This is a genomic window from Pararhodobacter sp. (assembly GCF_034676075.1).
Lineage (GTDB): Bacteria > Pseudomonadota > Alphaproteobacteria > Rhodobacterales > Rhodobacteraceae > Pararhodobacter.
This window is the reverse complement of the sequence record NZ_JAUCCQ010000027.1, coordinates 1-42,618: the sequence shown is the minus strand read 5'-3', so window position 1 is coordinate 42,618 and position 42,618 is coordinate 1. Positions and strand designations below refer to the sequence as shown.

General features: G+C 67.2%; 44 protein-coding genes and 1 pseudogene. 23 read left to right on the top strand and 22 right to left on the bottom strand.

Going from position 1 to position 42,618, the window contains the following annotated elements; genetic code table 11:
• The 5 genes and pseudogenes from VDQ18_RS10390 to def (VDQ18_RS10370) all read right to left on the bottom strand — a co-directional run.
• Positions 1-128 (bottom strand): annotated as a pseudogene (locus VDQ18_RS10390) (methionyl-tRNA formyltransferase); the annotation flags it as partial.
• 24 nt (positions 129-152) lie between these two features.
• Positions 153-644 (bottom strand): peptide deformylase, encoded by a 492-nt coding sequence (gene def, locus VDQ18_RS10385; RefSeq protein WP_323020870.1) that lies wholly within the window; start codon positions 642-644, stop codon positions 153-155.
• Positions 641-1,150: a peptide deformylase gene (gene def / locus VDQ18_RS10380; protein ID WP_323020869.1), complete on the bottom strand. Its 510-nt coding sequence runs from the start codon at positions 1,148-1,150 to the stop codon at positions 641-643. The genes def (VDQ18_RS10385) and def (VDQ18_RS10380) overlap by 4 nt, the downstream gene beginning before the upstream one ends.
• A gap of 9 nt (positions 1,151-1,159) precedes the next feature.
• The gene (locus VDQ18_RS10375; protein ID WP_323020868.1) at positions 1,160-2,404 is read right to left on the bottom strand and encodes an NAD(P)/FAD-dependent oxidoreductase; all 1,245 of its coding nucleotides are present in this window, start codon (positions 2,402-2,404) and stop codon (positions 1,160-1,162) included.
• 4 nt (positions 2,405-2,408) lie between these two features.
• On the bottom strand, positions 2,409-2,930 hold the full coding sequence (def, locus tag VDQ18_RS10370; RefSeq protein WP_323020867.1) for a peptide deformylase: 522 nt from the start codon (positions 2,928-2,930) through the stop codon (positions 2,409-2,411).
• A 116-nt stretch (positions 2,931-3,046) separates the two neighbouring features.
• Here def (VDQ18_RS10370) and VDQ18_RS10365 point away from each other — a divergent pair, with 116 nt between their 5' ends.
• The gene (locus VDQ18_RS10365; RefSeq protein WP_323020866.1) at positions 3,047-4,219 is read left to right on the top strand and encodes a MalY/PatB family protein; all 1,173 of its coding nucleotides are present in this window, start codon (positions 3,047-3,049) and stop codon (positions 4,217-4,219) included.
• 65 nt (positions 4,220-4,284) lie between these two features.
• On the opposite strand, the gene VDQ18_RS10360 is transcribed toward VDQ18_RS10365, so the two are convergent.
• Positions 4,285-4,638 (bottom strand): hypothetical protein, encoded by a 354-nt coding sequence (locus VDQ18_RS10360; protein WP_323020865.1) that lies wholly within the window; start codon positions 4,636-4,638, stop codon positions 4,285-4,287.
• A 186-nt stretch (positions 4,639-4,824) separates the two neighbouring features.
• Here VDQ18_RS10360 and VDQ18_RS10355 point away from each other — a divergent pair, with 186 nt between their 5' ends.
• Both VDQ18_RS10355 and VDQ18_RS10350 read left to right on the top strand, forming a co-directional pair.
• The gene (locus tag VDQ18_RS10355; RefSeq protein WP_323020864.1) at positions 4,825-5,811 is read left to right on the top strand and encodes a glutathione S-transferase family protein; all 987 of its coding nucleotides are present in this window, start codon (positions 4,825-4,827) and stop codon (positions 5,809-5,811) included.
• A gap of 273 nt (positions 5,812-6,084) precedes the next feature.
• Positions 6,085-6,360: a DUF6455 family protein gene (locus VDQ18_RS10350; protein ID WP_323020871.1), complete on the top strand. Its 276-nt coding sequence runs from the start codon at positions 6,085-6,087 to the stop codon at positions 6,358-6,360.
• Here the strand turns inward: VDQ18_RS10350 and gyrB are convergent.
• The 7 genes from gyrB to cysQ all read right to left on the bottom strand — a co-directional run bounded on the left by gyrB (position 6,357) and on the right by cysQ (position 12,738).
• Positions 6,357-8,795: a DNA topoisomerase (ATP-hydrolyzing) subunit B gene (gene gyrB / locus VDQ18_RS10345; RefSeq protein ID WP_323020863.1), complete on the bottom strand. Its 2,439-nt coding sequence runs from the start codon at positions 8,793-8,795 to the stop codon at positions 6,357-6,359. The genes VDQ18_RS10350 and gyrB overlap by 4 nt on opposite strands.
• A gap of 99 nt (positions 8,796-8,894) precedes the next feature.
• Positions 8,895-9,266, bottom strand: coding sequence for a hypothetical protein (locus VDQ18_RS10340; protein WP_323020862.1), 372 nt, complete (start codon positions 9,264-9,266; stop codon positions 8,895-8,897).
• Positions 9,267-9,324: 58 nt separating this feature from the next.
• Positions 9,325-9,615: a DUF6958 family protein gene (locus VDQ18_RS10335; protein WP_323020861.1), complete on the bottom strand. Its 291-nt coding sequence runs from the start codon at positions 9,613-9,615 to the stop codon at positions 9,325-9,327.
• Positions 9,612-10,136: a hypothetical protein gene (locus VDQ18_RS10330; RefSeq protein WP_323020860.1), complete on the bottom strand. Its 525-nt coding sequence runs from the start codon at positions 10,134-10,136 to the stop codon at positions 9,612-9,614. The genes VDQ18_RS10335 and VDQ18_RS10330 overlap by 4 nt, the downstream gene beginning before the upstream one ends.
• Positions 10,133-10,771, bottom strand: coding sequence for a TetR/AcrR family transcriptional regulator (locus VDQ18_RS10325; protein ID WP_323020859.1), 639 nt, complete (start codon positions 10,769-10,771; stop codon positions 10,133-10,135). Before VDQ18_RS10325 ends, VDQ18_RS10330 begins: the two co-directional genes overlap by 4 nt.
• A gap of 87 nt (positions 10,772-10,858) precedes the next feature.
• Entirely contained in the window at positions 10,859-11,752 is an 894-nt protein-coding gene (gene galU, locus VDQ18_RS10320; protein WP_323020858.1) for a UTP--glucose-1-phosphate uridylyltransferase GalU, read from the bottom strand.
• A 188-nt stretch (positions 11,753-11,940) separates the two neighbouring features.
• A complete protein-coding gene (gene cysQ, locus VDQ18_RS10315; protein WP_323020857.1) occupies positions 11,941-12,738 on the bottom strand; it encodes a 3'(2'),5'-bisphosphate nucleotidase CysQ in 798 nt (265 codons plus the stop codon).
• 117 nt (positions 12,739-12,855) lie between these two features.
• On the opposite strand from cysQ, the gene VDQ18_RS10310 reads away from it, so the two are divergent.
• From VDQ18_RS10310 to VDQ18_RS10290, 5 genes are all read left to right on the top strand, one after another.
• A complete protein-coding gene (locus tag VDQ18_RS10310; RefSeq protein ID WP_323020856.1) occupies positions 12,856-13,677 on the top strand; it encodes an ABC transporter permease in 822 nt (273 codons plus the stop codon).
• A 110-nt stretch (positions 13,678-13,787) separates the two neighbouring features.
• On the top strand, positions 13,788-14,393 hold the full coding sequence (locus VDQ18_RS10305) for a hypothetical protein (protein ID WP_323020855.1): 606 nt from the start codon (positions 13,788-13,790) through the stop codon (positions 14,391-14,393).
• Between the two features lie 56 nt (positions 14,394-14,449).
• A complete protein-coding gene (locus VDQ18_RS10300) occupies positions 14,450-14,896 on the top strand; it encodes a YaiI/YqxD family protein (protein WP_323020854.1) in 447 nt (148 codons plus the stop codon).
• Positions 14,893-15,828: a DMT family transporter gene (locus VDQ18_RS10295; protein ID WP_323020853.1), complete on the top strand. Its 936-nt coding sequence runs from the start codon at positions 14,893-14,895 to the stop codon at positions 15,826-15,828. The genes VDQ18_RS10300 and VDQ18_RS10295 overlap by 4 nt, the downstream gene beginning before the upstream one ends.
• Positions 15,829-15,912: 84 nt before the next feature.
• Positions 15,913-16,224: an H-NS family nucleoid-associated regulatory protein gene (locus VDQ18_RS10290; protein WP_107754388.1), complete on the top strand. Its 312-nt coding sequence runs from the start codon at positions 15,913-15,915 to the stop codon at positions 16,222-16,224.
• Positions 16,225-16,370: 146 nt separating this feature from the next.
• Here VDQ18_RS10290 and map read toward each other — a convergent pair whose 3' ends face one another.
• The gene (map, locus tag VDQ18_RS10285; protein ID WP_323020852.1) at positions 16,371-17,180 is read right to left on the bottom strand and encodes a type I methionyl aminopeptidase; all 810 of its coding nucleotides are present in this window, start codon (positions 17,178-17,180) and stop codon (positions 16,371-16,373) included.
• Positions 17,181-17,396: 216 nt separating this feature from the next.
• On the opposite strand from map, the gene VDQ18_RS10280 reads away from it, so the two are divergent.
• The 6 genes from VDQ18_RS10280 to gph all read left to right on the top strand — a co-directional run bounded on the left by VDQ18_RS10280 (position 17,397) and on the right by gph (position 22,845).
• Positions 17,397-18,827 carry a hypothetical protein gene (locus VDQ18_RS10280; protein ID WP_323020851.1) on the top strand — a complete coding sequence of 477 codons (1,431 nt, stop codon included), beginning with the start codon at positions 17,397-17,399 and terminating at the stop codon, positions 18,825-18,827.
• 69 nt (positions 18,828-18,896) lie between these two features.
• Positions 18,897-19,622: a competence/damage-inducible protein A gene (locus VDQ18_RS10275; RefSeq protein WP_323020850.1), complete on the top strand. Its 726-nt coding sequence runs from the start codon at positions 18,897-18,899 to the stop codon at positions 19,620-19,622.
• Positions 19,619-20,311, top strand: coding sequence for a GNAT family N-acetyltransferase (locus VDQ18_RS10270; RefSeq protein ID WP_323020849.1), 693 nt, complete (start codon positions 19,619-19,621; stop codon positions 20,309-20,311). The genes VDQ18_RS10275 and VDQ18_RS10270 overlap by 4 nt, the downstream gene beginning before the upstream one ends.
• On the top strand, positions 20,308-20,871 hold the full coding sequence (locus VDQ18_RS10265; protein ID WP_323020848.1) for a peroxidase-related enzyme: 564 nt from the start codon (positions 20,308-20,310) through the stop codon (positions 20,869-20,871). Before VDQ18_RS10270 ends, VDQ18_RS10265 begins: the two co-directional genes overlap by 4 nt.
• 70 nt (positions 20,872-20,941) lie before the next feature.
• A complete protein-coding gene (locus VDQ18_RS10260) occupies positions 20,942-22,186 on the top strand; it encodes an MFS transporter (protein ID WP_323020847.1) in 1,245 nt (414 codons plus the stop codon).
• 8 nt (positions 22,187-22,194) lie between these two features.
• Positions 22,195-22,845 carry a phosphoglycolate phosphatase gene (gph, locus tag VDQ18_RS10255; RefSeq protein WP_323020846.1) on the top strand — a complete coding sequence of 217 codons (651 nt, stop codon included), beginning with the start codon at positions 22,195-22,197 and terminating at the stop codon, positions 22,843-22,845.
• A gap of 36 nt (positions 22,846-22,881) precedes the next feature.
• Here the strand turns inward: gph and VDQ18_RS10250 are convergent, their stop codons facing one another.
• Complete coding sequence (locus tag VDQ18_RS10250) at positions 22,882-24,054, bottom strand: glycosyltransferase (RefSeq protein ID WP_323020845.1); 1,173 nt, start codon at positions 24,052-24,054, stop codon at positions 22,882-22,884.
• A 103-nt stretch (positions 24,055-24,157) separates the two neighbouring features.
• Between VDQ18_RS10250 and VDQ18_RS10245 the strand changes: the two genes are divergently transcribed.
• Entirely contained in the window at positions 24,158-25,864 is a 1,707-nt protein-coding gene (locus VDQ18_RS10245; protein ID WP_323020844.1) for a hypothetical protein, read from the top strand.
• Positions 25,861-26,685, top strand: coding sequence for a glycosyltransferase family A protein (locus tag VDQ18_RS10240; protein ID WP_323020843.1), 825 nt, complete (start codon positions 25,861-25,863; stop codon positions 26,683-26,685). Before VDQ18_RS10245 ends, VDQ18_RS10240 begins: the two co-directional genes overlap by 4 nt.
• Here VDQ18_RS10240 and VDQ18_RS10235 read toward each other — a convergent pair.
• Entirely contained in the window at positions 26,658-27,878 is a 1,221-nt protein-coding gene (locus tag VDQ18_RS10235; protein ID WP_323020842.1) for a glycosyltransferase, read from the bottom strand. The two genes, VDQ18_RS10240 and VDQ18_RS10235, sit on opposite strands and share 28 nt — an antisense overlap.
• Before the next feature lie 232 nt (positions 27,879-28,110).
• Between VDQ18_RS10235 and VDQ18_RS10230 the strand changes: the two genes are divergently transcribed.
• The 4 genes from VDQ18_RS10230 (at position 28,111) to idi (ending at position 32,388) form a co-directional block, all read left to right on the top strand.
• Positions 28,111-29,478, top strand: a complete 1,368-nt coding sequence (locus tag VDQ18_RS10230) for an oligosaccharide flippase family protein (RefSeq protein ID WP_323020841.1) — start codon at positions 28,111-28,113, stop codon at positions 29,476-29,478.
• Between the two features lie 120 nt (positions 29,479-29,598).
• Entirely contained in the window at positions 29,599-30,495 is an 897-nt protein-coding gene (locus VDQ18_RS10225) for a P-loop NTPase (RefSeq protein WP_323020840.1), read from the top strand.
• 11 nt (positions 30,496-30,506) lie between these two features.
• Positions 30,507-31,811 (top strand): GumC family protein, encoded by a 1,305-nt coding sequence (locus tag VDQ18_RS10220; protein WP_323020839.1) that lies wholly within the window; start codon positions 30,507-30,509, stop codon positions 31,809-31,811.
• A 55-nt stretch (positions 31,812-31,866) separates the two neighbouring features.
• Positions 31,867-32,388, top strand: a complete 522-nt coding sequence (gene idi / locus VDQ18_RS10215; protein WP_323020838.1) for an isopentenyl-diphosphate Delta-isomerase — start codon at positions 31,867-31,869, stop codon at positions 32,386-32,388.
• A gap of 164 nt (positions 32,389-32,552) precedes the next feature.
• On the opposite strand, the gene VDQ18_RS10210 is transcribed toward idi, so the two are convergent.
• The 3 genes from VDQ18_RS10210 to VDQ18_RS10200 are packed head-to-tail and all read right to left on the bottom strand — an operon-like array spanning position 32,553 to position 36,150.
• Entirely contained in the window at positions 32,553-33,389 is an 837-nt protein-coding gene (locus VDQ18_RS10210; RefSeq protein WP_323020837.1) for a hypothetical protein, read from the bottom strand.
• The gene (locus VDQ18_RS10205; RefSeq protein WP_323020836.1) at positions 33,386-34,984 is read right to left on the bottom strand and encodes an acyl-CoA synthetase; all 1,599 of its coding nucleotides are present in this window, start codon (positions 34,982-34,984) and stop codon (positions 33,386-33,388) included. Before VDQ18_RS10205 ends, VDQ18_RS10210 begins: the two co-directional genes overlap by 4 nt.
• The gene (locus VDQ18_RS10200) at positions 34,981-36,150 is read right to left on the bottom strand and encodes an acetyl-CoA acetyltransferase (RefSeq protein ID WP_323020835.1); all 1,170 of its coding nucleotides are present in this window, start codon (positions 36,148-36,150) and stop codon (positions 34,981-34,983) included. The genes VDQ18_RS10205 and VDQ18_RS10200 overlap by 4 nt, the downstream gene beginning before the upstream one ends.
• Positions 36,151-36,267: 117 nt before the next feature.
• Between VDQ18_RS10200 and VDQ18_RS10195 the strand changes: the two genes are divergently transcribed.
• A complete protein-coding gene (locus VDQ18_RS10195) occupies positions 36,268-37,236 on the top strand; it encodes a glycosyltransferase (RefSeq protein ID WP_323020834.1) in 969 nt (322 codons plus the stop codon).
• Between the two features lie 134 nt (positions 37,237-37,370).
• Here VDQ18_RS10195 and fghA read toward each other — a convergent pair whose 3' ends face one another.
• The 3 genes from fghA to VDQ18_RS10180 form a co-directional block, all read right to left on the bottom strand.
• The gene (gene fghA / locus VDQ18_RS10190; RefSeq protein WP_323020833.1) at positions 37,371-38,201 is read right to left on the bottom strand and encodes an S-formylglutathione hydrolase; all 831 of its coding nucleotides are present in this window, start codon (positions 38,199-38,201) and stop codon (positions 37,371-37,373) included.
• Positions 38,201-39,310: an S-(hydroxymethyl)glutathione dehydrogenase/class III alcohol dehydrogenase gene (locus tag VDQ18_RS10185; protein ID WP_323020832.1), complete on the bottom strand. Its 1,110-nt coding sequence runs from the start codon at positions 39,308-39,310 to the stop codon at positions 38,201-38,203. Before VDQ18_RS10185 ends, fghA begins: the two co-directional genes overlap by 1 nt.
• 82 nt (positions 39,311-39,392) lie before the next feature.
• Positions 39,393-40,145 carry a WecB/TagA/CpsF family glycosyltransferase gene (locus VDQ18_RS10180; protein WP_323020831.1) on the bottom strand — a complete coding sequence of 251 codons (753 nt, stop codon included), beginning with the start codon at positions 40,143-40,145 and terminating at the stop codon, positions 39,393-39,395.
• Positions 40,146-40,333: 188 nt separating this feature from the next.
• On the opposite strand from VDQ18_RS10180, the gene VDQ18_RS10175 reads away from it, so the two are divergent.
• The gene (locus VDQ18_RS10175; protein ID WP_323020830.1) at positions 40,334-41,845 is read left to right on the top strand and encodes a hypothetical protein; all 1,512 of its coding nucleotides are present in this window, start codon (positions 40,334-40,336) and stop codon (positions 41,843-41,845) included.
• Between the two features lie 90 nt (positions 41,846-41,935).
• Positions 41,936-42,618 (top strand): polyketide synthase (locus VDQ18_RS10170; protein WP_323020829.1); only part of this gene is annotated, 683 nt, incomplete at its 3' end.

Sequence of the window (42,618 nt, the reverse complement as noted above, 5' to 3'; positions counted from 1 at the left end):
CGTTCCTGCTTGCCGCGACCGGCGGGACGGGGCGGCTGGCAATAGACGCAGACCACCTCATGCGCCTGATGCAGCGCCTCCAGCACCGGCACGGAAAACTCCGGCGTGCCCATGAAAATGACCTTCATCGTCGCCTCCCGTAGGATGGGCTGTCAGCCCATCTTCCTTGCCTTGCGCAGCAGCATGTCGCGCTTCACCTTGCCCAGCCGGTCGAAATACATCCGGCCGTTCAGGTGGTCGATCTGATGCTGCGCGCTCGTCGCCCAGAGGCCGACGAAGTCCTTCTCCTCGACCTCCCCCGCCTCGTTCAGGAACCGCACCGTCACCGCCCGCGGCCGCTCGATCAGGGCCGAGACCCCGGGCAGGTTGGGCGAGGCTTCCTCGTGCGGGCGCAGCTGCACCGAGGCGTGCAGCACCTCGGGATTGGCCATCCGCACCGCCTGACCGCGCCCCTCGGACGCATCGACCACCGCCAGCCGCAGCATCACCCCGATCTGCGGCGCGGCGAGGCCCACGCCCGGCATCGCCTCCATCGTGTCGATCATGTCGGTCCAGATCGCGCGGATCTCGTCGGTGATCGCTTCCACCGGCGGGGCCGGGGTGCGCAGGCGGGCGTCGGGCCAGGGCAGGCAACGGCGGATCATGCGGGGGCTCCCATCGCGGCAAGGGCGGGCGAGGCTTGGGTGCGGCTTTCTTCATCCATCAGGTCGATGCAGAGGCGGCCGTTCAGGTGGTCGAGTTCGTGCTGGGCAGCGACGGCCTCAAACCCGGTCAGGCGCTCGGTCCGCTCCTGCCCGTCGAGGTCGCTGTAGCGCAGCACGATCCAGTCGGGGCGCGAGACCAGCGCCGGGATGCCGGGGATCGAGAGACAGCCTTCGGTATTCTCGGCCAGCGTTTCCGAGGCCTCCAGAATGACCGGATTGATGCAGACCCGGGGGCTGGGCTCGCCCTCTTTCCAGGTCACGTCCATGACGAACAGCCTGAGCGGCACCGCCACCTGCGGCCCGGCAAGGCCCCGGCCGGGCGCGGCATACATGGTTTCCAGCATGTCGGCGGCCAGTTGACGGAGGGTCGCGTCAATCGCCGTCACCGGCGTGCAGGGCCGGCGCAGCATCGGGTCGGGGAACAGGACAATGGGCAGGATGGACATGGCGCCCGGTTACCACCCGTCGCTGCCCTCGTCCATCGCCCAGGCGGGCGGGACGGGCTGGCCATCGCGATAGGGCTCACCGCCCAGCGGCGGCACGATCAGGCCCGAGGCAATCGAGGCCATCACCCGCGGCATCGGCGGCACCCGGCCCAGGGGCGCGACGATCCGGTCGCGAAACCAGGCCACGGCGCGGCTGTCGGACTGGTATTGCGGCGTGAGGAACCGGCTGGCGGTCTGGAACACCGCGACATGGCCGCGGCGGATCTTGGCATAGAGGGCGGGGGCGTCCCCGGGCCCGGCCTGATCCAGCGCCCTTGCCAGCGCCAGCGCGTCCAGCAGCGCCATGTTCGCCCCCTGCCCCAGCTGCGGGCTGGCGCGGTGGAAGGCGTCGCCCAGATGCACGATGCCGTCGCCATAGGGGCGGTAGAGCGTGCCATGGGCGTAGCGGGCGAAGACCATCTGCGCCGGGTCCTCGATCTGGGCGAGGAAGGGCGAGAGCTGCGGCCAGATCGACAGGATCTCGGTCTTCCAGGGGATCAGTCCCTGGCGCTGCCAATCCTCGTATTCGGCGCCCTTCAAGGACCAGAAGAAGGCGGCGAGGGGTTGGGGGTCGTCCGGCATCCGGCCGATGGGCAACACGCCGACCATCCGGTGCGCGGCGACATAGCGCTGGGTGAGGCGGTCGTCGGGCAGATCGGTTTCCGGCCAGCGCAGCGTGGTCCAGAGGGCACCATAGGGCAGAACCCGGGATTTCAGCGGGGTCAGCGGCGAATGCGCGCCCAGTGCATCGACGATCAGGTCGAAGGGGCCAAGGCGGCGGCCATCGGCGAGGGTAAGGAACTGGCCCTCGCGCCCCGTCACCTCGGCCGAGGGCAGGACCGTGACGCCCAGCGAGACGAGCCGTTGGTGCAGGACGTGAAACAGGCTGGCGCGGTGCATGCCGAGGCCCATCAGCCCCGCCCCCGCCCGGTCATACCGCACGTTCAGTGTGCCCGCGCCGGTCCGGGCCTCGACCCCGTGCAGAACCCGCACCGGAGCGCCCAGCGCGCGGGCCGCGGCGCCGCAACCCAGCCAGGACAGCACCCGCTGGCCCACCGGCTGCAACACCAGCCCCGATCCCACCGGGCGCGGCGCCTCGAACCTGTCGCAGATGGAGACCCGATGGCCCGCCAGCGTCAGGGCGATTCCGGCGGCCAGCCCGCCCATGCCCGCGCCGGCGATGCCGATCCTGAGCCCGCCGGATTCCGGGCCCATCGCCTCAGCCCCGCGCGCGTTCGCGTTTGAACTTTTCCATCCGGCGGGTGATCAGCTGGCGCTTGATCGGGCCGAGGTAATCAATGAACAGCTTGCCGTTCAGATGGTCGAATTCGTGCTGGGCACAGGTCGCCCAGAGATCGTCGAATTCTTCCTCGTGCCGCCGGTTGTCGAGGCCGGTCCAGGCCATCCGCACCCGGGCCGGGCGCGTCACCTCGGCGAATTGCTCGGGGATCGACAGGCAGCCTTCCTCATAGGTGCTGCGATCCTCCGAGGTCCAGGTGACCTCGGGGTTGATCAGCACCATCGGCTTGGCGGCCTCGTCCTGACCCTTGACGCAATCCATGACAAAGAGGCGTTGCATCACGCCGACCTGCGGCGCGGCCAGGCCGATGCCCGGCGCGTCATACATGGTTTGCAGCATGTCCTCGGCCAGCTTGCCCAATTCGGGCGTCACCCCCTCGACAGGGGCGCAGACCTTCTTCAGGCGCGGATCGGGATGCAGAAGGATGTGTTTCAGCGTCATGCGCCTGATGTAGGCGATCCCGTTGCGCCGCGCAACGGGACGGCGGGGCCGGGCAGTTTCACTCTTGCGCCCGTCGCCCCAGCGGGCATTCTGCTGCACAGGTTCAGGAGATTGGCATGAATTTCGACGAGATCATCGACCGCCGCGGCACCCATTCGGCCAAATGGGACATGATGGAATCCCTCTATGGGGTTTCGCCCGACGAGGGGATTTCGATGTGGGTGGCGGATATGGACTTCCGCCCGCCCGCCTGCGTGACCGCCGAATTGCAGGCGATGGTCGATCACGGGGTGTTCGGATATTTCGGCGATGATGCGGCCTACAAGGCCTCGATCGACTGGTGGATGCGCACGCGCCACGGCTGGACGGTCGATCCCGACTGGATCTTCACCACCCACGGGCTGGTCAACGGCACGGCGCTGTGCGTGCATACCTGGACCAAGCCCGGTGAGGGCGTGGTGCTGTTCACCCCGGTCTACCACGCCTTCGCGCGGATCATCAAAGCCGCGGGGCGGACGGTCACCGAATGCCCGCTGGCGCTGGTCGATGGCCGCTACGAGATGGATTTCGAGGATGCGGCGTCGCGCCTGACCGGGAACGAGAAGCTGGTCGTCATCTCGTCGCCCCACAACCCCGGTGGCCGCTGCTGGACCGAGGCCGAGCTGCGCGCGCTGGGCGAATTCTGCAAGGCGCATGACCTGATCCTCGTCTCGGACGAGATCCATTGCGACCTGCTGTTCCCCGGCCAGACGCATGTCCCCGCCATCAAGGCCCTGCCCGACATGCTGGACCGGCTGGTGATGATGACCGCGCCGACCAAGACCTTCAACATCGCCGGCGCGCACAACGGCAATGTCATCATCCCCGATGCGACGCTGCGCGCTGCCTTCGGTGCGACGGTGCTGGGCCTCGGCATCTCGCCCAGCTCCTTCGGCCTGAACATGGAGACCGCCGCCTATTCGCCCGAGGGCGCCGAATGGGTCGATGCACTGATGGTCTATCTGGACGGCAACCGCCGGATCTTCGATGCGGGCGTGAACGCGATTCCGGGCGTGCGGTCGATGGATCTGGAATCGACCTATCTGGCATGGGTCGATTTCTCGGGCACCGGGATGGAAACCGACGAGGTTATCCGCCGCATCCAGCAGGACGCCAAGCTGGCGGTCAACCATGGGGCGACGTTCGGCCTGGGCGGCGACAGCTACATGCGCTTCAACCTCGCCACGCCGCGGGTGCGGATCGAGGAGGCGGTAAAACGCCTGCAGAAGGCCTTTGCCGATCTGCAATAGGCGGCAGGACATGACAAAGGGGGCCGCGAGGCCCCTTCTTCTTTCGGATATTCCCGAAAGAGCCCTCAGATCGGGCTGGCCAGGAAGCCGCCATGCTCGGGCCGGTCGTCGGCGTAATCGCGGACCGGCGCGGAATGGACCACGGTCTCGCGCTTGAATTCATAGCTGCGCTCACCGTCCTGATCCTCGACCCCGATGACCAGCGCCTGAAGGATATGGCGCGGCCCGTTGTAGATGTCGACGAAACCGCGCAGCACCGGCACGCGGCCGGATTCCACTACAAAGCCGGTCTCGGACAGGCGCAGGATCGGATAGGCGGCGTCGCCCATGTGCACGCTCAGCCGCGAGCTTTTGCGCTGGGCGCGCGTCTGGGCGGCCTGCAGGCCACGGCGGATGTCTTCCGGCAGAAATTCGAACATGGGCGCCTCCCGATTCCCGTGGCATCATGGTTCACGGCGATCATGACGAAAACAAGTTAGCCATTTGTCGCGACCGCGTTTTTTTCCCCAGCCTGCGCAAACGCACAACGCCTGCGCGGGGTTCCCGGGGCGGCTTTTCTTGACCCCAAGGCCCCAGGCCTCAGGTTAAGGGCAAAGGAGTTTCTCATGGGACGATTGATCGACGGCACCTGGCACGACCAATGGTATGATACCAAATCCACCGGCGGCGCCTTCAAGCGCAGCGAGGCGAGCTGGCGCAACTGGGTGACGGCGGACGGCTCGGCGGGGCCCTCGGGCGAGGGCGGCTTCAAGGCCGAGAGCGGGCGCTACCACCTCTATGTCTCCTATGCCTGCCCCTGGGCGCATCGCACGCTGATCTTCCGTGTTCTCAAGGGCTTGGAGGAGCATATCGACGTCTCGGCCGTGCATCCCGACATGCTGGAACAGGGGTGGGAATTCCGCACCGACTTTCCCGGCGCGACCGGCGACCGGCTGCATGGCGCCCGGGCGATGCACGAGGTCTATACCCGCGCCGATCCCAAGATGACCGGCCGCGTGACGGTGCCCGTCCTGTGGGACAAGGAGCGCGAGACGATCGTGTCGAACGAATCGTCCGAGATCATCCGCATGTTCAATTCGGCTTTTGACGAAATAACCGGGAACGATCTGGACCTGTGGCCGAAAGACCTGCGCGCGGCGCTGGAGCCGGTCAATGCGCGGATCTATGACACGGTGAACAATGGCGTCTACAAGGCCGGGTTCGCCACCACGCAAGCGGCCTATGACGAGGCGGTCGTCCCCCTCTTCGACTCGCTCGACTGGCTGGAGGACCGGCTCACCACCTCGCGCTATCTGATGGGCGCGCGGATGACCGAGGGCGACTGGCGGCTGTTCACCACGCTCCTGCGGTTCGACGCGGTCTATCACGGCCACTTCAAGTGCAACCGGCGCAAGCTGATCGAATACCCGAACCTCTGGGCCTATACCCGCGACCTTTATCAGGTGCCGGGCGTCGCCGGGACGGTCTTCATGGACCACATCACGCGGCACTACCACTACAGCCACGACACCATCAATCCGCACCGGATCGTTCCCATCGGGCCCCGGCCGGACTTTGGCCAGCCGCATGGCCGCGCGGCGCTGAGCGCCTGAGGACAACCCGGTACTCCCTTTTCAGGACCCGGATGCCGTCATCGGATCGGCATCCGGCCGCCGATGCATGAACTTTCCGTGGCTGACGCCGGGAATCCCGGGACTGGCGCCTTGACGACGCCACAATCAAACACAACTAATAGGCGAGTAACCATTTCGCACATGAATCACCCTATAGGCGAGTAACCTGGGAATGTGCGTGTAACGGGTGTGTTTTTGCCAGTGCCAGACTGTTGACCGAGGCAAGCAGAACCGTAGAGACCGCCGTTGTCCATGCATTTCATCAACCGCCCCGCCGCTGCTGTCTGGACGATTGCCCCCAAGATGGGCATCGACCTGAGCACCGCGATCAAGACCGAGGCGCTGACCCCTCAGGGCCTGTCGGATATGCTGAGCAATTGCGCGCTGTGCTGGCACAGCCGGAAATGCTCGCGCTGGGAGCGTGAGCTGTCCGGCAAGGATGCTGCCACCGAGGCGCCGTCCTTCTGCGCCAGCCGCGAGAGGCTGAATGCCCTCGCCGCCGGCGCCAAGGCTGACCTGACGCCTTAAGCGTCCAGGTTTTCCACGTTCAGCGCGTTGCGCTGGATGAACTCGCGGCGGGGTTCCACCACGTCGCCCATCAGCTTGGAGAAGATGTCATCCGCCTCGGCGACATCTTCGATGCGCACCTGCAGCAGCGTGCGCGCCTCGGGGTCCAGCGTGGTTTCCCACAGCTGTTCGGGGTTCATCTCGCCCAGACCCTTGTAGCGCTGCAGCGACAGCCCGCGCTCGCCCTCTTCCAGCATCGCCCGAAGCAGATCCATCGGCCCGTGGATGGTCTGGAACCGCTCACGCCGCACCAGTTTCGACGGATCGGTGTAGACATCGCGCCGCTGCTGCGAGACCTGCGCCAGGCGCCGCGCCTCACCGGACCGCAGGACGGCGCCGTCCAGCGTGCGGATCTCCTCGACCCCGCGCAGGATGCGCGACAGCTTGATCCCGTGGTCCTGGGTGATGCGGCCGGTCCAGCCGCGCTCGTATTCCTTGGCCACCATGTCCAGCCGCTGGGCGACGGTATTGGCCACCAGCTGCAGGTCGGCATCGGCCTTGCCCGGATCGAAGGCCCCGGCGATGGCGGCCTGTTCCAGGATGTTGCGCGGGTAATGCGTCGGGAAGGCATCGAGCACGCGCTTGAAGCTGCGCGACGCCTCCACCACGCGGTGAAGGTCGGCCCCGGCGATCTCTTCGCCATTGCTGAGCTTCAGCACGGCGCCCTCAATCCCCTGCTGGATCAGGTAATCCTCCAGCGCGGGCTGGTCCTTGAGATAGACCTCGGACTTGCCGCGCGCCACTTTGAACAGCGGCGGCTGGGCGATGTAGAGGTAGCCGCCCTCGATCAGCGCCGGCATCTGCCGGAAGAAGAAGGTCAGCAGCAGCGTACGGATATGGGCGCCGTCGACGTCGGCGTCGGTCATGATGACGATCTTGTGGTAGCGCAGCTTCGAGATGTCGAATTCGTCGCGGCCGATGCCGGTGCCCATGGCGGTGATCAGCGTGCCGATCTCCTGGCTGGACAGCATCCGGTCGAAGCGCGCGCGTTCCACGTTCAGGATTTTGCCGCGCAAGGGCAGCACGGCCTGATTGTGGCGCGAGCGTCCCTGCTTGGCCGAACCGCCGGCCGAGTCACCCTCGACCAGGAAGAGTTCGGATTTCGCCGGATCGCGTTCCTGGCAATCGGCCAGTTTCCCGGGCAGCGAGGCCACATCCAGCGCCGTCTTGCGCCGCGTCAGGTCACGCGCCTTGCGGGCGGCCTCACGGGCCAGCGCCGCCTCGACGATCTTGCCGACGATCTGGCGGGCCGGGCCGGGGTTCTCCTCGAACCATTCGCTGAGCTTTTCGTTGACCAGGTTCTCGACCGCCGGGCGCACCTCGGAGCTGACCAGCTTGTCCTTGGTCTGCGAGCTGAACTTGGGGTCGGGCACCTTGACCGAGAGCACGCAGGTCAGCCCCTCGCGCGCGTCATCGCCAGTGAAGGCGATTTTCTCTTTCTTGGCGATCCCGCTTTCCTGGGCGTATTTGGTGATCGTCCGGGTCAGCGCACCCCGGAAGCCCGCCATATGGGTGCCGCCGTCGCGCTGGGGGATGTTGTTGGTGAAGGGCAGCACGTTCTCGTGGTAGCTGTCGTTCCACCACATCGCCACTTCGACGCCGATCCCGTCCTTCTCGCCGGAAATGAAGATCGGCTCCGGCATGACCGGGTTCTTCGACCGGTCGAGGTAGCGCACGAATTCCCGCACGCCGCCCTCATAAAGGAATTCGGTCTTCAGGGGCTCGGCAGGGCGCTCGTCCTCGATGATGATATGGACGCCCGAGTTCAGAAACGCGAGTTCGCGCAGCCGGTTCTCCAGCGTCTTGAAGACGTACTCGAGGTTCGAGAAGGTGCCGTCCGGGCGGTTGGTCTTGGACGAGGCCATGAAGCGCACTTCGGTGCCCTTCTGGCCGGGTTCGGCCGGGCCTTCCTCGCGCAGGTGGATCTTGGTGTCGCCGTTTTCGAACCGGGCGTACCATTCCTTGCCGCCGCGCCAGATGCGCAGTTCCAGCCAGTCGGACAGCGCGTTCACCACCGAGACGCCGACCCCATGCAGACCGCCCGAGACCTTGTAGCTGTTCTGGTCGAACTTACCCCCGGCGTGCAGCTGGGTCATGATGACCTCGGCCGCCGAGACGCCCTCTTCCTGGTGGATGTCGGTCGGAATCCCGCGCCCGTTATCGCGCACCGAGACGCTGCTGTCGGCGTGAATCTTGACGGAAACCGAGGTGGCGTGACCGGCCAGCGCCTCGTCGATGCCGTTGTCCACCACCTCGTACACCATGTGGTGCAGGCCCGAGCCGTCGTCGGTGTCCCCGATATACATGCCCGGGCGCTTGCGCACCGCGTCCAAGCCCTTGAGGACCTTGATGGAATCCGCGCCGTATTCCTCGCGCGGGGCGGGTTGAGCCGTCATGCCGTCCGTCCGTGATTGTTCCCCTGTGCTGATAGCGGATTCCCCGGGGGATGTCACGCTCCGGCCACAATATTTGGGGTTTTAGCGGGGGGTGTCCGCCTAGCGCCTGTCCAGCGCCGCAGTGGCGATGACCGCGCCGGCCGGATCGGTCCAGGTGACGCGCAGCCCGCCCTTGGCGTCGGTGTTCAGCCGGATGCCCGATTGGTCGATGCACAGGTCAAAGCCCGCGGCCAGATGTTCGACCCCGGTGACCTGATCGGCGCGGTGCTCGGTGAACTCCCACCAGGCGGCGCAGCCGATGTCGGGGAAGTCGACCACGGCGCCGTCGGCGTGCAGATGCAGGCGGATGTCCCAGACCTCGCCCCCGACCTGCTGCCCCTCCCCCGACCAATCGCCAGACAGGCTGGCGGCAAGGCTCTGGCCCCAGGCGGGCGCGGCGGCAAGGGACAGGATCAGGGCAAGGATACGCATGGGAACCTCCGGCGGAACGGGGTCACCCTCGGCCCGGAAGGGGCGCTGCGTCAAGGGGTTAGACGCGCCACAGGCGAACGGGCGGCTTCGGTGCGCGGGTCAGGATGCCCTTGGCCTCAAGATCCAGCTGAACGCATTTCATCCACCAGCCGACCTTCTCGCCGCCGGGAAACAGATCCTCGGGCAGATGCGGGACCATGGCCTTCTGCGCCTCGGCCGGGGTCATGCCGGGGGCGGCATCGGGCAGAACCGCCATCAGCGCCGCCCGCGCGGCTTCGTATTTGGCGCGGTCCACACGGGTGGTGCGGTCGGGGCTGGTGACGTTCTGCACCTCGATCTTGTCGCTCATCGCGGTTCCTCCAGCGGGGGCATCGGGGCCATCTTGAAGAAGCGAAAGCCGGTGCCGGCCCAGGCGCCCAGCAATTTCATCATGAATCCGAGGGATTGCCGCCGCGCCCCCGGGATGCCGTCATCGGGAACGCTGCCCGGCGGCGCATCTATCAGCATGGTGCGCATCTGCACCGGCGGCGGCGGATCGAAGCGCGCGGCATAGAGGCTCAGCCAATGCCCGCCGGGAAATTCCAGATACATCGGCGCGTTGCAGCAGCTCGCGACGGCCCGGCGGCTGCCCTTGGCGCTGAGCTTGTGCTCGCGCAGCCCCTCCGCGCCGCGGGTCACCGCCGCCCGGTCTTTGCGCCACAGCACGTAGGGCGTGCCCCCGTTTGCGTCCGTTACCGGCAGGGCCCCGGGCAGCGCCGCCAGCTGCCCGGCCGCCGTCCGACACGAGGTGCAATGACAGGTGGCGGCAAGGATCGGCGGACCGGTCAGGTCCAGCGCGGTCTGGCCGCAGGGGCAGGTGATGCGGGTCATGTCTCGCCTTTCCTGAACAGCAATTCGACGTAGCGCTTCAGGTGATCCAGCGCCTCCTGCCCGGCCTCCACCCCGCCACCGGCCTTGGCCAGCACGAAGGCGCCCTGCAGCACCGCCTGGGTGTGACGGGCGAGGCTGGCGGCGCTGGGTTCGCTGATGCCGTGCTGGGCCATGGCCAGGGCGATATCGGCCTCCAGCGTCGCGGCATGGCCGAAGATCGCCTCACCGCAGGCGCGGGCGATGTCGGGATGGGTCTGGTGAACCTCTTCGGCCATGGTCCCGACAAGGCAGGTCCATTGCCAGGTCTCGCCGCCGATCAGCAGGCGGCGGAAATCGAGATAGGCCAGCACGCGGTCCAGCGGATCAGTAGGCGCGTGATAGGGGGCCCCGGCGAAAAGCGCGCCGGTGGAACTGCCCCAGAATTCGGCCGCGGCGATCCCCAGCGCTTCCTTGCTGGCGAAGTGATGGAAGAAGGCGCCCTTGGTCACCCCGGCGGCCGCGCAAAGCTCGTCCACACTGGTCGCGGCGAAGCCCTTGGCGCGGATCACGTCGCGCGCCGCCTCCAGCAGGCGCTGGCGGGCGCTGCCGCGTTCGGGGGTCTGCTTGGTCGGCCTTGGCATGAGGGACCGTACCATTCGGTCGGTATTATCACAAGCCCGCATGGCAAAGGGGCCCCGAAGGGCCCCATGCATCGAACGGATGCCGGTCTGACCGGCCCCGGGTCACTCGGCCGCGTGGCGCATCGCCATCATGTCGAAGAGGAATTCTTCCAGCTCTTCGCGCAGGTCGTCGCGGGCCAGGCCGAAGGCGACGGTCGCCTGCAGGAACCCGGCTTTCGAGCCGCAATCGTAGCGCTGGCCCTGGAAGCGGTAGCCGAAGACGTTGTTCTTGGTCTCGATCTGCTTGGCGATCGCGTCGGTCAGCTGGATCTCGCCACCGGCGCCGGTCTGTTTCTTGTCCAGCTCCAGCATCACTTCGGGCGACAGGATGTAACGGCCGATCACCGCCATGTTCGAGGGCTGGGTGCCGCGGGCGGGCTTCTCGACCATGCCGCGCACCGGCATCACCGAACCGACCGAGGCGGGCACGTCGAGCACGCCATAGGACGAGGCCTTGTCATCGGGCACTTCCATCGCCGCGACCATGTTGCCGCCGGTTTCGGCGTAGGCCTCGACCATCTGCTTGAGGCAGGGCTTCTCGGCGGCGATCACGTCATCGGGCAGCAGCACGGCGAAGGGCTCGTTGCCGATCAGGTGACGGGCGCACCACACGGCGTGGCCAAGGCCCAGCGCCTGGTTCTGACGGACATAGGCGATCGAGCCCGAGTCCATGCAGGTCTGATTGTAGATCTCCAGCAAGTCGGTCTTGTTCTTCGCCTTGAGCGACATCTCCAGTTCCGGAGCGCGGTCGAAGTAATCCTCCAGCGCCGATTTCCCGCGCGAGGTCACGAAGATGAATTCGGTGATCCCGGCTTCGCGCGCTTCGTCGATCGCGTATTGGATCAGCGGGCGGTCGACCAGCGTCAGCACCTCTTTCGGAACGGCCTTGGTGGCCGGGAGGAAACGCGTGCCCAGGCCGGCAACGGGGAAAACGGCTTTCGTGACTTTATTGCGCATCGGAGGGTCCACCTTGCTGTCGATGACTGACGGTCTATTTCGTCCACAAGGGGGTTAATGAATGTTAATCGAGGCGCGATTGTGTCGTGAAATCGAGGTTTTGTTGATGTTTTGGGGAAATCCCGGGGGCAAATGCCGCATTGCAGCGTCCTGACCCCGGGCAAGCACCGGATCGGGGCCCGGGCGACTCAGCGCAGGGTGACGCCGGGCGCCAGGACCAGGAAGAAGGGATTCTCGTAGCCCGGCTTGCCATAGGTCAGCGGGCTGTGGTCGTCAAAGCGCAGCACCTGTCCGCCCGCGCCCAGGACCACGGCATGACCGGCCGCCGTATCCCATTCCATCGTCCGGCCGAGGCGCGGATAGAAATCCGCCTCGCCCGTCGCCACCAGACAGAATTTCAGCGACGAGCCCGCGCTTTTCGCGTCCTTCACCGCATAGCGGTTGATGTAGGCATCCGTCGCCGCATCCCGATGCGATTTCGAGGCCACGACCAGCAGCGCGTCATTGTCCGGCTGCGACACGTGGATCGTGTCCAGCCTGCCCGCGGCATCGCCGAAGGGGCCCCGTTCCTCGACCGAGGAGCCGTCGGCGCGGGTGTAGAAAAGCCGCTCCTTGGCCGGGGCATAGACAACGCCCCGCACCGGCACGCCGTTTTCCACCAGCGCGATGTTGACGGTGAAATCGCCGCGGCGCTGGACGAATTCCTTGGTGCCGTCCAGGGGATCGACGATGATGAACCGATCGGCCCGGATCGAATGGCTGTCCGAGAGTTCCTCGGTCACCACCGGGATGTCGGGAAAGACCTTGGCCAGCTCGGCGCGGATCAGCGCATCCGCGGCCTCGTCCGCCTCGGTCACCGGCGAATTGTCGGATTTGGCGCGGGCTTCGAAATCCGGGCGGGCATAGACCTGCATGATCACCGCACCGGCCTGAAGCGCGATGCGCCGGAAGGCGGTTTCGACAAGGCCTTGGAAAGCGTCGGTCATCGTGAGGGTCCTTCGGGGCGGTGAGTTGAATGAATACGGGTTTCGCCTTATCCTTGCCCCGGCCCGGAAGGCAAGGTTCGGCGCCGGACGGCAGGCCAGCGGCAGGGAATCGCGCGGATGCTCAATAACCGCAGACAGGAAGCGTGGGTCGCCTCGGCCTTCACGATTCTCGAGCTGATCTATCATTCCGGCGTCCGCTCGGTCCGCAATTCGCATGGCAATGCGCTGATCGGGTTGCTGCTGAACATCGCCCAGACCCTGATGCTGGTCGGCGTCTTCTACGCCATGTACCTGTTCGGCGGCTGGCGCCCCACCGGGATCCGGGGCGATTTCATGCTCTATCTGATGACCGGCGTCTTCCTCTACATGTGCCACGTCAAGGCCATCGGCGCGGTTTTCGGGGCCGAGGGTCCGACCTCGGCGATGATGAAGCACGCGCCGATGAACACGATCGTCGCCATCGGCGCCGCCGCGCTGGGCGAGCTTTACATGCAGATCCTGTCGGTGGCGGTGGTGCTGTTCCTCTATCACGCCGCCTGGCAGCCGCTGGTCGTCCACGATCCGCTGGGCTGCATCCTGATGATGCTGCTGGCCTGGTTTTCGGGCGTGGCGGTCGGCACGATCTTTCTGGCCGCCAAACCCTGGGCGCCGAAACTGGTCGCCCTGATCCAGCAGATCTATACCCGGGTGAACATGTTCGCCTCGGGCAAGATGTTCGTGGCGAATGCGCTGCCCGGGATCATGCTGCCCTATTTCGCCTGGAACCCTCTGTTTCACATCATCGACCAGGCGCGCGGTTTCGCCTTTCTCAATTACAACCCGCATTACACCAGCCTGATCTACCCGGTCGCCATCACCGCCGCTTGCCTGCTGTTCGGGCTGATGGCGGAATTCTACACGCGCCGCCGGGCCTCGCTCAGCTGGGGCGCCAAGAGCTGACCCGCGGCACCTGACAAATCGGTGTTCGCATCCCCGGGCGGGAATTTCCGTGCTAGGATCGGGACCGGCACCTCCTTTTGCCGCCCGCTTTTTTGACACGAGGTCTTTTCATGCTCCGCCTTGCCGCCCTGCTTCTCGCTCTGGCTTTCGCCCAGACTGCCGCCGCCCAGGATTTCCCGGCCCTGTTCCGGGTGGTCAACGTCTCGGCCGGGGACGTTCTGAACATCCGCGCCGAACCCAATGCCCGGGCCGCCATCGTCGGCCGGTTCGAGCGTACGCAGGTCGGGATCGAGGTCGTGGGCCTGTCCGAGGACCGCCGCTGGGGTCTGGTGCGGATCGACGAGGGGATCGGCTGGACCTCGATGCGCTATCTGCAGGCCGAGCGCACCGACAGCTGGCGCGACGGTCAGCAGACCCTGACCTGCCTGGGGACCGAGCCCTTCTGGACCTTCCGCTTCTTCCTGCCCGACAATCGCGCCGAATACATCGCCCCCGATACCTCGTTCGAGGTTCGCTCCGATGCGCCCCACCTGCCCGGCACGCAGTTTCCGCCCACGTTGACCCTGCCGTTCCAGGGCGCGCGCGAAGGCTTCGCCGTGATCCGCAACAGCGTCTGTTCGGACGGGATGAGCGACCGGCTCTATGGGCTTGAGGGCCAGATCTATTGGCGCGGTCAGGCGCAGGGCCTGTCGGGCTGCTGCATGCTGGGGCACTGAGCTTGCAATAAAGGCAGCCGCTGGGCATAGATGCATCTGTTAACAAACAGGTGCCCATGCCCAGCCTTTATATCGACGCCGACGCCTGCCCCGTGCGCGAGGAATCCCTGCGTGTGGCGCTGAGGCACAAGGTGCCGGTGGTGATCGTCTCGAACGGCGGGATCCGACCGGTCGATCACCCGCTGGTGCGGATGGTCTATGTCGATCAGGGCGCCGACGAGGCCGACAAATGGATCGCCGCCGCCTGCGTGCCGGGTGATGTGGCGATCACCGCCGACATCCCCCTGGCCGCGCGCTGCATCGATGCCGGGGCCGAGGTGATCAAACCCGACGGGACGGTGCTGACCGCCGCCAGCATCGGTCAGGCGCTGGCGATGCGCGACCTTGCCGCCGATCTGCGCTCGGCCGATCCGTTCCGGCAGGGCTCGGGCAAGGCCTTCGGACCACGGGACCGGTCGCGCTTCACCCAGGCGCTGGAACGCCTGCTGGCCCGCGCGCGATGAGGGCCGTGCTGTCGATCCCGACACAGGGCGCGCTCTGCGCCATCGGGGCATCGGTGGCCTTCACCCTCAACGACATGTCGGTCAAGGCGCTGTCAGGCGGCTATCCGCTGCACGAGGTCATCCTGATCCGCTCGCTGGTGGCGCTGGCCGTGCTGCTGGCGGTGATCGTGCCGCTGTCGGGGGGCTATGCGCTGTTGCGCACCCGGCAGCCGGGGAAACACCTGATCCGCGGCGCCTTCGTGGTCTTTTCCAACATGTGCTTCTTCGTGGCGCTGGCGGCGATGCCGATTGCCGATGCCACGGCGATCTTCTTCGTCAGCCCGCTGGTCATCGCGCTGTTCTCGGTCATTTTCCTGGGCGAGACGGTCGGGCCCCGGCGCTGGACGGCGATTGCCGCGGGATTGCTGGGCGTGGTGGTGGTGATCCGGCCGGGGTCGGAGTCGTTCTCGCTGGTGGCGCTGCTGCCGCTTCTGGCGGCAACGGGCTATGCGGGATTGCAGATCATGACCCGCAGCCTGGGTATCGGTGAGCGGGCGCCGACCATGGCCTTCTATATCCAGATCACCTTTCTGCTGTTCAGTGTGATTTTCGGCCTGACGTTCGGATCGGGCCGCTGGGCGGGCGAAGGCGAGGGGGCAGCGCTGGAATTCCTGCTGCGCGCCTGGATCTGGCCGCGTCCCGAGGATCTGCCGTTCTTCCTGCTGGCGGGGCTGGGAACCGCTTTGGGCGGCCTGTTGATTTCACAAGCCTACCGGCTTTGCGAGGCGGCGCTGGTCGCGCCTTTGGAATACGCCGCCATGCCGATGGCAATCTTCTGGGGGTTGCTGGTCTTTGGCGAATGGCCCGATCCGGTGGCCTGGATCGGCATTAGCCTGATCCTGGGCGCGGGCATTTACATGATCTGGCGTGAAACCCGTAACTCAACCTTTTGATGTATTGCGTTTTGCAATTGACGCACCGCGGAAAAAGGTGCAAATCAGCCTCACTTGATTCAAACTCCGTGAGGACAGAAGCGAATGATCGAACTCGAAAGCCTTTCGCTTAAAGAGTTGAAGCAGTTGCAAAAGGACGTCGACGCCGCGATTACCGAATTCAAGGATCGTGAACGCCGCAAAGCCCTGGCCGAAGTCGAGGCCTTTGCCCGCGAACGTGGCCTGACCGCCGCCGATCTGACCGAGCTTTCCTCGAAACGCACGCGGAAATCCGCCGCCCCGAAATACGCCAATCCGGCGGATCCGTCGCAGACCTGGACCGGCCGTGGCCGTCGCCCGCGTTGGGTCGAGGCGGCATTCGCCGAGGGCAAGACCCTGGACGACATGGCGATCTGAGACCCCGTTGCGGCGCCGTTTCCGTTTTGGCGACGGCGATGCAATACGATCTTCGGAAAGTCGAATTTCAACTCTGAGGAATTCGACGGCAATCAGGAATTGAAACGGCGGCCTCGCGGCCGCCGTTTTTCAACTTCGGGGTTTAGTCAGCCCCAGGTCGGATGAAACTTTCCACCGGGCGAAAGCGTGAAGATTTCGCAACCGTCGGATGTGACACCCACCGAATGCTCGAATTGCGCCGACAGCGACTTGTCGCGGGTCACCGCCGTCCATTCGTCGGCCAGCACCTTGGTTTCGGGACGGCCGAGATTGACCATCGGCTCGATGGTGAAGAACATGCCTTCCTCCAGCACCGCCTCGCGGCCCGGGCGGCCGTAGTGCAGTACATTCGGCGGCGCATGGAACACCCGGCCCAGACCGTGGCCGCAGAAATCGCGCACCACGGACATGCGCTGCGCCTCGACATAGCTCTGGATCGCGTAACCGATGTCGCCGAAGGTGTTGCCGGGTTTCACCGCCTCGATCCCCAGCATCAGCGCGTCATGCGTCACCTGGATCAGGCGTTCCGCCTTGCGGCCCAGTTCGCCCGCCACATACATGCGCGAGGTATCGCCGAACCAGCCGTCGACGATCACCGTCACGTCGATGTTCAGGATATCGCCGTTCTTCAGCAGCTTGTCGCCGGGAATGCCGTGGCAGACCACATGGTTGACGCTGATACAGCTGGCATGCTGATAGCCGCGATAGCCGATGGTCGCGGATTTGGCGCCATGGGCGTTGACCATCTCCTCGATCAGGCGGTCGATCTCGCCGGTGGTCTGGCCGGGAAAGACATGCGGGGCGATGTCGTCCAGGATCTGCGCCGCGACCTGCCCGGCCTTCAGCATCCCGGCAAAATCCGCCGGTTCATGGATACGGATCCCCTCGCGGGTGACGGTACCTTTCTTGTCGTACACGGGCTGACCTCTTTGTTTCACGCCGTAAATAGGCGCGAATCGCCTGTTTGGCCAGCCCGCCGCGCCGCGAGGCCCCGGCAGAGCGCGGCCTTGCTGCAACATGGGGCCGCCGATTGGCAGCGAAAGCGCCTTGCCCGCCCTTTTCACCTTCCCCGAAGGCCGACCCTGCGTCACTCTCGGCGCCATAGCCAGCCAGAACAGATCGAGGTCGCCCCCGTGCCGTATGTCAGTCGCCGCCTGTTCCCCGCCACGCTCGCTCTGGCCGCGGGCCTTGGGCTCGGCAGCGCCGCCCAGGCTCAGGGTTTCGACATCGAAACCGGGCTTGAGGCCATCGACAATCCGGCAACCCTGATCGAGGGGCTGCACCGCCTCTATATCGGCCGGCGGATCAGCCCGACGTTCAGCGTCGGCGGCTCGGTCTATTCGGCGGCGCTGGGCGATGCGGGCGGGGCGTTCTTCTGGGGCTTCGAGGGCGTGGCCCGGGTGCCGCTGAGCGAGCGTTTCGGCCTCTCGTTCGCGGGTTTCATCGGCGGCGGCGGCGGGGCCTCGCAGGTGGTCGGCGACGGGCTGATGCTGCGCGCCGCGGCCTCGCTCGACTACCGGCTCACGGCAGCGTGGGAGCTTCAGGCCAGCGCCTCATGGATCCGCATCGACGGCGCCCCCATTGACGGACCGGCCTATGGCCTGGGCCTGCGCTACCGGATCGGCGGCGGCGGAACGCCGGGTGCGGGCGTGCCCGAATTCGACGCCATCGGCGCGGTCGTCACGCAGATGGTCTCGCCCAGCGGCACGCTGAACCGCTCGGCCGGGGCGCAGGACGATCTCAGCATCGCCGGGGCGCGGGTGTTCTTCGACCTCGGCCCCAGCACGCAGTTCACCTTCGGCAGCGCCGGTGCCGCGCGCGGCGCACAGGGTTACATGGAAATCACCGGCGGCCTGCGTCAGCGGGTCTCGGTCGGGCGGCTGTCGTTCTTCGCCGAGGGCTCGGCCGGCTTCGCGGGCGGCGGGCTGGTCGATACCGGCGCGGGCCTCATCCTGCGCGGGTCGCTGGGCGTGGCGGTGCCGGTCACGCGCACCCTCGATGTCGAACTGGCCGCGGTCGCCACCGGCGCCGTCAACGGCGAGTATCGCTCGGCCGGGCTGTCGCTGGGGCTGACGCATCACCTGAACCGGCAGGGACCGGGCGGGGCCGGGCAGCGCTGGGCCTATACCGGCGGGATCGAGATCCAGCGCACCGGCCCGGGCTATTTCGTCGCCCCGGGCAACACCGCCGCCTACACGGCGATGCAATATTCGAGCTTCGACTATTTCGTCGGCCAGCGGCTTTACGTCACCGGCACCGCCGCCACGGCGGTGGGCGGCGGCGTGGCCGGTTTCGCGGTCGGCATGTTCGGGCTGGGTTACGAGATTCCGATCGGCGAGCGCTGGCATCTGTCGATCGAGGGCCAGCTGGGCGCGGCGGGCGGCGGCGGGGTCAACACCGCGGGCGGTCTGGTCGCGGGCCTGCGCGCCGAGGTCGATTACCGCGTCGGCCAGAACTGGCGACTGGCGGCCGGTCTGGGGCAGCTTCGCGCCGTCAGCTCGGGCGGCTTCTCGCCGCTGACGCTGACGCTGGGTGTGAAGATCCCCTTCGTCACCCATCGCTGAGCCCCGCCAAAGGCACATTGGAAAGCCCGTGGAACGGCGCTAACGTCCGCTCAGAAGAGAGAGGACACCATGGGCAACCCCACCGCCGCCATGCTCGTCATCGGGGACGAGATCCTGTCGGGCCGCACCCGCGACTCCAACACCAACCATCTGGCCACGCAATTGACCGGCCGCGGCATCCGCCTGTGCGAGGCCCGCGTGGTGGCCGACGATCACGCCGCCATCGTCGCCGCGCTGAACGCGCTGCGCGGGGCCTATGACCACGTCTTCACCTCGGGCGGGATCGGGCCGACGCATGACGACATCACCGCCGATGCGGTGGCGGCGGCCTTTGGCGTCGGCATCGACGTGCGGGACGACGCGCATGAGATCCTCAAGGCGCATTACCAGCGCACCGGGCTGGAGCTGAACGCGATGCGGCTCAGGATGGCGCGGATTCCTGCGGGCGCCACGCTGATCGACAACCCGATCTCCGCCGCGCCCGGGTTCACGCTGGGCAATGTCCATGTGATGGCCGGGGTTCCGGCGATCTTCGAGGCGATGGTGGCCAGCGTCCTGCCCGGGCTGACCGGCGGCGACCCTCTGCTGAGCCAGATGATCGACGTGCCGCGCGGCGAGGGCGAGATCGCCCAGGCGCTGAAGGATCTGGCCGGGAAATATCCGGCGCTCAGTTTCGGCTCCTATCCCTATCAGCGCAACGGCGCCTATGGCACGCAGCTGGTGGTGCGGGGCACCGATGCCGGGCTGCTGGCCGCGGCGATGGTGGAACTGGCGTCGCTGGCGGGGGCGGCATGACCGGGACGGACGCGCTTTTCGACGCGCTCGAGGCCTCGTGGCCCCCGGCCGCCAGCCAGACCCGCGGCCCCTATCGGCTGCGCGACGGGGCGGGCGGTGGCAAGCGGGTCAGCGCGGCGCTGCTGGAAGGCCCGTTCGACGAGGCCGCACTGGATGCACTGGACGCGCCGCTCTTCCAGCTGCGCCCGGGGCAGGAGGATCTGGACCGCGCGCTCGAGGCTCGCGGCTACCGGATCATCGACCCGACCGTGCTGATGGAAGCCCCGGTCGAGGCGCTGGCTGCCAAGCCCAAGGCGGTGTCGCTGCCGACGATCTGGCCGCCTCTGGCGATCCAGCGGCGGATCTGGGCCGAGGGACATGTCGGCCCCGAGCGGCTTGCGGTGATGGCCCGCGCGGTCGATCCGAAGATGAGCTTCATCGCCCGGATCCGCGACAAGCCGGCAGGCGTCGGCTTCCTCGCCATCCATCGGGGCATCGCCATGGTCCATGCGGTGCATGTCGAACCCGCCTTCCGCCGTCAGGGCGTCGGCGCGGGGATGATGCGCGGCATGGCCTGGTGGGCGCAGCAGAACGGTGCGCATACACTGGCGCTGGCCGTGACCGAGGCGAATGCCGGAGCGCGCGCGCTTTACCTTGGCCTCGGCATGACCGAGACATCCGCCTATCACTACCGGGAGAGAGTATCATGAGTAAGCCCGTCACCGCCCTGAACCTGCCGCCCGTCGATCCGCTGCCCGAAGCGACCCAGCGCTATTTCGACATCTGTCAGGAAAAGCTGGGGATGATCCCCAATGTGCTGCAGGCCTATACCTTCGACATCAACAAGCTGAACGCCTTCACGGTCATGTACAACGACCTGATGCTGGGCGAGTCCGGCCTGTCGAAGCTGGAGCGCGAGATGATTGCGGTGGTGGTGAGTTCCATCAACCGCTGCTGGTATTGCCAGGTCGCCCATGGTGCCGCCGTCCGCGCGCTGGGCAGCCCGGCGCTGGGCGAGGCGATGGTGATGAACTGGCGGTTCGCGCATCTCGATGCGCGGCAGACCGCCATGCTGACTTTCGTCGAGAAGATCACCAAGACCAGCTCCGAGGTGGTCGAAGCCGACCGCCAGGCGCTGCGCGACGCGGGCTTCAGCGACCGCGATATCTTCGATATCGCCGCGGTGGCCGGGTTCTATGCCATGTCGAACCGTGTCGCATCAGCGATCGGCATGGAACCCAACGCGGAATATCATGCGCAGGCCCGTTGAATTGGCCTTGACGCTCACGGGTTCTTGAACAGGTTAAGCGGGCTCACACCCGCTTGACCCGAGGGACCCGATGTCGACCGCCCGTAGCGCCCCGCTGTTCACGCCCGTCCTGATCGGCGGCTCGATCGTCATCCTTATCGGCTTTGCGATCCGCGCCTCGTTCGGCGTGTTCCAGATCCCGATTGCCGAGGAATTCGGCTGGCCGCGGGCCGATTTCTCGCTGGCCATCGCCATCCAGAACCTCGCCTGGGGCATCGGCCAGCCGATGTTCAGCGCCGTGGCCGAACGCTTCGGCGACCGCAAGGCGATCATCCTCGGCGCGCTGTTCTACTCTGTGGGTCTGCTGCTGACCGCCTTCGCCATGACGCCGGGCACCATGCAGCTGCTTGAGATCCTGGTGGGCTTCGGCGTGGCGGGCACCGGCTTTGGCGTGATCCTGGCCGTCGTCGGCCGCGCCGCCTCGGACGAGAACCGCTCGCTGGCTCTGGGCGTCGCCACCGCGGCGGGCTCGGCGGGGCAGGTGATCGGCGCGCCGATTGCCGAGGTGCTGCTGAGCTATTACCCGTGGCAGACCGTGTTCATCATCTTCGCCGTCGCCATCCTGGCCGTGCTGCTGGTGCTGCCGATGATGCGCTCGCCCGCCATGGCGACCAAGGCCGAGCTGCAGCAATCGCTGGGTCAGGCGCTGACGCAGGCCTTCAAGGACCCGTCCTTCTCGCTGATCTTCCTGGGCTTTTTCTCCTGCGGCTATCAGCTCGCCTTCATCACCGCCCACTTCCCGGCGATGGTGACCGAGATGTGCGGCGCCATCGCACCGGACAGTTTCCTGGCCGGGATCGGCATCACCACCACCTCGGCGCTGGGGGCGCTGGCCATCGCCGTGATCGGGCTTGCCAATATCGGCGGCACGCTGCTGGCGGCCTGGGCCGGCAAGCGCTGGACCAAGAAATACCTGCTGGCCGGGATCTATCTGGCGCGGACCGTGGTTGCGGGCCTCTTCATCGCGCTGCCGATCACGCCCGGTTCGGTGCTGATCTTTTCGCTGCTGATGGGCGCGCTGTGGCTGGCGACGGTGCCGCTGACCTCGGGTCTGGTCGCGCATATCTATGGTCTGCGCTATATGGGCACGCTCTATGGTTTCGTCTTCCTCAGCCACCAGATCGGCGGCTTCCTGGGCGTCTGGCTGGGCGGCGCGCTTTATGACGTGTATGGCGATTACACGCTGGTCTGGTGGGTCGGCGTCGGCGTCGGGGCCTTCTCGGCCATCGTGCATCTGCCGATCCGCGAACGCCCGCTGAACGCGATCCCGGCATGAGGGCCCCGATGAGAATTGTCTTCGATCTGGACGGCACGCTGATCGACAGCGCCGCCGACATCCACCACGCCGCCTCGGCCACCGTCCGGGCCGAGGGCCTGCCCGAGGTGACGCTGGCCCAGACCCGCAGCTTCGTCGGCAACGGCGCGCGGGTCTTCGTCGAACGGCTGGAGCGCGCCGTGGCGGGTTCCAACATCCCCGAGCGGACCGAGCGCATGCGCGCCGTCTTCGCCGAGGAATACCGCAAGGCGCATGACCTGACGCAGGTTTATCCGGGCGTGGAGGATGCGCTGGCCGCGCTGAAGGCGCAAGGCTGGCGGATCGGGCTGTGCACCAACAAGCCGATGGTGCCGACCCGCGCCGTGCTGAAGCATTTCGGCTGGGAGGACCTGTTCGAAACGGTCTTCGCCGGTGACAGCCTGACCCGGATGAAGCCCGAACCCGAACCGCTGGAAGCCGCGCTGGAAGAGCTGGGCGAGGGGCTGTGCCTGTTCGTCGGCGACAGCGAGGTCGATGCGGCGACGGCCCAGGCCGCGGGCGTGCCCTTCGCGCTTTATACCGAGGGCTACCGCAAGAACCCCATCGAGGCCCTGCCGCATACCGAGGCCTTCAGCGACTGGGCCGAGCTGCCCGCCATCGCCGCGCGGATCGCAAGGTAGCGCCCAGGGGTGGGATGAAATCCCACCCTACGGGGGTCACTCCACCCCGGCGATGGTCCGCAAGTCGGTCATCCGCCGGGCGAAGACCTGCTCGAAGGCATTGGCCCGGGCGAAATCCACCGCCCGGCGCGAGGCCTCGATGATCGCCACCCGGTCGCGGTCCAGCGCCGCGATCTGGCGCACCAGCCCCTGCACGCTGCCCCGGCGCACCACCCAGCCCGCGCCCGATTCCGCCTGCATCCGCCGCCACATCCGGTTGCCATAGCCCAGAATCGGCAGGCCGCAGCCCAAGGCCTCGACATAGGCGCTTTGCGGCGAGGACAGGCTGAGGGGCGCGACGAACAGATCGGCCGCGCGGCGCAGATGCGGCACCAGCACCGGATCGAAGGCCCCCGGCGCGGCCAGCGAGACGCAATCGCCCAGACCCAGCCCGCTGATCCCGTTCTGGATGCGCGACGCCAGCGGGCCGGTGCCGAACATCTCCAGCCGGAAGGGAATGCCGCGCTGGCGCAGCAGGAAGGCCATCGGCAAGAGATCCTCGACCCCCGACATCGCATCCGCCTGGCCGAACCAGGCCAGCCGCAGCGGCTCGCCCCGGTGCAGATGCGCGGCGCGCTCGGATTGTTCGGCCGGGCGGGCGATCATCGGCGTGCGCATCCGGTTGTCGAGGTAGCGCAGCGAGCGGGGATTGAGCCGGTGGTAGCGGTCATGCGCCGGATAGCCGTCGCAATGCACCGCATCCGCGGCCCTGAGGGCGGCCTTGAGCCCGCCCTCGCGCCGGAGGTTCCACCAGGTCCCGCCCAGCTTGCGCCGGATCGAGGGGCTGGCAGCCAGCGCATGGGCGATGCGCCCGCCCAGCGGCTCCTCGATCGTGTAGACCAGCTTACCCAGCCGCCCCTCCATCGCCTTGGGCAGATGCAGGTAGTTCATGTCATCGGCGGCGACATAGACCAGCGTCGCGCTGTCCAGCAGCAGCTCGGGCACCGGGGCGCCCGGGTCCAGCACGATCAGGTCGAAGCCCAGTTGCGCCACCGAATAGCGCATCGGCGCGTCGATATGGTGGGGGCCGCGGCGCATGACGCAGCGCACCGCCCCGGGCCAGAGTTGGCAGTGCAGTTTCATGCCCTCGACGAATTTCACGTCGAGGACGACTTCGCCCCCCGGCAATTCGACGACCGGGGCGGGCGAGAGCATGACCAGCGATGCCATACCGGCGCGTCTATCCCTTTGTTCCTGCGTTGGAGAAAAGGCTGGAATGTCGGGAAAAGTCCATCCTAAATTGGCCCTTGGCCGCCGAAGGGACCCGATCGCCATGCCATTTTCGCCGCTCCGCGCCCTCGGTCGCGCGTTGATCCTGCTTCTGGCCCTGGCGCTGCCCGCCGCAGCCCAGATCGACACCGCCCCGCGCGAGGGGCGCCGGGCGCTGGGCCTGAACCTGGCCGAGGTCGCGGGCTGGTCCACCGAATTGCCCTTCATCGACGTCATGCACAGCGCCAGCCGCTGGACCGGCCACACCGGCGAGGGCTGGGGCGGCATGGACGAACCGGCGCTCTTCGCGGCGGGCGCGCTGGACGCCGACGGCTGGGTCGTGGCCTTCCCGCGCGGGCTGCGCCGTATCTCGACCTTCGTGCTGAACGAATTGCCGGCCGGGATGACCTCGGCCGCCGGCACCTGGCACGCCAGCTGGGAGGGCAGCGCCAACCTCGGCTTCGACGGCGCGGCGCGGAATGTGCGCTATGGCGACAACAGCGCGACCTTCGACTTCACGCCGGGGCAGGGGGGCGTCCTGATCCAGTTCAACCGCGGCACCCTGCGCAACCTGCGGATCGTGCATGAGCGCAACCTCGACCGCGCCGCGCAGGGCGAGGTCTTCAACCCCGATTGGCTGGCGCTTGTGGGGGATATGGAAATCCTGCGCTTCATGGACTGGATGCTGACCAACCACTCGACGCTGAGCCAGTGGCAGGACCGCCCGCAGGTCGGCGATTATTCCTGGTCGCGGCGGGGCGTGCCGCTGGAAATCCTGTTGCGCCTCGCCAACGAAACCGGCGCCGAGCCCTGGTTCACCCTGCCGCATCTGGCCGACGACGAATACGTCCGCCAGTTCGCGCTGGCGGTGCGGGACGGGCTGAGGCCCGACCTGCGCGGCTGGTTCGAATTCTCGAACGAGATCTGGAACTGGCAATTCGATCAGGCGCATTGGGCCGACCAGACCGGACGCAGCCATTGGAACGTCGATTCCGCCTGGGTCCAGTACGGCGCCGTCCGCGCGGCCGAGGTGATGCGGCTGATCGACGAGGTCTATCAGGGGGACGAGGCGCGGCGCGTGCGGGTGCTGGGCCTTTTCACCGCCTGGCTGGGGCTGGAAAGCGTGATGCTGGACGCCCCCGATTTCATGGCCGAGGACCCCGCCCACCACCGCCCGCCGCGCGACTTCTTCGATGCCCTCGCCGTCACCGGCTATTTCAGCGGCGAACTGCAGGCGGAATCGAAATCCGATCTGGTGCGGCGCTGGCTGGTGGACAGCCGCGCGGCGGCGGAAACCGAGGGGCGGGCGCAGGGTCTGAGCGCCCGGGCGCTGCGCGATTACGTCGAGGCGCATCGCTTCGACCGGGCCATCGACTGGGCGGCGCAGGAATTGCGGGACGGCTCCCTCTCGGGCAGCGCCGAGAATTCGGTGCGCGACCTTCTGGACCGGACGCTGGCCCATCACGCGCGGGTCGCGGCCGAGCACGGCATGGCGCTGGTCATGTACGAAGGCGGCACGCATGTGGTGACCCATCCCCGCGACCATCAGGACGAGGAACGGATCGCCTTCTTCGAGGCGCTGAATTATTCGCCGCAGATGGGCGACCTCTACCGCGAGCTGATCCGCGGCTGGCAGGCGCTGACGCCCGCGCCCTTCGTCGCCTTCAACGATGTCTCGCGGCCCAGCGTCTGGGGCTCCTGGGGCCATCTGCGCCACCTCGACGATTCCACCCCGCGCTGGGACGCGCTGATGGAGGCCTCGGCACCGTGAGCCTGTCCATCGTCATCCCCGCCTGCAACGAGGGCGCCTATATCGACGCCTGCCTCGGCGCGCTGCTGGCGTCGTCGGGGCCCGAGGGCACGCAGGTCATCGTGGCCGCCAATGGCTGCACCGACGACACCGTGGCCCGGGCGCTGGCCCATGCGACGGCTTTCGCGGCACGACGCTGGCAATTGCTGGTCATGGACCTGCCGGCGCTGGGCAAGATGGGCGCGCTGGATGCGGGCGAGGCGATGGCCGATTTCCCGTCGCGGGTCTACCTCGATGCCGATGTGCTGGTCTCGCCTCCCCTCATGGCCCAGATCGCCGCCGCGCTGGCGGGGCCGGGGGCTGTCTATGCCTCGGGCACGCCGGTGGTGACGGCGCAAAGCTGGGTCACGCGGGCCTTCGCCCGGTTCTGGACCCGGCTGCCCTTCGTGGCCGAGGGCGTGCCTGGCTTCGGCCTTTACGCGGTGAACGGGCAGGGCAGGGCGCGCTGGGGCACTTTCCCGCGCATCATCAGCGACGACACCTATGTCCGCGTGCTGTTCACGCCCGCTGAGCGGGTGAAAGTCCCTGCCCCCTATCGCTGGCCGCTGGTCGAGGGCTTCGACCGGCTGGTCAGGGTCCGCAGGCGGCAGGATCAGGGGGTCAGCGAATTGATGGCGCTGGAACCCGCACTGATGGCGAACGAGGGCAAGGATGCCCCCGGCAAGGCCTGGCTGATCCGCCGGGCGCTGGCCGATCCCATCGCCTTCGGTGTCTATGCCGCGGTGAAGATCGCGGTGCGCGCGGGCTGGGGTTCTCAGACCGGCTGGGTGCGCGGCCGCTGACAGAAATGCGCGGCCAGTTTGGCGGCCTCGGTATCAATGTTGTGGCGCACCATGACCCGGGCGCGCGCAGTGGTGCCCATGCGGCGCAGCTTGTCGTCGGGGCTGGTGGCCAGCTGGGTGATCGCCTCGGCCAGCGATTGCGCATCGCCTGCCGGCACCATCCAGCCGGTGCGGCCGTCCTGCACCAGTTCCGGCACGCCGGCGATCCAGGTGGCGATGACGGGCCGGGCCGAGACCATGGCCTCCATCACCACCATCGGCAGCCCCTCGGCAAAGGACGACAGGACCAGCGCATGGGCATTGTCGATCTGGCGGCGGACACCGGCCTCGTCCAGCCAGCCGGTGATCTCCACCCGGTGGCCGAGGCCTGACTGAGCGATGGCGCGTTCGATCGGGCGGCGCATCGGGCCATCGCCGACCAGCACCAGCTTGACGTCGACACCGCGGCGCGTGACCTCGGCCAGGGCCTCGATCAGAATGAGCTGGCCCTTCTGTTCAACGAAGCGGCCGATGTTCACCATGGTCATGGGCCGCGTCAGGGGCATCGGGCGGGCGGCGTCGTAATGCTGCGGCTCGATCCCGCAATGCACCACCTTGATGCGCGGCCAGACCCGGTAGTCGACCAGACGGCACAGCTGGCTGCGCCCGAAGGACGAGATCGCCACCGCGAATTCGGCCTTCTGCAGTTTCAGGGGCAGGGCAATGGCGGCGGGTTTGTCGAATTCCTCGGGCCCATGGACGGTGAAGGAGAAGGGCTTGCCGCTGATCTCGGCCGCCAGCATCGCCACGGTCGCCGAATTGGTGCCGAAATGCGCGTGCATGCGGTCGATCTGCAGCTCGCCCAGCCGCCGCGCGACATAGGCGGCCTCGAGGAAATAGATCAGATGCTTCAGCAACCCGGCTTCGGAGCCGCGGCTGGCCTGCAGGGCCAGAAACAGCGCCTTGTAGATCCTGAGCGGCGCCTGAAGGCCCATGACGAAGACCGCCCAGAGCAGCGCCGGCAGCCCGCGCGCCAGCACGTATTCGGTCGCCTTCTTCTCGTCCCGGTCGGCGGGATCGGGCAGATCGCCCTCGAACGGCCGCATGGCGAAACGCTGTACGGCCACCCCGCGGCGTTCCAGAGCGCGCATTTCGCGGCGGATGAAACTCTGCGAGGGAGAGGGGTAGGTGTTAAGGATGTAGCCGATCTTCACGCCGTCACCTTGGCTGTCTGGTTGGCCTCCGGGCTAGGGGTCAATTCAGGCAAATTCAAGAAAAGCAGAGGGAATTGGCGCGGCGACAGGCCGCAGAGACCCCCGCCCCATTTTCGCCACATTTCAAAAGCCCGCGCCACACTGGCGCCCCAATTAACCTTCATTGCGTTGAATATGGGCCGCGCCCCTTGAAGCCGCGGCCTGAAAGTACCCAATTTCCGGAGTGTTAGATGTGTCGCACGCTGCTGCCATGATGATCGAGAAGCCCGGAAACAGCCTGACCAACCGCATCATGCGGTCGTCGATGTTTACCATCATGGGCTTCGGTCTGCAGCAGGCGATCCGCTTCGGCTCGAACCTGGTGCTGGCGCGGCTGCTGTTCCCCGAGGCGTTCGGCACCATGGCGCTGGTCACGGTGCTGCTGGTCGGCCTGACCATGCTGTCCGATCTGGGCATCCAGCCCGCTATCCAATCCTCGAAGCGCGGCGACGATCCGGCGTTCCTGAACACCGCCTGGACGCTCAACATGATCCGCGCCGGGATCCTGTTCGCGGCCGCCTGCGCGCTGGCCTGGCCGGTCGCCTGGTTCTATGAGGAACCGATCCTGTCGCAGCTGATCCCGGTCGCCGCGCTGAGCCTGCCGCTGCTTGCACTGGAACCGACCCGGGCCGAGACCGCCTCGCGCCACATGCTGCTGGGCCGTCTGACGCTGCTAGAAGTGACGGCGCAGATCATCAGCATCACCGCCATGCTGATCCTCGCCTGGGCCACGCAATCCATCTGGGCGCTGGTCATCGGCAACCTGGTCGCCGCCGCCGCCCGCGCGGGTCTGGCCTGGGTCATGCTGCCCGGCATCGTCAACCGGATCCAGCTGGACCGCGACTGCGCGCATGAACTCATTCATTACGGCCGCTGGATTTTCTTCTCGACCGTGGCGGGCTTTCTGGTCCTGCAATCGGACAAGCTGATCCTCGGCGGCTACCTGTCGATGGAGCAGCTGGGCCTTTACAATATCGGCTTCTTCCTGGCCGGATTCCCGCTGATGCTGGGGCAATTGCTGGTGCAGCGGCTGATGATCCCGATCTACCGCTCGTCGCCGCCCTCGGAATCGCGGGAGAATTTCCTGCATCTGCGCAAGATCCGCTTCATGCTGTCGGGCCTGCTGATCGCGGGCGTGGCGCCCCTGGCGCTGGGCGGGGTCTATATCGTCGATCTGCTCTATGATTCGCGCTATGCGGCCTCGGGCGCGGTCACGGTCATGGTGTCGATGGCGCTGCTGCCGCAGATGCTGGGCCTGACCTATGACCAGGTGACGCTGGCCTCGGGCGATTCGCGCGGCTTCTTCACGCTGAACGCGACGCGGGCCACGCTGCTGGTCGCGCTCCTGCTGATTCTGGTGCCGATGCTGGGCATTCCCGGCGCGCCGATCGCCATGGCCTCGACCGCGCTGCTCAGCTACCCGCTTCAGGTCCGTCTTGCGCGCAAATACGGCGCCTGGGACGCGCTGCATGACGCGGTGATGGCCGCCGTGGCGCTGGTGCTGCTGACCGTGGTGCTGACGGTGCATGGCGACCAGCTGTCGGTGATCTTCGGCCTCTGAACCGCGCCGGTTCCATCGACAATGACCACGCTTCTGCCCTATTTGTGACAGGCTTTCCCGTCAACAGAGGGTTAAATGGCGGGGCGCGGACGCTCCGCAGGCCGTCGCGAAGGGTCAGTTATGGTCAACACGCGTATTCTTGAACAACGGCTGGGCTGGCGCTCGGCAGAAGAGGGCGAGGCGCCCTCGCCGCCCTCGCGCCGCATCGCCCATCAGGCGATCCTGCAGGGCCGGGTCGATGCCGCCGCCCAGGATCCCGGGCGCCGCAACGTCCCGCTGCGGGCGCATCGCCGGATCGAGGTCGAAGAGATCTGGGACGAGATCCCGGTCATCCTGGACGATGTGAACCGCCTGAAGGTGACCGGCCGGGCACCCTCGTTCGCCCGCGACACACCTGCCGGGGCAGCGATGGACCAGCTGCGCAGCCAGTTGCTGCGCGTCACCGCCGAAAAGGGCTGGCGCCGGATAGGCGTCACCTCGGCCACGCGGGGCGCCGGGCGCAGCTTCATCGCCGCGGGGCTGGCCGCCAGCATCGCCCGGCTGGAAACCCTGCGCGTGCTGCTTGTCGACAGCGATCTGGAAGACCCGGGGCTGGCCGAGCTGCTGGGCCTCGACCCGCCCGGCCCGCTGGAGATGGTGCTGGACGGCATGATCCCGCCCGAAGAGCATCTGCGCCGCGTGGGTGCCTGCCTGGCGCTGGCGCTGAACGACGCGCGGATGCCGCAGGCTTCTGAACGGATGATGGCGCCCGAAGCGGTGCAATCCCTGCGCGCCCTCACCGATTGCATCGGCCCCGATGTGGTGATCCACGACCTGCCGCCGGTGCTGAAGGACCCGCTGCTGCCGGCACTGCTGCCGCAGCTCGATGCGGTGATCCTGGTCGCCGACGGGCTGCGCACCACGGCGCAGGACGTGCTGGAATGCGAGCGCGTGCTGGAAGGGCAGGTGCCGCTTCTGGGCATCGTCCTGAACAAATCCGAGGATCGCGACGCGCGCGCGGCGCGGCGCAAGGGCTGAGGGGCGCGACCATGGGACCGATCCAGAACCTGCACGAGATCCTCAGCTGGCTGCGCCGCCGCTGGCGCCTGATGGCGCTGACAACCCTGCTGGGCACCCTGGTCGGGGTGATTCTGGCCATGAACACCGACCGCGTCTATACCGCCAGCGCGGTGATCCAGGTCATCAATCCGGTGATCGTCGCCGCCAGCGAGGACGGAACCGGCGCCGCCAGCACCGATATCACCCGCCGCGTGCAGGTCATCGAACAGCAATTGATGTCGCGCGACGCGCTGCTGGACCTCGCCCAGCGCCATCACCTGTTCGACGGGATGCCGCTGAACCCCTCGGAACAGGTCGCGCTGATGCGGCGTGCCTTCACCATCACCTCGATCGCCGCCGCGCAGCAGGGCTTCGCCCGCGACGGCTCGCTCTCGGCGCTGGTGGTCTCGGCCGATGACGACGACCCGCAGACGGCGGCCGATATCGCCAATGAACTGGCCAATCAGCTTGTGCAGCGCTCGGTCGATGCCCGGCAGTCGAATGCCCAGCAGGCGCTGGACTTCTTCCGCGCCGAGGAAACGAGGCTGGAAACCAGCATCGCCACGCTCGAGGATGACATCGCCGAGTTCCGCTCGCAGAACGAGGCTTTCCTGTCGGATTCGGTCGCCCTGCGCCGGGCCGAACGGGCGCGGCTGATCGACGGGCTGCGCGACCTTCAGGCCGACCTCAGCGCCCGGCAGAGCGAGCTGGACACCTTGGACCAGACCTCGACCCGGACGGTGGTGCAGCGGCAGGTGGCGACGCTGCGCGCGTCGGTCGAGCAGCTGGCCCAGCAGGAGGTCGAGATGCGCGCCCGCATCGCCGAGATCCAGGACATCCTGACCCGCGCGCCCGGCTACGAGCAGGAGGTGCTGGCGATGAACCGGCGGATGGAGCAATTGCAGGCGCAGCTGACCGCCGCCGCCGACCGCCGCCGCGAGGCCGAGTTGAGCGCCCGGATCGAGGTTGACCAGCAGGCCGAACGCTTCGAATTGCTGGAACGCGCGCTGGTGCCGGAATACCCGGTGTCGCGCAGCCGCAAGGTGGTGGCCGCGATGGGCGTCGTCGCCGGGCTGATGCTGGGGGTGATGCTGGCCTATGGGCTGGAATGGATGCAGCCGGTGATGCGCACCTCGGCCCGGATGGAACGCGACCTGCAACTCAGGCCGGTGATCTCCATTCCCTTCACGATGAGCGTGCGGGAAAGGCGGCGTCGGGTGACGATCTGGGGGCTGGGCGGACTGGTGCTGATCGGGTTGGCGCTGGCGGCGGCCTTGCAACTGGGGCTCATCTGACCCTTTCCCCCCGGCCCCGCTTGGCGCTAGAACCGCGCAAACGATGGGGGTCAGCATGGCGCAGGATATTCCCGCCTGGATCGACGGCGCCTTGCGGCCGATGGACAAGCTGGAGGTACACCGCCGCGGGCTCAGGCACCCGGCGGTGTCGGTTTTCGTGGTGGCCGGGGGCAAGTTGCTGATCCAGCAGCGGGCGCTGGCCAAGTACCATACGCCGGGCCTCTGGGCGAATACCTGCTGCACGCATCCCTATTGGGGCGAGCCGCCGCTGGCCTGCGCCGAGCGGCGGCTGGCGCAGGAGCTGGGGATCAACGGCGTGACGCTGGAACACCGGGGCGTGGTCGAATACCGGGCCGAGGTCGGCGGCGGGATGATCGAGCATGAGGTGGTCGATCTGTTCCTCGGCGTCTGCGAGGCGCCGCCTGCGGTCACGCCCGACCCCGAGGAAGTCGCCGCGATCCGCTGGATCGACACCGACGCCCTGCACGCCGAAATCGCGGCGAGGCCCGGGGAATTCACGCCCTGGCTGCGGGTCTATCTGGCCGAGCACGCGGATCTGGTGTTGGCGGGGTTCTGAGCCGGGGGAAGGTGCGTGCGAGCACGCACCCTACGGGGCGGGTGGGCCCTGTTGCCGCGTGCCGGTGCGGTGGGGGGGAACCCCACCCTACAGGTTCGCCCCAGTAGGGTGCGTGCTCGCACGCACCGATGCGCGCACCAAGGGCACCCCCGTAGGATGGGGTTTCACCCCACCATCCCCGGCCCCGCCACCACCAACACTTCCGCCGTGATGCAAACGCCATTCTCGCCGCGCGCCAGCACCCCCCGATGGCGCGTGCCCTGCAGGGTCACGAGCTCGACCGCCAGCCGCGCCCGCCCGCGCGTGATGACCGCCTCGGTCAGCAGCAATTCCGTCGCGAAACTGTCGATCCGGGGTTGGCCCTCAAGCGTCGGCCGGACCACGGAACCGAGGCCATAGACCCGCCCGTCCCGGATGCCTGCCTCGGCCACCGCCGCTTCCAGCGCCTCGGTCAGGTCCTGATTGGGCCGCAGCGTCACCAGCACCGCCTCCCGGCCGCCGCCCAGCGCCACCGGCTGGAACAACGGGAAATGCGTCTCTGGATCGGCCGAAACCTCCAGCCGCGCGCCTTTCAGCCCCCAGCCGCGGGCCCGTACCGGCTGCGCCAATCGGCTCTCGAAGGGCAGGATATGGCCGAAATCCGGCCCCTCCCACCCGGGCGCGGCAAAACTGCCGTGGCCGTGCAGCCAGGCGCCGCCCTCCTTGCGACCCGCGTGCAGGCCCAGATGCACGATCCGCGCCGCGCCCAACCGGTAGGGGCCAGCGTACCAGGCGGCATGGGCGCCGGTCGGATCCTCGCCCGGGATGACGAAATCGAGGGCGGCGAGCGGCGCGTCCTCGATGACCAGCCAGCCGCCGTCATAGCCCGCCAGCGCCAGCGCCACCGAATCCGCCAACCGCTCGGCCACAGGCAGCAGCACCTCGACCGGCTCCGCCCGGCAGGGCGCCACCGCCCAGCGCCGGGCGGGGGCAGGGCCGGGATGGGCGAGCGTTTCGATCATGCGGGCGGCACCTCGCCCCGGCGTTCCAGTTCCTCGCGGATCATCTTCTTGGTGATCTTGCCATAGGCCGATTTCGGCATCTCGTCCCAGAAGACCACATGCTGCGGCAGCTTGTAGCGCGCCAGCTTGTCGCCCAGCCAGGACAGCAGATCAGCCCCGGTGACCCCGGCGCCCGCCACACAAACGGCCATCCCGACCTCACCCCATTTGGCGCTGGGCACCCCCAGAACCGCGACCTCGGAAATCGCCGGATGCAGGAGGATTTTCTCCTCGATCTCGCGCGGATAGATGTTCGACCCGCCCGAGATGTACATGTCCGAGGACCGCCCGGTCAGATAGACGAAACCCTCGGCATCCTTGTGACCCAGATCGCCAGTGCGGAACCAGCCGTCGCGAAAGGATTTCGCATTGGCCTCGGGGTTGTTGAAATACCCGGCGAAGACGGCGGGGCCGGTGGCGCAGATCTCGCCGGTTTCCAGCGGCTCGCATTCGCTGCCATCCTCGCGCTGGACCATCACCTGCATGCCGGTCCGGGCGAAACCGCAGGTGCCCAGCTTCATTTCGCCCATGCCGTGATGCACCGGCGGCAGGACGGTGATGTTGCCGGTCACCTCGCCCAGCCCGAAATACTGCACCAGCACGGGGCCGAGTTTCTCCAGCGCGGTGATCTGGTCGGCCCGGTACATCGGCGCCCCCGCATAGATCACATAGCGCAGACTGGAATGGTCGTACTGGCCCACCGCCGGATGCTCCACCAGCAGCTTCACGATGGTCGGCACGGTGAACATGTTGGTCACGCCATGGCGTTCGACCAGCGACCAGACCTCGGCCGGGTCCAGCTTCGCGCCGGTGGTCAGGATCGTCGGCACGGCATGCGCCACCTGCGCCAGCTGATGGATTCCCGCCCCATGGCTGAGCGGCGCCACCACCAGCGAGGCATCGCGCCCGCCCCAATCCGGCCCGGTCCCCGGCATCAGGTCGCAGAGGTGATTGGTCACCACGAACCCCATCTGCCCATGGGTCAGCACCGCCGCCTTGGGCCGCCCGGTGGTGCCCGAGGTGAAGAAGAACCAGCAGGGATCGTCGCGCTGCACGGCGACCGCGGGCAGCGCGCGACCCAGATAGGGGGCGATCAGCGCCTCGTAATCCTCGGCGAAGCCGCTTTCGCCGATGGCGATGGTGAAATCGACATGCGGGGCGCAGGCCGCGGCATGGGCCGCGAATTCCGCCCCCACCAGAAGCCCCTTCGCCTGGGCAGAGCCCGCGAGCCAGGCCACATCCTCGGGCGTCTGGCGGAAATTGGCCGGCACCCAGACCGCGCCCGCCCGCCAGCAGCCGAACATCGCCTCGAACATCTGGTTGTTGTTGGCCGATTGCACAAGGATGCGGTCGCCCTTCCGCACCCCGAAACGGTCGACCAGCAGGGCGGCGAAGGCCGCGGCGCGTGCCTCCATCTCGGCCCAGCTCCAGACCCGCTCGCCCCAGATAAAGCCGGGCGCCCCGGGATGGCGCCGCGCCGCCTCGGTCAGCAGGGTCGACAGGTTCATCACCCGGGTGGAAACCGGGGCGATCCCGGCCGACAGATCCAGCCTCATTTCACCCGCTCGAGGATCGAGCAGTAATTGGCCACCGCCACCCCGCCCATGTTGAAGACCCCCGCCACGCGCGAATCCTTCACCGCCATGTCGCCCGCCTCCCCGCCCAATTGCATCGCCGCCATGACATGCATCGACACGCCGGTCGCACCGATCGGATGCCCCTTGGATTTCAACCCGCCCGAGGGGTTCACCGGCAGCCGCCCGTCCTTGCGCGTCACGCCCTCGCGGATCACCCGATGACCCTGCCCGCGTTCGGCCAGACCCATCGCCTCGTATTCCAGCATCTCGGCCACGGTGAAGCAATCGTGGGTCTCCACGAAGGACAGGTCGTCCAGCCCCATCCCCGCCTGCGCCAGCGCCCCGGCCCAGGCCTTGCGCGCGCCCGCCATCTCCAGCACGTCGCGCTTCGACATCGGCAGGAAATCATTGGCCTGCACCCGGGCGCGGAAAGCGATGGCGCGGCGCAGGTCTTTCGCCGTCTCTTCATCCGCCAGCACCAGGATCGCGGCCCCGTCGCTGACCAGCGAGCAATCGGTGCGCCGCAAAGGCCCCGCCACCTGCGGGTTCTTGTCGGTCACCGTGTTGCAGAAGTCGAAGCCGAAATCCTTGCGCATATGGGCATAGGGGTTCAGCACCCCGTTGGCATGGTTCTTGGCGGCGATCATCGCCAGCGCGTCGGACTGATCGCCGTAGCGCTGGAAATAGCTCTGGGTGATCTGGCCGAAGAGGCCCGCAAACCCGGCGGGCACATCCGCCTCCTCCTTCACATAGGAGGCGCCCAGCAGGATATCCCCCACCTCGGCCGTGGGTGTCGCGGTCATCTTCTCGGCCCCCACCACCAGCGCGATCCGCCCCCGGCCCGATTCGATGAAATCCATGGCGCCATACAGGGCGGCCGAGCCGGTGGCACAGGCGTTTTCATAACGGATCGCCGGAACATGGCGCAGCCTGTCGTCGGCCAAAGCCACGAGCGCCGCCTGAAAGTCCTGGCGGCTGAAACCGGCGTTGAAGACACCGACAAAGATGCCGTCCACCTCCTCGGCGCCGATCCCGGCATGGTCCAGCGCGGGCGCCAGGATCCCGGCGATCAGGCTCTCGGTATCGGGTTCCTCGGCCTTGCCGAAACGGGAATGGCTCCAGCCGACGATCTGCGCGCGGGGCATGGTCTCTCCTCCTGTGGTTAGGCAGGAATGCAACACATCGCGGTGCCTTTGCCCAGAAAAACCTGCACGCTGGACAGGGCCCGGGCCGCCCCCATAATCCCCCGGTGCGGGGGTAGGATGATGGCGCGGGCGAAACGGGGGCCGACAATCGACGCGGTGGTGATCGGACGCAACGAAGGCGCCCGGCTGGTGGCCTGCCTGCAGTCGCTCGAGGGGCAGGTGCGCCGGGTGATCTATGTCGATTCGGGCTCGACCGACGGCTCGGTGGCGCAGGCGCAGGCGATGGGCGCCACGGTGATCGACCTCGATCTCACCCGCCCCTTCACCGCCGCAAGGGCCCGCAATGCCGGTCTGAAGGCGCTGAAAGCCGAGCCGCCCGATTACGTCCAGTTCATCGACGGCGATTGCGTATTGCGTGAGGGGTGGATGCCCCGCGCGGTGAAATTCCTCTCCGACAATCTGCGCGCCGCGGTGGTCTGCGGCCGCCGCCGCGAACGGCATCCTGAGGCCAGCGTCTACAACACGCTCATCGACCATGAATGGGACACCCCGGTCGGCGAGGCCCGGGCCTGCGGCGGCGACGCGCTGATGCGCTATCAGGCGGTGAATGCGGTGAACGGCTACCGCGAGGATCTGATCGCGGGTGAGGAGCCCGAGCTCTGCCTCCGGCTGCGCGCCCGCGGCTGGACGATCTGGCGAATCGAGGCCGAGATGACCTGGCACGACGCGGATATCACCCGCATCAGTCAATGGTGGAAACGCACCGAACGCGCGGGCCACGCCTTTGCCGAGGGCGCCGCGCGTTTCTCGACCCCGCAGACTCCGCATTGGCGGGCCGAGGTGCGGCGCATCTGGCTCTGGGGCGTGGCGATCCCGCTGGCGGCGCTCATCGGCTCGCTGATTCACCCGGCAGCGCTGCTGCTGGTGCTGGTCTACCCGCTGCAGATCCTGCGCCTGAAACCCCGTCTCGGCTGGGCCGGTGCCTTCTTCAACACGCTGGGCAAATTCCCCGAAGCCGTCGGCGCGCTGCGCTACCACGCCCGCCGCCTGACCCGCCGTCAGGCCCGGCTCATCGAATACAAATAGGGGCCGCAGCCCCCGCCTTCTTTGCGCTGCAAATATCCTCGGGGGTATCCAAAGGGGGTGGAAAACCCCCTTTGGCGGGGGGTGCGGGGGGCTGGCCCCCGCCTTGGTCGCCCGAGGAACGAGGGCGAAACCCCTCAGCCCAGATGCCGGGCGTGCCAGTCGAGGTGGTCGCTCATGAAGCTGGAGATGAAGTAATAGGAATGGTCGTAGCCCTCGTGCAGCCCGTAGTCCAAGGGCTGCCCGGCGGATTCGCAGGCGGCGACCAGACGTTCGGGCATCAGCTGCCCGTCCAGGAACCCGTCCGCCGCGCCCTGATCGACCTTCAGCGCCGGAACCCGCGCACCGCCCTCGATCAGCCGCACCGCGTCATACTCAGCCCAGGCCGCCGGATCCTTGCCCAGATAGCCCCCCAGCGCCTTCTGCCCCCAGGGGCAGGACGAGGGCGCGACGATCGGCGCGAAGGCGGAGACCGAGCGGAACCGACCCGGATTGCGCAGCGCCAGCGTCAGCGCGCCGTGGCCGCCCATCGAATGGCCGGTGATCGACTGGCGGGCCAGATCGACCGGGAAATGCTCGGCCAGCAGCCGGGGCAGTTCCCCCTCCAGATAGCTGCGCATCCGGTAGTTCCGGGCAAAGGGTTCTTCCGTCGCATCGACGTAGAACCCCGCGCCCAGACCGAAGTCATAGGCGCCCTCGGCATCATCCGGCACGCCCTCGCCGCGGGGCGAGGTGTCGGGGGCGACGAAGATCAGCCCGTGACGCGCGCAGGCGGCGCGGAACTCGCCCTTTTCGGTGACATTGGCCCAGGAACAGGTCAGGCCCGACAGATACCAGACGACGGGCCGCGGCCCCTCGGCATCCGGCAGGAAGATCGAGAACTCCATCGGCGTTCCCGTCTCGGCGCTGTCATGGCGCCAGACTTCCTGCCAGCCGCCCTGGGCGCGCCAGCGGTTGATCCGTTCCATCAGAACACCACGACCGAGCGGATCGACTTGCCTTCGTGCATCAGGTCGAAGCCCTTGTTGATCTCGTCCAGCGTCAGGACATGGGTGATCATCGGGTCGATCTCGATCTTGCCGTTCATGTACCAGTCGACGATCTTCGGCACATCGGTCCGGCCCCGGGCGCCGCCGAAGGCCGAGCCCTTCCAGACGCGCCCGGTGACCAGCTGGAACGGACGGGTGGAGATTTCCTTGCCCGCCTCGGCCACACCGATAACGGTCGAGACACCCCAGCCGCGGTGGCAGGCTTCCAGCGCCTGACGCATCACCGTGGTGTTGCCGGTGCAGTCGAAGGTGTAATCGGCGCCACCCTCGGTCATCTCGACCAGTTTCGAGACGATGTCGGTATCAATCTTCATCGGGTTCACGAAGTCGGTCATGCCGAACATCTTGCCCCATTGCGCCTTGTCGTCATTGATGTCGACGCCGATGATCTTGTCCGCGCCGACCATCCGTGCGCCCTGAATGACGTTCAGGCCGATCCCGCCCAGGCCGAAGACCACGACGTTCGAGCCGGGCGTCACCTTGGCCGAGTTGATCACCGCACCCACGCCCGTGGTCACGCCGCAGCCGATGTAGCAGGCCTTGTCGAAGGGCGCGTCTTCGCGGATCTTCGCCAGCGCGATCTCCGGCAGGACGGTGAAGTTGGAGAAGGTCGAACAGCCCATGTAATGATAGACCGGCGCGCCCTTGTAGCTGAAACGCGTCGTGCCGTCCGGCATCAGCCCCTTGCCCTGCGTGGCGCGGATCGCGGTGCAGAGGTTGGTCTTGCCCGAGAGGCAGCTTTTGCACTGGCGGCATTCCGGCGTGTAGAGCGGGATCACATGGTCGCCCGGCTTCAGCGAGGTCACGCCCGCGCCCACTTCGCGCACGATGCCCGCGCCCTCATGGCCCAGGATCGAGGGGAAGATGCCTTCGCTGTCGAAGCCGTCCAGCGTGTAGGCGTCGGTATGGCAGATGCCGGTCGCCATGATCTCGACCAGCACTTCACCGGCTTTGGGGCCCTCGAGGTCCAGCTCCACGATCTCGAGCGGTTTCTTGGCTTCGAAGGCGACGGCGGCACGGGTTTTCATCATTTCCTCCCGGTTGAAAAAGTTGCGTCACCATGCCCGGCGAGGGGCGCGGATGCAATCTCAAACGGGGGCGGGGCCCGGGTCAGGAGCCGCGCAGACGCCAGGCCCTGACCGCCTCGCCCGGCAGGATCAGCGCGCAATCGAGATAGCGCTTCGCCAGCCTGCGCGGGTTCGACAGCATGCGCCAAGCCCATTCCATGGCGATGGCCCGCACCCATTCCGGTGCCCTCTGCTGCCGACCGGCCAGAAAATCCAGCCCCGCCCCGATCGAGGCAAAGCCCATATGCGGTGTCACCTCGCGCCCGAAGGCGGCGAACATCTCCTGCTTGGGGGCGCCCAGCGCGATGAAGGTGAGCCGCGCGCCCGAGGCGGCGATATCCAGAAGGATCCGCCGGGCGTCGGGCCCGGTCGGATCAAAGCCCATCGGCGGGGCGATCTGCGCGGCGATCCGCAGGCCGGGAACGCGGGCTTTCAGCGCTTCCGCCGCCTCGGTCAGCGCCTCGGGCGTCGAGCCCATCAGCGCGATCGGCGCGTCCTCGCGCGCGGCGAGGCTGGCCAGAGGCACCACCATATCCGAGCCGGGCACCAGCGAAACCGGCCGGCGGGCCAGTCTGGACAGCCAGACGATCGGGTTGCCATCGGCGCAGACCAGATCCTGCGCGCCATAGACCGGGCGGAAGCCGGGATCGCGCGCCAGCTTCACCAGATGGTCAAGGTTGATGGTCGCCAGCGCGAAACCCTCGCCCGCCCGCAGGCGGGACTTGACCTCGGACAGCAGCGTGCCCGTGTCGGGCATGTTCACCGCGATGGTGCAGGGCGGAAAGGAAAACTCCACGAAACCCCCATAGTCTGGACGCATTTCACCGCCAGATTACCCGGGTTCGGGCAGACAGGGCGGCCTGTCGTGGGTATAGTTACCGCGACGCCGCCGGAATAGCCCCGCAAGAGGGCAAGAATGGGGCGGTACTCGGGGCAGATGATGGTGGGACGTTCGGGGCGGCAACGCCCGGCGGGTATGCGGGCATGTTGATCCAGATCGGCAATATCGTCGCCTTGCTGGCGCTGGTCGGCTGGCCGGTGGTCATCGTCTATTTCTTCCGCGTCATGCCGCAGACCCGGGCGCTGATCTGGTCGATCCTCGGCGCCTATATGCTGCTGCCGCAGATCAGCGCCATCGACCTGCCGCTGATCCCGCCCCTGAACAAGGAGAGCATCCCCAACCTGATGGCCTTTGCCGTCTGCCTTTCCTACTGGGGCAAGATGCCGAAACCGCTGCCCGAGGCCTGGATCGGCCGCGTGCTGCTGGTCATGTTCCTGATCAGCCCGGTGGTGACCGTCGTCACCAACACCGATCCGATCCGCTTCGGCATCGACACCTTCGGGACCATGCGACTGGTCGATCCCAACGCGCTGGAAACCTGGGGGCTGCCCGGGCTCAGGATCTACGATTCCGCCTCGGTACTGGTGCAGCAGATCTTCTTCGCCCTGCCCTTCTTCCTGGCGCGCGAGGTGCTGAAGACCGACGAGGGCCTGCGCGAGATCCTGCTGGCGCTGGTCATCGCCGGGGCGATCTATACCCTGCCGATGCTCTACGAGGTGCGGATGTCGCCGCAGCTGCACACCAGGCTCTACGGTTTCTTCCAGCACGATTTCAACCAGGCGATCCGGCAGGGCGGCTACCGTCCCTTCGTCTTCATGCCGCACGGGCTCTGGGTCGCGTTCTTCGCTTTCATGGTGACCATGGCCGCCGCCGCCCGGGCCCGTGCCGCCCGGGGCGCCGACAGCCGGGCCGGGCAGAAACTGCTGCTGGTTCTGGCCGGTTTCGGACTGGTGCTGCTGACCAAGTCCATGGGGCCGCTGATGTACACGCTGATCTTCGTGCCGATGGTGCTGATCATGAGACCGCGCCTGCATCTGATGGTCTCCAGCCTGATCGTGCTGCTGGTGGTCACCTATCCGCTGCTGCGCGGCGCCGGTCTGGTGCCGACCCGGGCCATCCTGGACCAGGTCTCGGCGGTCAGCGAGGATCGGCGGGAATCGCTGGAATACCGCTTCACCAACGAACAGCGCATCCTCGACCACGTGGCCGAGAGGCCCTTGTTCGGCTGGGGCGGCTGGGGCCGGTTCGCGGTCTATGACCAGGCCACCGGCGAAAGCGAGAGCGTGGTCGACGGCCAGTGGATCATCACCATCGGCCATTACGGCTGGCTGGGCTATCTGGCGCTCTTCGGGCTGATGGCGCTGCCGGTACTGTCCCTGACCTGGCAGGCGCGACGAAAAGGCGCCGCGCCCCTGCCCATCGAAGCCAGTACACTGGCGCTGATCCTTGCGGTCAACATGCTGGACATGCTGCCCAATGCCACGCTCATTCCCTTCACCTGGCTCATCGCCGGGGCGCTTCTCGGCTATGCCGAGGCGATGAAACGCGCCACCGACGCCGTGCAGCGCGACTCGCTCCGCCGGGCGCATGCCGGGATCGTGCTGGGCCTGCGTCCGACCGAGGCACAGGACCGCGGGCCGCGGACGCTGCTGTGACCCCCGCCACCGTTTGGCCCGATTGGCGGGCCACTCTCGCCCCAAAGAAACACCAGTGTTTCGTGGTAAATAACCCTGCGCAGGCCTGTCATGTCCGTTGAAATCTCCGATACCGATATCGCCATCACCGGCATGGCCGCCCATCTGCCGGGGGCAGGATCGGTCCGCGATTACTGGACGATGCTGCGCGGCGGGTTGCGGGCGATCCGCCGTCTGTCGGAGGACGAGCTTCTGGCCGCGGGCGAGGATCCCTCGGTGATGCGCCTGCCCAATTACGTGCCCTTCGCCGCGCCGCTGAAGGATTTCGCGAGCTTCGACGCCGATTTCTTCAGCTTCTCGCCGAAAGAGGCCGCGATCCTCGACCCCCAGCACCGCCAGTTCCTTGAGGTCGCGTGGGAGGCTTTGGAGGATTCCGGCACCGTGCCCGAGGCTTTCGAGGGCAATATCGGCGTCTACGCCGGTTGCGGGCAGGGGACCTATTACTGGGTCAACATCAACTCGAACCGGGATCTGGTGCGGGACGTCGGCGCCTTCCTGCTGCGCCATACGGGGAACGACAAGGATTTCCTGTCCACCCGCGTCAGCCACATCTTCGACCTGCGCGGCCCTTCGGTGAACGTGCAGACCGCCTGCTCCACCTCGCTGGTCGCGCTGCATTACGCGGCGCAGGCCCTGCTGAGCGGCGAATGCGACATGGCGCTGGCCGGGGGCGTGACCATCGAGCTGCCGCAGATGCACGGCTATCTCTACAAGGAAAACGAGATCCTCAGCCC

Excerpts from the sequence above, each read along its gene's own strand:
- def (WP_323020870.1), bottom strand. The coding sequence starts at position 644 with ATGATCCGCCGTTGCCTGCCCTGGCCCGACGCCCGCCTGCGCACCCCG.
- def (WP_323020869.1), bottom strand. The coding sequence starts at position 1,150 with ATGTCCATCCTGCCCATTGTCCTGTTCCCCGACCCGATGCTGCGCCGG.
- VDQ18_RS10375 (WP_323020868.1), bottom strand. The coding sequence starts at position 2,404 with ATGGGCCCGGAATCCGGCGGGCTCAGGATCGGCATCGCCGGCGCGGGC.
- def (WP_323020867.1), bottom strand. The coding sequence starts at position 2,930 with ATGACGCTGAAACACATCCTTCTGCATCCCGATCCGCGCCTGAAGAAG.
- VDQ18_RS10365 (WP_323020866.1), top strand. The coding sequence starts at position 3,047 with ATGAATTTCGACGAGATCATCGACCGCCGCGGCACCCATTCGGCCAAA.
- VDQ18_RS10360 (WP_323020865.1), bottom strand. The coding sequence starts at position 4,638 with ATGTTCGAATTTCTGCCGGAAGACATCCGCCGTGGCCTGCAGGCCGCC.
- VDQ18_RS10355 (WP_323020864.1), top strand. The coding sequence starts at position 4,825 with ATGGGACGATTGATCGACGGCACCTGGCACGACCAATGGTATGATACC.
- VDQ18_RS10350 (WP_323020871.1), top strand. The coding sequence starts at position 6,085 with ATGCATTTCATCAACCGCCCCGCCGCTGCTGTCTGGACGATTGCCCCC.
- gyrB (WP_323020863.1), bottom strand. The coding sequence starts at position 8,795 with ATGACGGCTCAACCCGCCCCGCGCGAGGAATACGGCGCGGATTCCATC.
- VDQ18_RS10340 (WP_323020862.1), bottom strand. The coding sequence starts at position 9,266 with ATGCGTATCCTTGCCCTGATCCTGTCCCTTGCCGCCGCGCCCGCCTGG.
- VDQ18_RS10335 (WP_323020861.1), bottom strand. The coding sequence starts at position 9,615 with ATGAGCGACAAGATCGAGGTGCAGAACGTCACCAGCCCCGACCGCACC.
- VDQ18_RS10330 (WP_323020860.1), bottom strand. The coding sequence starts at position 10,136 with ATGACCCGCATCACCTGCCCCTGCGGCCAGACCGCGCTGGACCTGACC.
- VDQ18_RS10325 (WP_323020859.1), bottom strand. The coding sequence starts at position 10,771 with ATGGTACGGTCCCTCATGCCAAGGCCGACCAAGCAGACCCCCGAACGC.
- galU (WP_323020858.1), bottom strand. The coding sequence starts at position 11,752 with ATGCGCAATAAAGTCACGAAAGCCGTTTTCCCCGTTGCCGGCCTGGGC.
- cysQ (WP_323020857.1), bottom strand. The coding sequence starts at position 12,738 with ATGACCGACGCTTTCCAAGGCCTTGTCGAAACCGCCTTCCGGCGCATC.
- VDQ18_RS10310 (WP_323020856.1), top strand. The coding sequence starts at position 12,856 with ATGCTCAATAACCGCAGACAGGAAGCGTGGGTCGCCTCGGCCTTCACG.
- VDQ18_RS10305 (WP_323020855.1), top strand. The coding sequence starts at position 13,788 with ATGCTCCGCCTTGCCGCCCTGCTTCTCGCTCTGGCTTTCGCCCAGACT.
- VDQ18_RS10300 (WP_323020854.1), top strand. The coding sequence starts at position 14,450 with ATGCCCAGCCTTTATATCGACGCCGACGCCTGCCCCGTGCGCGAGGAA.
- VDQ18_RS10295 (WP_323020853.1), top strand. The coding sequence starts at position 14,893 with ATGAGGGCCGTGCTGTCGATCCCGACACAGGGCGCGCTCTGCGCCATC.
- VDQ18_RS10290 (WP_107754388.1), top strand. The coding sequence starts at position 15,913 with ATGATCGAACTCGAAAGCCTTTCGCTTAAAGAGTTGAAGCAGTTGCAA.
- VDQ18_RS10275 (WP_323020850.1), top strand. The coding sequence starts at position 18,897 with ATGGGCAACCCCACCGCCGCCATGCTCGTCATCGGGGACGAGATCCTG.
- VDQ18_RS10270 (WP_323020849.1), top strand. The coding sequence starts at position 19,619 with ATGACCGGGACGGACGCGCTTTTCGACGCGCTCGAGGCCTCGTGGCCC.
- VDQ18_RS10265 (WP_323020848.1), top strand. The coding sequence starts at position 20,308 with ATGAGTAAGCCCGTCACCGCCCTGAACCTGCCGCCCGTCGATCCGCTG.
- VDQ18_RS10260 (WP_323020847.1), top strand. The coding sequence starts at position 20,942 with ATGTCGACCGCCCGTAGCGCCCCGCTGTTCACGCCCGTCCTGATCGGC.
- gph (WP_323020846.1), top strand. The coding sequence starts at position 22,195 with ATGAGAATTGTCTTCGATCTGGACGGCACGCTGATCGACAGCGCCGCC.
- VDQ18_RS10250 (WP_323020845.1), bottom strand. The coding sequence starts at position 24,054 with ATGGCATCGCTGGTCATGCTCTCGCCCGCCCCGGTCGTCGAATTGCCG.
- VDQ18_RS10245 (WP_323020844.1), top strand. The coding sequence starts at position 24,158 with ATGCCATTTTCGCCGCTCCGCGCCCTCGGTCGCGCGTTGATCCTGCTT.
- VDQ18_RS10225 (WP_323020840.1), top strand. The coding sequence starts at position 29,599 with ATGGTCAACACGCGTATTCTTGAACAACGGCTGGGCTGGCGCTCGGCA.
- VDQ18_RS10220 (WP_323020839.1), top strand. The coding sequence starts at position 30,507 with ATGGGACCGATCCAGAACCTGCACGAGATCCTCAGCTGGCTGCGCCGC.
- idi (WP_323020838.1), top strand. The coding sequence starts at position 31,867 with ATGGCGCAGGATATTCCCGCCTGGATCGACGGCGCCTTGCGGCCGATG.
- VDQ18_RS10210 (WP_323020837.1), bottom strand. The coding sequence starts at position 33,389 with ATGATCGAAACGCTCGCCCATCCCGGCCCTGCCCCCGCCCGGCGCTGG.
- VDQ18_RS10205 (WP_323020836.1), bottom strand. The coding sequence starts at position 34,984 with ATGAGGCTGGATCTGTCGGCCGGGATCGCCCCGGTTTCCACCCGGGTG.
- VDQ18_RS10200 (WP_323020835.1), bottom strand. The coding sequence starts at position 36,150 with ATGCCCCGCGCGCAGATCGTCGGCTGGAGCCATTCCCGTTTCGGCAAG.
- VDQ18_RS10195 (WP_323020834.1), top strand. The coding sequence starts at position 36,268 with ATGATGGCGCGGGCGAAACGGGGGCCGACAATCGACGCGGTGGTGATC.
- fghA (WP_323020833.1), bottom strand. The coding sequence starts at position 38,201 with ATGGAACGGATCAACCGCTGGCGCGCCCAGGGCGGCTGGCAGGAAGTC.
- VDQ18_RS10185 (WP_323020832.1), bottom strand. The coding sequence starts at position 39,310 with ATGAAAACCCGTGCCGCCGTCGCCTTCGAAGCCAAGAAACCGCTCGAG.
- VDQ18_RS10175 (WP_323020830.1), top strand. The coding sequence starts at position 40,334 with ATGTTGATCCAGATCGGCAATATCGTCGCCTTGCTGGCGCTGGTCGGC.